We start from the raw sequence: 56,721 nt of genomic DNA on the forward strand, positions 1-56,721 counted from the left end.
CCGTCCGCTGCCTGCCCCTACCCCTCCGCGATCATGCCCCGCACACGAAGAAGCCCCTGCTCATCGAACAGGGACTCCCTTTGCCGCAACGCACTAAAGGGCTCTCCGAACCAACCGGCCCTGTGACCTGGGGCGATCAGGCGCGGAGCACAAAGGGCCGGGAGAGGACGGTGACGGTGATGGACAGGGTGGCCAGGGCGGTGATCGTGGGGCCGGGGCCGAGGTACAGGGCGAGGCCGCCGGCGAGTGCGGCGCCGAGGCCCTGCCAGGTCATCCGGCCGGCGGACTCCACGCCCTGGACCTGGCCGCGGACCGGGTCCGGGGTCAGCGCGAGAAGCTGTTCCTGGAGCGGCAGGGTGGCGGCGAACCCGGCACCGGCCACGAACACCGCGACCGCCGCCACCCAAGTGGGCGGGCTCGCGGCGAACAGCAGGTACGGCACGGCGAGCAGCAGCCGCAGGGCGAACGCGCAGCGGCGTCGCCGGCCGGCGGTGAGCAGTCGGCCGACGGTCAGGTCTCCGAGGAGCATGCCGGCCGAGCCTGCGGCCAGCAGGATGCCGGCGTGCTCCGGTTCGTAGGAGATGAACAGCGCCTCGCAGCCGACGATCAGGCCGTTGGGAACCCACAGGTTCAGCAGCAGCGCACGCCTGCCGGGGTGGGAGAAGAGCTCGGCGTTGGTCGCCCAGGTCCGGCGCAGTCCGGAGTGGGGACCGGGGCGGGCGTCGGAGCGGGCGCCCGGGCGGCCCGGGTCGGCCGGGCGGGTCGAGTACTCCCGGGCGGTCGTCGCCACGGCGACCAGCCCGAGTCCGGTCAGGACGGCGGCGACGGCGAAGACCTCGTGCGGGCTCAGGTACCGCAGCAGCAGGGCGCCTACGGCGAAGCCGAGGACGGCCGTGCCGCCCGAGGTGATGTTCATCAGCGACCGGGCGAGCGCGTACGCGGAGACCGGCACGACTTCGGCGAGCAGCCCCATCCGCGCTCCGGTGCCGAGGGACTGGAAGAACCCCAGGACCAGGAGGAGCCCGAACCGGGCGGGCAGGGGCAGCCCCGGAATCGCCTGCGCGGCCACGCCCGCCAGGGAGACGCACTGGAGCATGACCAGGATGCGGCGGGGACGTTTCCCGTCCGCGACCGACATCAGGGTCAGTGCGCCGAGCACGGTCGCGAACGTGGCGCCGTACATGCTCACGGCCGTCAGGAAAGGGGACCCGGTCCGGTCGTTGACCAGCGTACCGAGCGCGAAACCCGACAGGGTGCTCGCGGCGACCGTCAGCGTGAAGCCGATGTACAGGCCGGCGAACTCACGGTTGCGGAGCAGAGCGCGGTAGCCGGTGGCGGGAGGCGCGGTGGGTGGCGAAGCGGACGCGGAAAGGGGCACGCAAGGGGGCGCGGAGTAGTCGTCGGAAGGCATGAAAAAGCCTCCGAGCGTGCCCGCTGGGCGCCGGAGGCCATCTAGCACAGATTAACAGGGAGTTCGGTCGGCGGCCGCTCAATTCAGGTGGGTCGGTGCGAACATCCGCAGGACCGCGGGGAGGACGACCACGGACGGGCCCGGGGTGGCCAGGGCCGCCGCCAGGTCGTGTTCCAGCGTCTCGGGGGTGGCGCGCACCGCCGGGACTCCGAAGGACTCGGCCAAGGCCACGAAGTCCGGGCCGGTCAGGTCGGTTGCCGTGGGTTCGCCGTAGGCGTCGGTCATGTACTCGCGCAGGATGCCGTAGCCGCCGTCGTCGACGATCAGCCAGGTGACGTCGAGGTCGTACTGGCGGGCCGTGGCCAGTTCGGCGACGGAGTACAGGGCGCCGCCGTCTCCGGAGACCGCGAGGACCGGGCGGGTGGGGTCGGCGACCGCAGCGCCGAGGGCGGCCGGGAAACCGTAGCCGAGGCCTCCGGCGCCCTGGGCGGAGTGCAGCTGGTTGGGGCCCTTGGCGTCGAAGGCGGACCAGGCCCAGTAGGCCAGGATCGTCATGTCCCAGAAGGACGGCGCGTCGTCGGGCAGGGCGCGGCGGACGGACGCCAGCACCTCCTGTTCCAGGGTGAGTTCCTGGGCGGCGATGCGTTCGGCGACCTTCGACAGCAGTGTGCGGACGCGTTCCGGCGCCGCCCTGTCCTCGCGCGGCTCCACCGTCTCCAGCAGGGCCTGGAGTGCGAGGCGCGCGTCCGCGTGGATGCCGAGTGCCGGATGGTTGGACTCCAGCTTGCCGAGGTCTGCCTCGATCTGGACGATCCGGCCGCGCGGTGTGAACGTGTGGTAGTTCGAGGAGAGTTCGCCCAGGCCCGAGCCCACGACCAGGAGTACGTCGGCGTCCTCGAGGAAGTCCGTCGTGTGGCGGTCCTCCAGCCAGGACCGCAACGACAGCGGATGCGTCCAGGGGAAGGCCCCCTTACCGCCGGGGGTCGTCACGACCGGTGCCTGGATCAGCTCGGCGAGCTTGCGGAGCTTGCCCGAGGCGTCGGAACGGATCACTCCCCCGCCCGCGATGATCGCGGGGCGCTCCGCGTGCGTCAGCCAGTGGGCGGCGAGCGCGGTCAGTTCGGGGCGCGGGGGCAGTTCGTCGGGGGTGGCGTCCATGGCCGTCACGACCGGCAGGACCGTCGGGGCGTCCAGCACGTCCTGCGGGATCTCCACCCACACGGGACCGTGCGGCACCGTCAGCGCCGACTGCCAGGCCGCCGTGATCGCCGACGGGATCTGGGAGGCGGTGCGCACGGAGTGGACGGACTTGACCACGCCCCGGAACGAATCCGCCTGGTCGGGCAGTTCGTGCAGATAGCCGTGCCGGCCGCCGCCCAGCCCCGCCGTCGGCACCTGGCTGCCGATCGCCAGTACGGGGGCGGACGCGGCGGCGGCCTCCTGGAGCGCGGGCAGCGCGGTCAGCGCGCCCGGCCCGGTCGACAGCAGCAGCGGGGCCGCCTCGCCGGTGACGCGGCCGTACGCGTCCGCCGCGAAGGCGGCGTTGTTCTCCACCCGCAGGCCGACGTACCTGAGGTCCGAGCGGCGCAGGGCGTCGAACACGCCGAGCGCGTGCTGGCCGGGCAGCCCGAAGACGGTCGTCGCGCCGAGGCCGGCCAGGGTCTCCACGACCAGGTCCCCGCCGGTACGGCCATCGGGAGGGTTCAGCGCGGCCTCCGTCTGGGCCGGGGTCGGGCGGAGCACCAGGTCGTGGTCGTGGGTCACTTGCCCTCGTTCTCCTTGCGGGCCGCGGCGATCTGGCGGGACATGATCGTGGTCAGCTCGTACGCCGTGTGGGAGGCGGCGATCGAGGTGATCTCCGCGTGATCGTACGCGGGGGCCACCTCGACGAGGTCCGCCGAGACCAGGTTGCAGGAGGCCAGCCCGCGCAGGATCTCGAGGAGTTCGCGGGAGGTCAGACCGCCGGCCTCGGGGGTTCCGGTGCCGGGGGCGTGCGCCGGGTCCAGGCAGTCGATGTCGATGGAGATGTACAGCGGACGGTCGCCGATGCGCTGCCTCAGCTGGTCGGCGACCTCGTCGGCGCCCCTGCGGTAGACGTCCGCCGAGGTGACGATGCCGAAGCCCATCTTCTCGTCGTCGGTGAGGTCCTGCCGGCCGTAGAGCGGGCCCCGGATGCCGACGTGCGAGAGGGCGGAGGTGTCGAGGATGCCCTCCTCCACGGCCCGGCGGAACGGGGTGCCGTGCGTGTACTCGGCTCCGAAGTAGGTGTCCCAGGTGTCCAGGTGGGCGTCGAAGTGGAGCAGTGCGACCGGGCCGTGCTTCTTCGCGACCGAGCGGAGCAGCGGCAGGGCGATGGTGTGGTCGCCGCCGAGGGTCATCAGGCGGGCGCCGGTGCCGAGCAGGTCGTCGGCGGCGGCCTCGACGGTCTCGACGGCCTCGTTGATGTCGAACGGGTTGACGGCGATGTCGCCGCCGTCCGCGACCTGGGCGAGGGCGAAGGGGGAGGCGTCCTGCGCGGGGTTGTAGGGGCGCAGCAGCCGGGACGCCTCACGGATGGCGTTGCCGCCGAAGCGGGCGCCCGGCCGGTAGGAGACGCCCGAGTCGAACGGCACGCCCACCACGGCGATGTCCGTGCGGCCGACCTCGTCGAGGCGGGGCAGCCGGGCGAAGGTCGCGGGGCCCGCGTACCGGGGGACGCGGGAGGAGTCGACGGGCCCGCGGGGCGTCTCGTTGCTGCTCATGGGTAATGCCTTCTTTCCTACGCTTCGCCGCGTATGCACTGCCTGCCGCATGACTTTACCGGCGCCGGGGACCTGGTTCCCGGTCGCACTGTCGGCGACGTTAGGTGGCCGGAAAGCGGCTGCAAAGTGTACGTTTCATCCACTTGGAACGAGCAACATGGAGGAAACGTCCACCATGCCGGATCCCACGGTTCCCCCCACGCCTCCGGTGCCCCTGGACGCACTCCTGGCACGGGAGGATCTGGGCCTGCGCCGGGTCGCCGGGCCGTCGGGCCCGGGCATCGTCGTGCGCTGGGCGCACACCTCGGAGATGGCCGACCCGTACCCGTATCTGCTGGGCGGTGAGCTGCTGCTGTCGGCGGGGGTGCACATCCCGGACGGGGCGGGCCCGGGGTACTTCGACGCCTATGTGTCCCGGATCGTGGCGGCGGGCGGCGCGGCGCTCGGTTTCGGCCTGGCTCCGGTGCACGACACCATGCCCGAGGCGCTGGTCGCGGCCTGCGATCTCCAGGGGCTGCCGCTGCTGGAGGTGCCGCCGCGGACCACGTTCTCCGGGGTGGCCCGCGCGGTGTGGCAACTGATGGCGCAGGCCCGGCTGGCGGAGCTGCGCCGCGTGACGGAGGCCCACCGCAGTCTCGCCTCCGCCGCCGCCCGCCCGGACCCGGTCCCCTCGGTCCTGCACCGCCTCTCCCGGCACCTGGACGGCCGGGCGGTCCTCTTCGGCCCCGAGGGCACACAGATCGCCGCCGCGGGCCGCACCCGGGGCGAGGAGACCGACACGGCCCTGGCGAAACTGGCCGAGGTGGTACGCCCGACGGTCCCGGACGAGCACCGGCCGGCCCCGACGAGTGGAACGGGGCCCAGGGCGGTCCCCGCGAACAGCGTTCCGGCCTCCCCGGCCGGGCAGGCGCGGTCCCGCCCCTCTCCCGCCTCCGCCACGGACACGGTCGCCGGTGTCCGGCTGGCCGCCTACGCGCTCGGGGCCGGGCACGGGTTCGTGCTGGGTGTCGCGGCCCCGGCGCGGGACTCCGGGGATCACACCATCGCGTCCGTGGCCGCGGTGCTGCTCTCCCTGCTGACCGGTGAGCAGCAGAGCGGTACCGGCGCGGCCCGCTCCGCCGCGCTCGTACGGCTGCTGCTGGGAAGCGCGCCGGAGGAGGTGGCGCCGCTGCTCGGCGGCGAACCGTGGCGGGTCGTGCACGCGCGCCGGACCGTACGGCCCTCGGAAGTACAGCACTCGGAGGCCCGGTCCCCGGGGGCGCGGTCCCCGGAGATACGGCCCCCGGACGCCCTGAAGGCATCCGCGCTCGGCGCGGCGCTCGGGTCGGCGCTGGTGGATCCGGCGGACGGGGTCGTGCGGGTGCTCGTGCCGGCCGGACGGGAGCCGGAGGCGCAACCGGGCTGGACCCTGGGGGTCAGTGCCGCCGTCGCCCCGGACGACTGGCCGGCGGCCGACACCCAGGCGGCCCGCGCGCTGGCCCGCGCCCGTGCCACCCGGGCCCCGCTCGTCGTGCACGGCTCCCGCCCCGCGCTGGACGAGCTGGTCCCCGCGGCGGACGCCCGGGCCCACGCCCGCATGCTGCTCGCCCCGTTGGCGGGTACGCCCGCGCTCATCGGCACCCTGCGCACCTGGCTGTCCCTGCACGGCAGTTGGGACCGCACCGCGGTGGCCCTGTCCGTGCACCGCAACACCGTGCGGCAGCGGATCGCCCGGTGCGCGGCCCTGCTGGACGCCGACCTGGACGACCCGGACGTACGCATGGACCTGTGGTTCGCCCTGCGCCACACCTGACCTCCCCGCACCACCCGGAAGGTCCGGCCGCTCTGAGTACGCGTACGGAGACCGTCCGAGTACGTGACGCACGCCCCAGGGGGCGATACCCAGGGACGCCCGCTCCGACCTGCTCCACAATGGGGGCATGCCGATATCCGGGACGCCCAGCCGCGCCGAACTCCTCGCCCACCTCGCCACCACGCGCATCGCGGGTGCCGTCGCCACCCCGCGCGAGAACAATCTCTCCCACTACCGCAAGCTGGCGAACGGCGACCGCCACTACTGGCTCGGCCTGGAGCTCGGCGACCGCTGGAGCGACGAGCAGGACGTGCTCGCGGTGATGGCGGAGCGGGCCGGGGTCAGCGACGACGCCGAGCACCGGTACGGCCAGGACACCATCGATCCCGAGCTGACCGTGGCCGCCCTGGAGCGGATGGCGGGGCGGCTGCGGAAGGCGGCGGACGGGCAGCAGCGGGTGCTGCTGGCCACCGGTCATCCCGGCGGCCTGCTCGACGTGCACCGCGCCACGGCCGCCGGGCTGCGCGCCGCCGGCTGCGAGATCGTGGTGATCCCGGACGGGCTGGCCACCGACGAGGGCTACGTGATGCAGTTCGCGGACGTGGCGGTGCTGGAGCACGGGGCCACACTGTGGCACACCCACTCCGGTGAGCCGATGAAGGCCATTCTCACCGCCCTGGAGCGCGAGGGCCGCCCGCTGCCCGACCTGGTGGTCGCCGACCACGGCTGGGCGGGCGCCGCGGGGCAGTACGGCGTCGACTCCGTCGGCTACGCGGACTGCAACGACCCGGCGCTGTTCCTGGCCGAGGCGGAGGGCACCCTCCAGGTGACGGTCCCCCTCGACGACCATGTGGTCAGCCCCCGCCACTACGACGCGATGACGGCGTACCTGCTGGCGGAGGCGGGACTGGACCAGGGCGCTCGTTAGGGACGGCCGTCAGGACGGGCGTGGTGGCTCCTCGCGTGGGACGCGGACCAGGCCCTCCTGGATGACCGAGACCGCGAGGCGGCCGTCCTGGGTGTAGATGCGGGCCTGGCCGAGGCCCCGGCCGCCGTGCGTGGACGGGGACTGCTGGTCGTACAGCAGCCATGCGTCGGCACGGAACGGCCGGTGGAACCACATGGCGTGGTCGAGGGAGGCTCCGACCACGTCCCCCACCGCCCAGCCGCCGCGGCCGTGCGCGAGCAGCACCGAGTCCAGCAGCGTCATGTCGGAGACGTAGGTGGCGAGGACGACGTGCAGCAGCGGTTCGTCGATCTCACCGCCGAGTTTGCCGTCGGTGCGGAACCACACCTGGGAGTGGGGTGCGCGGGGCTCGCCGAAGCGGCCGTAGGGCGGCTCGTCGACGTAGCGCAGGTCCACGGCCCCGCGGGCCTCCAGGAAGCGCTCGACGACGTCGGGGTCGAGGTGCCGGTAGTCGCGCAGCCGTGCCTGGGAGGTGGGGAGCGTGTCCGGGTCGGGCGCGGACGGCATCGGCTCCTGGTGCTCCAGGCCCTCCTCGTGCTTCTGGAAGGACGCCGAGAGGTGGAAGATCGGCTTGCCGTGCTGGACCGCGACGACCCGGCGGGTGGTGAAGGAGCGGCCGTCACGGATCCGGTCGACGGTGTAGACGATGGGCGCGCCGGCGTCGCCGGGGCGCAGGAAGTACGCGTGCAGGGAGTGGGCGGGCCGGTCCGCGGGGACGGTCCGCCCGGCGGCGACCAGCGCCTGCGCGGCGACCTGCCCGCCGAAGACCCGGGGGACGACGGCGAAGCGGGACTGACCGCGGAAGATGTTCTCCTCGATCTGCTCGAGGTCGAGCAGATCGAGGAGATCCTGTAGTGCCTGGCTCATGGGTCAGTTGTACCGGTGCTCGTAGAGGCCAGGGATGTCGGACGCCTTACAGGCCCATGTCCTTGGCGATGATCGACTTCATGATCTCGCTGGTGCCGCCGTAGATGCGGTTGACACGGTTGTCCGCGTACAGGCGGGCGATCGGGTACTCGTTCATGTAGCCGTAGCCGCCGTGCAGTTGGAGGCAGCGGTCGATGACGCGGTGCGCGACCTCGGTGCAGAACAGCTTGGCGGAGGCGGCCTCGGCGGGGGTGAGCTCGCCCGCGTCCAGGGCCTCGGTGGCGCGGTCGGCGACGGCCTCGGCGGCGTCCACCTCGGCCTGGCAGGCGGCCAGCTCGAACTTGGTGTTCTGGAAGTGGGCGACCGGCTTGCCGAAGACGGTGCGCTCCTGCACGTACTGCTTGGCGAACCGGACGGCGGCCTTGGCCTGCGCGTAGGCGCCGAAGGCGATGCCCCAGCGCTCGGAGGCCAGGTTGTGGCCGAGGTAGGAGAAGCCCTTGTTCTCCTCGCCGAGGAGGTCCTCGACGGGAACCTTGACGTCGACGAACGCCAGCTCGGCGGTGTCGGAGGTCTTCAGGCCGAGCTTGTCGAGCTTGCGGCCGACGGAGTAGCCCTCGGACTTGGTGTCGACGGCGAACAGGGAGATGCCGTGGCGGCGGTCCTCCGCGGTCGGGGCGTCGGTGCGGGCGCAGACGATCACCTTGTCGGCGTGGACGCCGCCGGTGATGAAGGTCTTGGCTCCGTTGAGGACGTAGTGGCTGCCGTCCTCGCTGAGCTTGGCGGTGGTCTTCATGCCCGCGAGGTCGGAGCCGGTGCCCGGCTCGGTCATCGCGATGGCCCACATCTCCTCGCCGGTGGCGAACTTGGGCAGGTAGCGCTTCTTCTGCTCGTCGGTGGCGAGCATCTTGAGGTACGGCAGGGCGAGCAGCACGTGCACGCCGGAGCCGCCGAACTGCACGCCGGCGCGAGCGGTCTCCTCGTAGAGGATCGCCTCGAACTTGTAGGTGTCCATGCCCGCGCCGCCGAACTCCTCGGGCACGCTGATCCCGAAGATGCCCAGCTCACCGAGCTTGTAGTAGAAGTCGCGGGGCGCCTGGCCCGCCGCGAACCACTCGTCGTAGACCGGGACGACCTCGGCCTCGATGAAGTCGCGGATGGTCTCCCGGAAAGCCTCGTGGTCCTCGTTGAACACCGTACGGCGCACGCCGCCACCCTCCTTCGCGCCTGGTCCGGCGCCGCTCTCGCGTTCCTGGTTGCCCGACGTCGGGCGCTCTGCCACCTGGCCGCCCAACATGCCTAAGCGCTTGCTCAGAGACTCAACCGTACCGGCGAGTAGCCAGAGCCGTCCAGACCACGAACCCCGTAACGCTCGTCACGTACCCCAGGGCCGGGCACCCGGCGAGCCGGCCCCGGGGAGGGCCCAGAACGGGGAGTCCGAGGTCGGGCCGAACCCGGCCGGGCCGGACCCCGGGTCGGCCCGAGCCCTGAGTCAGCCCGAGCCCCAGGCCGGGCCGGGCCCCAGGTCAGGTCGGGCCCGCCGCGGCGAAGGCCCCGCGGGCCATTCGGTGCAGGAGCGCCGCAGTCGTGGCGCGGCCGGGCAGGGAGCCGGGCCGGGTGAGGTGCGGAGTGGAGTTGAGCAGCCCGAACACGGAGTGCACGGCCGAGCGTGCGGCGGGTTCGGCGAGGTCCGGGTACAGCGCGCGCACCACCCCGACCCACAGTTCGACGTACTGCCGCTGCAACTGCCGCACCAGTTTGCGGTCGGTGTCCCGGAGGCGGTCCAGCTCACGGTCGTGCAGGGTGATGAGGGGCCGGTCGTCGAGCGCGAAGTCGATGTGGCCCTCGATCAGCGAGTCCAGGACCACCTCGGGAGCCGCCTCGTCGACCTCCTTCAGGCGCTGCTTCGCACCGGTGAGCAGCTGGCCGCTGATCCCCACCAGCAGCTCCGCGAGCATCGCGTCCTTGCCCGGGAAGTGCCGGTACAGACCGGGGCCGCTGATGCCGACCGCGGCACCTATCTCGTCGACCCCGACTCCGTGGAAACCGCGCTCGGCGAACAGCCGCGCGGCCTCCTTGAGGATCTGCTCGCGGCGGGTCGGGGCATCGGTTCTGGTGGCCATGTAATCGATTCTAGACAGCGGGGTTAGCGGTCGTTAACCTGAGGGAAATCCGTTAACGGTCATTAACCAGGCGAGGGGACCGGCAGATGGACGAGGCACCGGAACTTCACAGCGCGGCCGATCCCGCGTCGGAGTCCTTTCGGGCCAACGAGCAGGCGCACCACGCGCTCGTCGAGGAGCTGCGCGCCAAACTGGCGGCGGCCGCGCTCGGCGGCGGCGAGCGGGCGCGGGCCCGGCACACCGCGCGGGGCAAACTGCTGCCGCGCGAGCGCGTGGACACCCTTCTCGACCCCGGTTCGCCCTTCCTGGAGCTGGCCCCGCTGGCGGCCGACGGAATGTACGAGGGGCAGGCCCCGGCGGCCGGGGTGATCGCCGGGATCGGGCGGGTCGCCGGGCGCGCGTGCGTGGTGGTCGCCAACGACGCGACCGTCAAGGGCGGCACGTACTACCCGATGACGGTGAAGAAGCACCTGCGCGCACAGGAGGTGGCCCTGGACAACCGGCTGCCCTGTGTCTACCTGGTGGACTCCGGCGGGGCGTTCCTGCCGATGCAGGACGAGGTGTTCCCCGACCGGGACCACTTCGGGCGGATCTTCTACAACCAGGCCCGGATGTCCGGCGCCGGCATCCCGCAGATCGCGGCGGTGCTGGGTTCGTGCACGGCGGGCGGGGCGTACGTCCCGGCGATGAGCGACGAGGCGGTGATCGTCCGCGGCCAGGGCACGATCTTCCTCGGCGGCCCGCCCCTGGTGAAGGCGGCCACCGGCGAGGTGGTCACGGCGGAGGAGCTGGGCGGCGGTGAGGTGCACTCCCGGGTCTCCGGCGTCACCGACCATCTCGCCGAGGACGACGCGCACGCGCTCAGGATCGTGCGGAACATCGTCGCGACCCTCCCGGCGCGCGGTCCGCTCCCCTGGGGGGTCGAGCAGGCCGTGGAGCCCAAGGTCGACCCGCTGTCGCTGTACGGCGCGGTCCCGGTCGACTCCCGTACGCCGTACGACGTGCGGGAGGTCATCGCGCGCGTGGTGGACGGGTCGCGTTTCGCCGAGTTCAAGGCGGAGTTCGGGCAGACCCTGGTCACCGGTTTCGCCCGGATCCACGGCCATCCGGTGGGGATCGTCGCCAACAACGGCATCCTGTTCTCCGAATCGGCCCAGAAGGGCGCCCACTTCATCGAGCTGTGCGACCAGCGCGGCATCCCGCTGGTGTTCCTGCAGAACATCTCCGGCTTCATGGTCGGCAAGGACTACGAGGCCGGCGGCATCGCCAAGCACGGCGCCAAGATGGTGACGGCGGTGGCGTGCACGCGGGTGCCGAAGCTGACGGTGGTGGTCGGCGGTTCGTACGGCGCGGGCAACTACTCGATGTGCGGCAGGGCCTACTCGCCCCGCTTCCTGTGGATGTGGCCGGGCGCCAAGATCTCGGTCATGGGCGGCGAACAGGCCGCCTCGGTGCTGGCGACGGTCAAACGCGACCAGTCGGAGGCCCGCGGGGAGAGCTGGCCGGCCGAGGACGAGGAGGCGTTCAAGGCGCCGATCCGCGCGCAGTACGAGCGGCAGGGGAACGCCTACTACGCGACGGCCCGCCTGTGGGACGACGGGGTGATCGACCCGATGGAGACCCGGCAGGTCCTGGGCCTGGCTCTGACCGCGTGCGCCAACGCGCCACTGAGTGACCCTCAGTTCGGCGTCTTCCGGATGTGAGGGGACCTCAGACGATGTCAGGTCAGATGTTCGAGACAGTGCTGGTGGCCAACCGGGGCGAGATCGCCGTCCGGGTCATCCGCACCCTGCGGTCGATGGGCGTGCGCTCGGTGGCCGTCTTCTCCGACGCGGACGCCGACGCCCGGCACGTCCGCGAGGCCGACACGGCGGTCCGGATCGGTCCGGCGCCGGCCGCGGAGAGCTATCTGTCGGTGGAGCGGCTGCTGGAGGCCGCCGCCCGCACCGGCGCCCGGGCGGTGCACCCCGGGTACGGTTTCCTCGCCGAGAACGCGGGGTTCGCGCGGGCGTGCGAGGAGGCGGGGCTGGCCTTCATCGGGCCGGGCGCCGACGCGATCTCCCTGATGGGCGACAAGATCCGCGCGAAGGAGACGGTGAAGGCGGCCGGGGTCCCGGTCGTCCCCGGTTCCAGCGGCAGCGGCCTGACGGACGAGCAGCTCGCCGACGCGGCCCGCGAGATCCGCATGCCGGTGCTGCTGAAGCCCTCCGCGGGCGGCGGCGGCAAGGGCATGCGGCTGGTACGGGACGCGGGCGGGCTCGCCGACGAGATCGCCGCAGCCCGCCGCGAGGCCCGCGCCTCCTTCGGCGACGACACGCTGCTCGTCGAGCGGTGGATCGACCGCCCCCGGCACATCGAGATCCAGGTGCTGGCCGACGGCCACGGCAATGTCGTCCACCTCGGTGAGCGCGAGTGCTCCCTCCAGCGACGTCACCAGAAGATCATCGAGGAGGCGCCCAGTGTGCTCCTCGACGAGGAGACCCGGGCCGCGATGGGCGAGGCTGCCGTGCAGGCGGCCCGCTCCTGCGGCTACCGGAGCGCGGGCACGGTGGAGTTCATCGTGCCGGGCAATGATCCCGCCTCGTACTACTTCATGGAGATGAACACCCGTCTCCAGGTGGAACACCCGGTCACCGAACTCATCACGGGGCTGGACCTGGTGGAGTGGCAGCTGCGGGTGGCGGCGGGCGAGCGGCTCGGCTTCGCGCAGGAGGACGTCCGGCTCACCGGTCACGCCGTCGAGGCCCGTGTCTGCGCCGAAGACCCCTCCCGCGGCTTCCTCCCCTCCGGCGGCACGGTGCTGAAGCTGCGCGAACCCCAGGGCGACGGGATCCGTACCGACTCCGGCCTCACCGAGGGCACGGAGGTCGGCAGCCTCTACGACCCGATGCTGTCCAAGGTGATCGCGTACGGCCCCGACCGCGCGACCGCGCTGCGCAAGCTCCGGGCGGCGCTCGCGGAGACGGTCACGCTGGGCGTGCCGACCAACGCCGGGTTCCTGCGGCGGCTGCTCGCGCACCCGGCGGTGGTCAGCGGCGACCTGGACACGGGGCTGGTGGAACGCGAGGCGGAGAGCCTGGTCTCCGCCGACGTCCCCGAGGAGGTCTACGAGGCGGCGGCGGCCGTACGGCTGGACGCGCTGCGTCCGCGCGGCGACGGCTGGACGGACCCGTTCTCGGTGCCGGACGGCTGGCGTCTGGGGGGTACGCCGAGGCCGGTCGCGTTCGACTTGCGAGTGACGGGACGTGAACCCGTGGCACACATGGCCCGCGGCTCCCACACCGTCACCGACGACCGCGTGTCGGTGACGCTGGACGGCGTCCGGCACACCTTCCACCGCGCCGCCGACTGGCTCGGCCGGGACGGCGACGCCTGGCACGTGCGCGACCACGACCCGGTGGCCGCGTCCCTGAACCGCGCGGCGCATTCCGGCGCCGACTCGCTGACCGCGCCGATGCCCGGCACGGTGACGGTGGTGAAGGTCGCCGTCGGCGACGAGGTGAGCGCGGGCCAGAGCCTGCTGGTGGTGGAGGCGATGAAGATGGAGCACGTCATCTCCGCCCCGCACGCCGGCACGGTCACCGAGCTGGACGTGGCCCCGGGCACGACGGTCGCGATGGACCAGGTACTGGCGGTCATCGCGCCCGCGGCCACGGAGGAGGAGAGGACGGCATGAACGCCTCGGAACCGGGCCTGCCCATGGCCGTACCGGCCGAGGGACTGCCCGCACGCGTGCGGATCCACGAGGTCGGCGCACGCGACGGACTGCAGAACGAGAAGGCGACCGTCCCGACGGAGGTGAAGGCGGAGTTCATCCGCCGCCTGGCCGGCACGGGCCTGACCACGATCGAGGCGACGAGCTTCGTCCACCCCACGTGGGTGCCCCAGCTGGCGGACGCCGAGGAGCTGTACCCGGCGGTCGCCGACCTGCCGGTGTCGCTGCCGGTCCTGGTGCCCAACGCACGGGGTCTGGACCGCGCGCTGACGCTCGGCGCCCGCCGGGTCGCCGTCTTCGCCAGCGCCACGGAGTCCTTCGCCAAGGCCAACCTCAACCGCACGGTGGACGAGGCACTGGCGATGTTCGAGCCGGTGGTGAGCCGGGCGAAGGCACAGGACGTCCATGTCCGGGGCTATCTGTCGATGTGCTTCGGCGACCCCTGGGAGGGCGCGGTCCCCCTTCCCCAGGTGGTGAAGGTCTGCAGGGCCCTGCTCGACATGGGCTGCGACGAGCTGAGCCTGGGAGACACCATCGGGGTGGCGACCCCGGGCCATGTGACCGCCCTGCTCACCGCGCTCGCCGAGGCGGGCGTGCCCGTGAGCGCCCTGGGCGTGCACTTCCACGACACCTACGGCCAGGCCCTGTCCAACACACTGGCCGCGCTCCAGCAGGGCGTCACCACCGTCGACGCCTCCGCCGGCGGACTGGGCGGCTGCCCGTACGCGAAGTCCGCCACCGGCAACCTCGCCACCGAAGACCTCGTGTGGATGCTGCGCGGACTCGGCATCGACACCGGAGTCGACCTCGGCCGTCTCGTCGCCACAAGCGTCTGGATGGCCGCCCACCTGGGCCGGCCCAGCCCGTCCCGCACCGTCCGAGCCCTCTCCCACCAGGAGCAGTGAACGACATGGACCACAAGCTCTCCCCCGAACTGGAAGAACTCCGCCGTACGGTCGAGGAGTTCGCGCACGACGTCGTGGCGCCGAAGATCGGCGACTTCTACGAGCGGCACGAGTTCCCGTACGAGATCGTCCGGGAGATGGGCCGCATGGGCCTGTTCGGCCTGCCGTTCCCGGAGGAGTACGGCGGGATGGGCGGCGACTACTTCGCGCTGGGTGTGGCCCTGGAGGAACTGGCCCGGGTGGACTCGTCGGTGGCGATCACCCTGGAGGCCGGGGTCTCGCTGGGCGCGATGCCGGTCCACCTGTTCGGCACGGAGGAGCAGAAGCGCGAGTGGCTGCCCCGGCTGTGTACAGGTGAAATCCTGGGCGCGTTCGGCCTGACGGAGCCGGACGGCGGCAGTGACGCGGGCGCGACCCGCACCACGGCCCGGCTGGACGAGGCGACGAACGAATGGGTCATCAACGGCACCAAGTGCTTCATCACCAACTCGGGCACGGACATCACGGGCCTGGTCACGGTGACGGCGGTGACCGGGCGGAAGCCCGACGGCAGGCCGCTGATCTCGGCGATCATCGTCCCGTCGGGCACCCCGGGGTTCACGGTGGCGGCCCCGTACTCGAAGGTCGGCTGGAACGCGTCGGACACGCGGGAGCTGTCCTTCGCGGACGTGCGGGTCCCGGCGGCGAACCTGCTGGGCGAACAGGGCCGGGGCTACGCCCAGTTCCTGCGCATCCTCGACGAGGGACGCATCGCCATCGCGGCCCTGGGCACGGGTCTCGCGCAGGGCTGTGTGGACGAGTCGGTGAAGTACGCCAAGGAGCGGCATGCCTTCGGGCGGCCGATCGGCGCCAACCAGGCCATCCAGTTCAAGATCGCGGACATGGAGATGAAGGCCCACACGGCCCGCCTCGCCTGGCGTGACGCGGCGAGCCGTCTGGTGGCCGGCGAGCCCTTCAAGAAGGAGGCGGCGCTGGCCAAGCTGTACTCGTCCACGGTCGCCGTGGACAACGCCCGTGACGCCACCCAGATCCACGGCGGCTACGGCTTCATGAACGAGTACCCGGTCGCCCGCATGTGGCGCGACTCCAAGATCCTGGAGATCGGCGAGGGCACCAGCGAGGTCCAGCGGATGCTGATCGCGCGGGAGTTGGGCCTGCCGACGAGTTGACGGCCCAGGAGACGGCGGGCGGGCCGGCGGCCCCGGTCCGCACCGCCCGCCTCATCCGTCGAACAGGACGGACAGGACCGCTATCAGCACCATCGGCACCGGGACGAGTCCCGCGCTCGCCGTCCAGTAGCACCGCCGGGCGCAGGACTCCGGGCGGGCCCATTGGTTCAGCGGGATCCACAGGGCGAGGAAGACGGCCCATACCAGGATCAGGATCACCGCCCAGGGGAGCATGCCGTCGTTGTCCGTGGGCTCCCTGGAGGTGAGGCCCAGCTCGGCCAGGGGGTAGTTCGCGGCGAACATCATCGACAGCCACAGCGGCACCACGGCCACGACCCCGAGGACCAGGTTGACGGCCAGGGGGGCGCCCCATCGTCTGAGCGGTCGCATGTCCCGTCCCCTTGTCCCGTTCCCTTGCCCGCGAGGGGAATCACTGTAGGGAACGGTCGTCGTCGCTGTTCCGGCGGGGAGGAACTCCGGGCCCACTCTGGACATTCCGTGAGGTTAGGCTACCCTAAGCCTGCCTCTGATCCGAGGCGCCGTGAGCCCGCACCCCACGCCTCCGTACGCACGAAAGCAGACCCAGCCATGTCGAACGCCAGAACCGCCCGCTTCTCCCGTCGCGGCATCCTCGCCGCCGGTGGCGCCCTCGGACTCGGTGCCGTGCTCGCGGCCTGCGGGGACGGCGACACGAAAAGCGGCGGCTCGGGCTCGTCGGCGGCTGCCGAGGAGTCCGGTCCCTGGTCCTTCAAGGACGACCGCGGCACGACGGTGAAGCTGGACAAGGTCCCCGTGAACATCGTCGCCTTCACCGGTGCCGCCGCCGCGCTCCACGACTACGGTGTCCAGGTCAAGGGCGTCTTCGGTCCGACGAAGACCAAGGACGGCAAGGCCGACGTCCAGGCCGGCGACATGGACATCAGCAAGGTGACCATTCTCGGCAACGCCTGGGACCAGTTCAACGTCGAGAAGTACGCGACGCTCTCCCCCGAGGTCCTCGTCTCCACCACGTTCGACGACGCGGGCACCCTCTGGTACGTCCCCGAGACGTCCAAGGACAAGATCGCCAAGCTTGCGCCGAGCGTCGCCGTCTCCGTCTACGACCGTCAGCTGACCGCGTCGCTGGAGCGTATGTGGGAGCTGGCCGAGTCGCTGGGCGGCGACATGAAGGCCGCCAAGGTCACCGACGCGAAGAAGCGCTTCGAGGAGGCCTCCGAGCGGCTGCGCAAGGCCGCCAAGGCCAATCCCGACATCAAGGTGATGGCCGGTTCCGCGAGCCCGGAGCTGTTCTACGTCTCCGGCACCAACCTTTCGGTCGACCTGGAGTACTACAAGGCCCTCGGGGTGAACTTCGTCGAGCCGACCGAGAAGGCCAAGGAGCCCACCGGCGGCTGGTTCGAGAGCCTGAGCTGGGAGAACGTCGACAAGCACAAGGCCGACGTCATCATCATGGACGACCGCAGCTCGGCCATGCAGCCCGCCGACATCACCGAGGCGACCTGGAAGAAGCTGCCCGCGGTGAAGGCCGGTCAGGTCATCGGGCGTTCCGCCGAGCCGATCCTGTCGTACGACAAGTGCGTCCCGCAGATCGAGGCCCTCGCCGAGGCCATCGAGAAGGCCAAGAAGGTCAGCTGACCCGTCGGCCGGCTCGTCGGCCGCCCCTCCCCCGTCACCGGAGCCGTACGCGACCACTGCCGTAGCCGCCCCGTTCCGCTTCTCCTCCCTCCAGGTCGCCGGAACGAGGCGGCTCGGTCCGTTCCTGGCCCGGGTCACCTCCACCGGGACCAACCTGCGCGGCGTCGGTCCGAGGGCCGGCGAGGCGGCGGCCGGCGCCGCCGCATCACCTCCGTGGGGTACTGGTGTCGTGACTTGACGGATAATCAGTTACGCGAACAGCGTTGACGGCGACTCCACTTGAGCCCGCCTTCACACCTCGCGACGGAGTGAGGACGGTCACGGCGACAACGGGAATAAAACGCATTCGCTTAGGTTAGGCTCCCCTAAGTAAAAACGGGCCGCACCGCGGCGCGCCCACTCCCTCCCCGCACCGGACCGTCCCCACCGGAGGCCCCCACATGCGCTCGCACCTGCTCAACGACACCACCGCGGAGCACTATCGCCGCTCCGTGACCGAAGGAGTCGAGCGGGTGGCAGCCAAACTCGCCACCACACACCGTCCGTTCACCGGCGTCACGGTCGACGCCCTCGCCCCCGTCATCGAGCGGATCGACCTCGACCGGCCGTTGCACGACACCACCGCGGCACTGGACGAACTGGAGGACGTCTACCTCCGGGACGCGATCTACTTCCACCACCCCCGCTACCTCGCCCACCTCAACTGCCCGGTCGTCATCCCGGCCGTGCTCGGCGAGGCCGTGCTCTCCGCCGTCAACTCCTCCCTGGACACCTGGGACCAGTCGGCCGGCGGCACTCTCATCGAGCGCAAACTGATCGACTGGACCGCCGCCCGGATCGGTCTCGGCGCCGCCGCCGACGGGGTGTTCACCTCCGGCGGCACCCAGTCCAACCTCCAGGCACTGCTGCTGGCCCGCGAGGAGGCCAAGTCCCGCGACCTCGCGACCCTGCGCATCCTCACCTCCGAGGTCAGCCACTTCAGCGTGCAGAAGTCCGCGAAACTGCTCGGCCTGGGCCCGGACGCCGTGGTGTCGATCCCCGTCGACCACGACAAGCGGATGCAGACCGTGGCCCTCGCCCGCGAACTGGCACGCTGCGCCGAGGACGGCCAGGTCCCCATGGCCGTCGTCGCCACCGCCGGCAGCACCGACTTCGGCTCCATCGACCCGCTGCCCGAGATCGCCGAACTGTGCGCGCAGTACGGCGTCTGGATGCACGTGGACGCCGCCTACGGCTGCGGGCTCCTCGCCTCGCTGAAGCACCGGGACCGCATCAGCGGCATCGAGCACGCGGACTCGGTCACCGTCGACTACCACAAGTCCTTCTTCCAGCCGGTGAGTTCGTCCGCCGTACTGGTCCGGGACGCGGCCACGCTGCGGCACGCCACCTACCACGCGGAGTACCTCAACCCACGCCGCATGGTGACCGAGCGCATCCCCAACCAGGTGGACAAGTCCCTGCAGACCACCCGCCGTTTCGACGCGCTGAAGCTGTGGATGACGCTGCGCGTGATGGGCGCCGACGGCATCGGCCGGCTCTTCGACGAGGTCTGCGACCTGGCCCAAGGCGGCTGGCGGCTGCTCACCGCCGACCCGCGCTTCGACGTGGTCGTCGAGCCGTCGCTGTCCACGCTCGTCTTCCGGTACGTCCCGGCCGCGGTCACCGACCCCGCGAGCATCGACCGCGCCAACCTCTACGCCCGCAAGGCCCTGTTCGCCTCCGGTGACGCGGTCGTCGCGGGCACCAAGGTCGCGGGGCGCCACTACCTGAAGTTCACCCTGCTGAACCCCGAAACCACGACGGCCGACATCACCGCCGTCCTCGACCTGATCGCCGGCCACGCCGAGCAGTACCTGGGAGAGTCCCTTGACCGCGCATCCTGAAGCCCCGGACACCACCTACGACTTCGTCGGTATCGGGCTGGGCCCCTTCAACCTCGGCCTCGCCTGCCTCACCGAGCCCATCGGCGAACTCAGCGGCGTCTTCCTGGAGTCCAAGCCGGACTTCGAGTGGCACGCCGGGATGTTCCTCGACGGCGCCCACCTCCAGACGCCGTTCATGTCGGACCTGGTCACCCTCGCCGACCCGACGTCCCCGTACTCCTTCCTCAACTACCTGAAGGAGAAGGGCCGGCTGTACCCGTTCTACATCCGCGAGAACTTCTACCCGCTGCGCGTCGAGTACGACGACTACTGCCGCTGGGCCGCCGCGCAGCTGAGCAGCATCCGCTTCTCCACCACCGTCACCGAGGTGACGTACGACGAGGCGGCGGACCTGTACGCCGTACGGACGCGGGAGGGCGTCACCTACCGCGCCCGGCGGCTGGTGCTCGGCACCGGGACCGTGCCGTTCGTGCCCGAGGTGTGCCGGGGCCTGGACGGCGGCCTGTTCCACACCTCGCAGTACATGCACCGCAAGGCGGAGCTGCAGGAGAAGAAGTCGGTCACGATCGTCGGCAGCGGACAGAGCGCCGCCGAGATCTACTACGAACTGCTCGGTGAGATCGACGCCCACGGCTACCGGCTCGACTGGGTCACGCGCTCCCCGCGGTTCTTCCCGCTGGAGTACACCAAGCTGACCCTGGAGATGACGTCCCCGGACTACATCGACTACTTCCGGGCGCTGCCCGAGGAGACCCGCTACCGGCTGGAGAAGGAGCAGAAGGGTCTGTTCAAGGGCATCAACTCGGAGCTGATCGACGCGATCTTCGACCTGCTGTACCAGAAGAACGTCAGCAGCGGCGGCCGTCCCGTCCCCACCCGGCTGATCGGCAACTCCACGCTGACCGGGGCGCGTCACGAGGACGGCGCGTACACGCTCGGCTTCCACCAGGACGAGCAGGGCAAGGACTACGAGATCCGCACCGAGGGCCTGGTCCTGGCCACCGGCTACCACTACGAGCCGCCCGCCTTCCTCGACCCGGTCAAGGACCGCATCCGCTTCGACGGGCACGGCCGGTTCGACGTGGCCCGCAACTACTCCATCGACGTGACCGGCCGGGGCGTGTTCCTGCAGAACGCGGGCGTCCACACGCACAGCGTCACCAGCCCCGACCTGGGCATGGGCCCGTACCGCAACAGCTGCATCATCCGCGAGCTGCTCGGCACCGAGTACTACCCCGTCGAGAAGTCCATCGCCTTCCAGGAGTTCACCGTATGAGCACCACCGGCACCGGCCTGCGGACCGCGCTGGGCACCTTCGGGGTCCGCCCGCTCGACCCGCCGAAGGACGCCGAACTGCTGCACTCCTGGGTCACCCACCCCAAGGCGGCCTTCTGGATGATGCAGGACGCGAAAGCGGAGGACGTCGAGCGCGAGTACCTGCGGATCGCGGCCGACGAGCACCACCACGCCCTGCTGGGCCTGCACGACGGCGTCCCCGCCTTCCTGATGGAGACGTACGACCCCGTCCACCGCGAACTGACCGGACTGTACGAGCCGGCGCCCGGCGACGTCGGCATGCACTTCCTGGTCGCGCCGGCCGGCGCCCCGCTGCACGGCTTCACCCGGGCCGTGATCACCGCCGTCCTCGCCCACATCTTCGACGACCCGGCCGCCCTGCGGGTCGTCGTCGAACCGGACGTGTCCAACACGGCGGTCCAGGCCCTGAACGAGGCCGTGGGCTTCGTCCCCGTGCGCGAGATCGACAAGCCGGAGAAGAAGGCGTTGCTGAGTTTCTGCACCCGTGATCAGTTCGCCGCGGCCACGGGGGTGAGCGTGTGAGCCCCGCAGACGTGAGCCCCGCCGGCGCCGTGGACCATCTGACCCCCGAGCGCTGGGAGAGGGCCAACCGCCTGCTGATCCGCAAGGCGCTCGCCGAGTTCGCCCACGAGAGGCTGATCACGCCGGAGCCCGCCCCGCATCGGACGGACGGCTACGTCGTCCGCGGTGACGACGGGCTGACCGAGTACCGCTTCACCGCCGTCCGCCGCGCCCTGGACCACTGGCAGGTCGCCGCCGAATCCATCACCCGGCACCGCGGCGGCAGCGAACTCCCGCTCACCGCCCTGGACTTCTTCATCGAGCTGCAGAAGTCGCTGGGGCTGAGCGACAAGGTCCTGCCGGTGTACCTGGAGGAGATCTCCTCCACCCTCTCCGGCACCTGCTACAAGCTGGCCAAGCCCGCCGTCACCTCGGCCGAGCTGGTGGACGCCGGCTTCCAGGCCGTCGAGACCGGCATGACCGAGGGCCACCCCTGCTTCGTCGCCAACAACGGGCGCCTCGGCTTCGGCATCCACGAGTACCGGGCCTACGCGCCGGAGACGGCGAGCCCGGTACGGCTGGTGTGGCTGGCCGCGCACCGCTCACGGGCGGCGTTCACCGCCGGCATCGGCATCGAGTACGAGTCGTTCCTGCGCCAGGAGCTGGGCGAGGACACCGTCGAACGCTTCCACCGGACGCTCACGGAACAGGGACTCGACCCGGCCGATTACCTGTTCATCCCCGTCCACCCCTGGCAGTGGTGGAACAAGCTCGCCGTCACCTTCGCCGCCGAGGTCGCCCGCCGCCACCTGGTGTGCCTGGGCGAGGGCGACGACGAGTACCTGGCCCAGCAGTCCATCCGTACCTTCTTCAACCGGTCCGACCCGCACAAGCACTATGTGAAGACGGCCCTGTCCGTCCTCAACATGGGCTTCATGCGTGGTCTTTCGGCCGCGTACATGGAGGCCACCCCGGCGATCAACGACTGGCTGGCCCAGCTGATCGAGAACGATCCGGTGCTGCGGTCGACCGGGCTGACGATCATCCGGGAGCGGGCCGCGGTCGGCTACCGGCACCTGGAGTACGAGAAGGCCACCGACCGCTACTCGCCCTACCGCAAGATGCTGGCCGCGCTGTGGCGGGAGAGCCCGGTGGCGTCGCTGCGGGAGGGCGAGTCCCTCGTCACGATGGCCTCACTGCTCCATGTGGACCACGAGGGGACGTCCTTCGCGGGCGCGCTGATCGAGCGGTCCGGCCTGACGCCGGTCCAGTGGCTGCGGCACTACCTGCGCGCCTACTACACGCCGCTGCTGCACAGTTTCTACGCCTACGACCTGGTGTACATGCCGCACGGCGAGAACGTGATCCTCGTCCTCGAGGACGGGGTGGTGCGCCGCGCGGTCTACAAGGACATCGCCGAGGAGATCGCGGTGATGAACCCGGACGCGGTGCTCCCACCGGAGGTCTCCCGCATCCGCGTGGAGGTACCGGACGACAAGAAGCTGCTGTCGATCCTCACGGACGTCTTCGACTGCTTCTTCCGCTTCCTGGCCGCCGACCTCGCCACCGGGGGCGTCCTCACCGAGGACGACTTCTGGCGGACGGTCGCGGAGACCACCCGCGAGTACCAGGCGTCGGTGCCCGAACTCGGCGACAAGTTCGCCCAGTACGACATGTTCGCCCCCGAGTTCGCGCTGTCCTGCCTCAACCGGCTCCAGCTGCGCGACAACCGGCAGATGGTCGACCTCACGGACCCGTCCGGCGCGCTCCAGCTGGTCGGCACCCTGAAGAACCCCCTCGCGGGGTTCTGACCCACGAACAGGCGGGCACCCCACAGTACGGTCCTGCGGGGTGCCCGTCGTCCTTGAGCGGTGGCCTTCCGCACTGCCGGCACCGTCGTGCGGGCTCTTCGTCGTGCGGGTTCCTCTTCGTGCGGGGAGTCGTTCCTTGGTGAGGAGACCGGGCAAGGTACGGACCACGCTCCCGCAGACCGATGGAACAATCACCCCATGGCGGAAATAATCCAGAAGGACGGAACCTGGGTCTTCGACGGGGACACTCTGCGGCTGACACCCGGCCGGGACAAGAGCGTCGGACTGCTCCGCCGGACCCTGGGCGAGCTGACGGTTCCTCTGTCGGCGTTGGCGGGCATCTCGCTCGAGCAGGGCCGCAAGGCGGGGCGGCTCAGGCTCCGGCTGCGCGAGGGCGCCGACCCGCTGCTCCAGGCGACGGGCGGCCGGCTCACCGAGCCGCACGACCCGTACCAGCTGATCGTGGAGTCCGACCGGTACGGCGTCGCCGAGTACTTCACGGAGGAGGTCCGCAACGCCCTGCTGCTGGACCAGGTGCCCTCCGATCCGGTCTCCGGCTATCTGCTGCCCGGCCCGTCCGTGCCGCTGTCGGTCGCCGCCGGGGACGGCTCGGCGAGCTTCGACGGGGAACGGATACATCTGGAGTGGAACTGGAAGACGGAGGACTCCAAGTCCGCCGCCGGCGCCCGCGCCCTGGCGCTGAGCGACATCACCGCGGTGGAGTGGCTGCCGGCGGGCGGGCTGGAGAACGGCCACCTGCGTTTCCTCGTGCGTCACGCGCCCACCAAGGCCCCGGCGAAGTACGACCCCAACGCGGTGGAGCTGTGGGGCTTCAAGAAGGACCCCCTGATGGCGCTGGTCGCCGCCGCCGTCCAGGCCCGCCTCCCTCACCCGGCCACCCGTGACACCGCGCTCGACACGGTGAAGGACACCGCACCGGCCGTCGTCGGCAGCGCGCGCCCGGCGGAACCGGAGGCTGTGGGCGCGGGTGGTTCCCCCGCCCTCGAGGACGACCACGACGCGCTGCTGCGCCGGCTGCGCGAGCTGGGCGAACTGCATCGCGCCGGGGTGCTGACGGACGAGGAGTTCACCCAGGCCAAGCAGGCCGTCCTGAAGCGCATGTAGGACGGCCGCACGCACGCGCATCCGCCTCCACCCCACCCGACATCGCCTTCCTGCCCGAAATCGGGCAGAATTCTTGCGTGAACCCCTCCCTTACCTCAGGATCGTCGAGTGCACGACGAACTTGTTGATCATTTGACGCGCTCCTCGCCCCTCAGCCGGGGCGAGGCGCTGCGTGTGGTCCAGGACGTGCTCGCCTACTTCGACGAGACGACCGAGGATTTCGTCCGTCGCCGCCACCGCGAACTCCAGGCCCAGGGCCTGGTGAACGCGACGATCTTCGAACGGATCGAGGCGGACCTCAGATACCGCACCGTGGCCCCGCCCGAGCTCTCGCTCCGGCAGCTGCGGCGCATCGTCTACGGCTAGGAAAACACCACATATGTGCGGAATCGTCGGATACATCGGCAGGCGTGAGGTCGCCCCTCTGCTGCTCGAAGGTCTGCAGCGGCTGGAGTACCGGGGTTACGACTCGGCGGGCATCGCCGTCATGTCCCCGAAGGCGGCCGGTCTGAAAACGGTCAAGGCCAAGGGCCGGGTGCGCGACCTGGAGGCGAAGGTCCCGGCCCGCTTCAAGGGCACCACGGGCATCGCCCACACCCGCTGGGCCACCCACGGCGCCCCGTCCGACGTGAACGCGCACCCGCACCTGGACGCCGAGGGCAAGGTCGCGGTCGTCCACAACGGCATCATCGACAACGCCGGCGAGCTGCGCCGCAAGCTGGAGGCGGAGGGTGTCGAGTTCCTCTCCGAGACGGACACCGAGGTCCTCACCCACCTGATCGCCCGCTCGCAGGCCGTCAAGCTGGAGGACAAGGTCCGCGAGACGGTGCGGATCATCGAGGGCACCTACGGCATCGCCGTGCTGCACGCCGACTTCCCGGACCGCATCGTGGTGGCCCGCAACGGCTCGCCCGTGGTGCTCGGCATCGGCGAGAAGGAGATGTTCGTCGCCTCGGACGTAGCCGCCCTGGTCGCCCACACCCGGCAGATCGTCACCCTCGACGACGGCGAGATGGCCACCCTCAAGGCCGACGACTTCCGTACGTACACCACCGAGGGCACCCGTACGACGGCCGAGCCGACCACCGTGGAGTGGGAGGCGGCCTCCTACGACATGGGCGGCCACGACACCTACATGCACAAGGAGATCCACGAACAGGCCGAGGCCGTGGACCGGGTGCTGCGGGGCCGGATCGACGACCGTTTCTCCACGGTGCGCCTCGACGGCCTGAACCTGGACGCGCGGGAGGCCCGCCGGATCCGCCGGGTGAAGATCCTCGGCTGCGGCACCTCGTACCACGCGGGCATGATCGGCGCCCAGATGATCGAGGAGCTGGCCCGCATCCCCGCCGACGCCGAGCCGGCCTCCGAGTTCCGCTACCGCAACGCGGTCGTCGACCCCGACACGCTGTACGTCGCGGTGTCCCAGTCCGGTGAGACGTACGACGTGCTGGCGGCGGTGCAGGAGCTGAAGCGCAAGGGCGCCCGGGTGCTGGGCGTGGTGAACGTCGTCGGTTCGGCGATCGCCCGCGAGACGGACGGCGGCATGTACGTGCACGCCGGGCCGGAGGTGTGCGTGGTGTCCACCAAGTGCTTCACCAACACCACCGTCGCCTTCGCCCTCCTCGCCCTGCACCTGGGCCGCACCCGCGACCTGTCCGTGAGCGACGGCAAGCGGATCATCGAGGGCCTGCGCAGGCTCCCGGGGCAGATCGCCGAGATCCTGGAGCGGGAGGAGGAGATCAGGAAGCTGGCCCTGCAGTACGCCGAGGCCCGCTCGATGCTCTTCATCGGCCGCGTCCGGGGCTACCCGGTGGCCCGTGAGGCGTCGCTGAAGCTGAAGGAGGTCTCCTACATCCACGCGGAGGCCTACCCGGCGTCCGAGCTCAAGCACGGCCCGCTGGCCCTGATCGAGCCCGCGCTGCCCACGGTCGCGATCGTCCCCGACGACGACCTGCTGGAGAAGAACCGCGCGGCGCTGGAGGAGATCAAGGCCCGCAGCGGCCCGATCATGGCCGTCGCCCACCGGGAGCAGGAGAAGGCCGACCACACGATCGTCGTCCCGAAGAACGAGAACGAGCTGGACCCCATCCTCATGGGCATCCCGCTCCAGCTCCTCGCCTACCACACGGCGTTGGCCCTGGGCCGGGACATCGACAAGCCCCGCAACCTCGCCAAGTCGGTCACCGTCGAGTAGTCGGGCGACCGCCCCCTGGAGGCATCCGGACACCCGTGTGGGCGGGGCAGGGACCCTGCCCCGCCCACACGCGGTTCTTCACACCGATCCCCGTCGGCCCCGTCGGCCGCGGTCCGGTTGCCGGCCGGCCGACGCGTCAGGGAATGACCACGACCGGGCGCTGGGCCCGCTTGGCGAGCCGGCCCGCGACGGAGCCGAAGAGCCGGCCGACGAGACCGTGGGTGGAGCCGACGACGATCGCGTCGGCCTCGTACTCCCGGCCGACCTCCTCGAGTTCGTGGCAGATGTCGCCGCCGCGCTCGACCAGGATCCAGGGCACCTCGGTGAGGTAGTCGGCGCAGGCCAGTTCGAGACCGAGGACCTCGGTGCGATGGTCCGGGACGTCGACGAAGACCGGGGGCTCGCAGCCCGCCCACACCGTGGTCGGGAGCCGGTTGGCGACATGGACGATGATCAGCGCGGAACCGAAGCGCCTGGCCATGCCGATCGCGTACGCGAGGGCGCGCTCACTGGAGGTGGACCCGTCGAAGCCGACGACGACGCCGTGCCGGAATGCCGGATCACACGGGTGGCGCGACTGAGCCGCGCCCAGGGGCTCGGCGCCCAGCGGCTCTGCCGCCGCGGGGTCGACGAGGGGTCGCTTGCGGTCCGCGGGTTCGAAGAATTCGTGACCGGCCATGGCTGTCTCGGCGTTGTGATCCTTGTTGTGAGGGACGACAGACTGCGTCGGAGCTGTGTCCGGGAATCATCTTCCCAACCCCATACCCCCAAGGGTACGGCGGCACTCCTCCTTCGCGCAGATCCCGCCCACGCTGGCCGACGGGTATCCCGGAGCATGCCCGAGGGGACACCCGTCACGCAATGGTTGCTGCGTTGTACAGGCGGTTTGCACAGGGCGGGCCCAGCCGCAAGAGTGGGGCGCGCCGGGGGCGCCGGCCCCGGAGGCACGGCGACCGACGCCCCGCCCGCGCGTTGAAACCCCCGTATCACCGCGCCGCACGAAGCACCCACCGCGGCCGACCCCGACCGGAGCCGGAACGGACCCGGAACGGACCCGGAGCGGACCCGGAGCGGACCCGGAGCGGACCCGGAGCGGACCCGGAGCGGGCCTGCCGCGCCGACCGCCCCGCTCCTCCCGCCCGGTCCGGAACGGGCCTCGGGACGGACTTGTCGGACCGGTCCGCGACCTGGCGGAGAGACACCGGTCACCTGACCGGTTTCCGCGCACGCGGCCGCATGTTTTCAGCCAACTTCCGCAACCTGTGCATCGACTGGTGCGACCACCCCCCAACCTCCGTTCGACCTGCACGGAAAGGGTCCGGGGGACCCCGCGCACCCTATGGGGATTGGCCACCGCGACAAGGCGCACTTCCCTGCACGCCCCACGAGTGCAACCCTTCGTGATCGAATGCTTCACGCCAAGTTGCCAAGTCGACAATCCGCCGGGGGCCGAACTGGCCACCCGGGCACGGCGGGACGCAGTAGATTCGATCTTGACTGTCTTACGGCGGGGGACTCGTGCAGGACCGAGGGGAAACGTGCAGGTGCGACACAACCGAGGAGCCGCGACCACCGAGGGGGGCTTAGCAGTATGAGCCACGACTCCGCTGCCGCGCCGGAAGCCGCGGCCCGGAAACTCACCGGGCGACGCCGCAAGGAGATCGTCGCGGTGCTGCTGTTCAGCGGCGGCCCCATCTTCGAGAGTTCCATACCGTTGTCGGTGTTCGGCATCGACCGCCAGGACGCCGGCGTACCGCGCTACCGCCTGCTGGTGAGTGCCGGCGAGGAGGGCCCGCTGCGCACCACGGGGGGTCTCGAACTCACCGCGCCGCACGGCCTGGAGGCAATCGCCCGGGCGGGCACCGTCGTCGTGCCCGCCTGGCGTTCGATCACCTCGCCACCACCGGAGGAATCGCTCGAGGCGCTGCGCCGGGCCCATGAGGAGGGCGCCCGCATCGTCGGGCTGTGCACCGGCGCCTTCGTGCTCGCGGCGGCCGGCCTGCTGGACGGCCGTCCGGCGACGACCCACTGGATGTACGCGCCGACGCTGGCGAAACGCTATCCGTCGGTGCACGTCGATCCGCGGGAACTCTTCGTGGACGACGGCGATGTGCTGACCTCCGCCGGTACGGCGGCCGGAATCGATCTGTGCCTGCACATCGTGCGCACGGATCACGGCAACGAGGCGGCGGGGGCACTCGCCCGGCGTCTCGTCGTCCCGCCGCGCCGGACGGGCGGTCAGGAACGCTACCTGGACAGGTCTTTACCCGAGGAGATCGGCGCCGACCCGCTCGCCGAGGTCGTCGCCTGGGCGCTGGAACACCTCCACGAACAGTTCGACGTGGAGACACTGGCGGCACGTGCGTACATGAGCCGTCGTACGTTCGACCGCCGCTTCCGCTCACTGACCGGCAGCGCGCCGCTGCAGTGGCTGATCACGCAGCGGGTGCTGCAGGCACAGCGCCTGCTGGAGACGTCGGACTACTCCGTGGACGAGGTCGCGGGCCGCTGCGGCTTCCGCTCACCGGTCGCGCTGCGGGGCCACTTCCGGCGCCAACTGGGTTCGTCCCCGGCCGCCTACCGGGCCGCGTACCGCGCACGACGCCCCCAGGCGGAGCGGCACCAGGGCTCCGGCGGCCTCCTGAACCCCACGGGAGCCGTCCCGGCCGGACCGGCGCACCAGCACGGGCATGCGGGCCACCCCGGCCAGGCACCCGCCGCGCTGCATCCGGACAGTCCGGTGCCGCACCAGTCCCGGCGTACGGCGGCCGCGAGCACCCTGGGCGGTCCGCCAGCGGCATCGGCGTCCTCGGCCGACCCGGACCGTGAGGCCCGCGAGGCCTACATCCAGGCCCGGGCCGGCGTGCCGGGCCAGCGCAGCGCGCCGTGAGGCGGACCTGAGACGAGCGTGAGGGGCGGGCGGGCCCGAACAGGGCCCGGCGGCAGGCGGCAGGCGGCGCTACGGGCCGGAGGCGGAGATCTCCGGCCCGTACTGCTGCCACCACCCCGCCCCGCACCACCCCCTGCCGCCCCTTCCCGCCCTCTCCCCCGTCCGCGCCATACACCCTGGTCCCCGCCCGGTCCCCTACGCTCCTGCGCCCCGTAAGGTGAGACATATGAACGATCGCATGGTGTGGATCGACTGCGAGATGACCGGCCTCTCGCTGTCCGACGACGCGCTCATCGAGGTTGCCGCCCTCGTCACCGACTCCGAGCTGAACGTGCTCGGTGACGGTGTCGACATCGTCATCCGCCCGCCGGACGGGGCACTGGAGACGATGCCGGAGGTAGTGCGTCAGATGCACACCGCGTCCGGACTGCTCGACGAGCTGGCGGACGGCACCACACTCGAGGACGCCGAGCAGCGCGTCCTCGCGTATGTGAAGGAGCACGTCAAGGAGCCCGGCAAGGCCCCCCTGTGCGGCAACTCCGTCGGCACGGACCGCGGATTCCTGCTGCGGGACATGCCGACGCTCGAGGACTACCTGCACTACCGCATCGTCGACGTGTCCAGCGTCAAGGAGCTGTCGCGCCGCTGGTACCCGAGGGCGTACTTCAACAGCCCCGAGAAGAGCGGCAACCACCGGGCGCTGGCCGACATCCGCGAATCCATCGCGGAACTGCGCTACTACCGCGAGGCCGTCTTCGTACCGCAGCCGGGCCCCGACTCGGACACTGCGAAGAAGATCGCCGCGAAGCACGTTCTGCCTGCGCAGTAGGCACGCGCCGGGCGCACGGCGCCCCCCGTTCGGGGGCCGTCCGGGGGGCGCCGCGAAACCGTGGCGCGAGCACCCCTTCGGACCAGGTACACTTTTTCTCGGCCGGTCGGGAAAGATTCAGTCTCCACCGATGACGGCCATGGTGGGTGTAGCTCAGCTGGTAGAGCACCTGGTTGTGGTCCAGGATGCCGCGGGTTCAAGTCCCGTCACTCACCCTGTAAGGAAAGAGGCCCCCTCGGGGGCCTCTTTCGCGTTGCGGGCCGGCCGCTCACCGCCGGCCGCTCGCCCCGCCACCGGTGCCGCGTACGTCACGGCACCGGTCCGAAGCCGTCGGCCGCTACGACGAGGCCCGCTCCACCAGCTCCGTGGCCAGCACCACCTGGCGCCGGTCCAGTTCCCGGGAGGCGGGCGGGCGGCGGTCGGCGACCTCGGCGAGGAGCAGGTCGATCATCCTGCGGCCCATCTCCTCGATGGGCTGGCGCACGCTGGTCAGCGGCGGGTCCATGTGGCGGGCGATGGCGGAGTCGTCGTAGCCGACCAGGGCCACGTCGTCGGGGATGCGGCGGCCCGCCTCCCGCAGCGCGTGCCGGGCACCGGCGGCGGTCACGTCGGAGGCGGCGAAGACCGCGTCCAGGTCCGGGCAGCGCTCCAGCAGTGCCGTCATCGCGCTCCGGCCGCCCTCCTCGGAGAAGTCACCCGCCTCGATCATCAGGTCGTCCGCGGGGTGGCCCGCGTCGCGCAGGGCGTCGCGGTAGCCGTCGACGCGCCGCTGCGCGCCGTACACGTCGAGGCGGCCGGTGATGTGGGCGATGCGGCGCCGGCCCCGGCCGAGGAGGTGCTCGACGGCCTGCCGGGCACCGCCGTAGTTGTCGGAGTCGACCGAGGTCAGCGTCTCCGCGGCCGACCGGGGGCCGCTGATCACCGCCGGGATCTCCAGCTGGGCGAGCATGTCGGGCAGCGGGTCGTCGGCGTGCACGGAGACCAGCAGCACACCGTCCACCCGGTGCGCGGCCAGGTAGTCGGCGAGGCGCTGTCGCTCCCGGTCGCTGCCCGCGAAGATCAGCAGCAGCTGCATCTCGGTGTCGGAGAGCGCCGCCCCCACCCCGCGCAGCATGTCCGAGAAGTACGGCTCGGCGAAGAAGCGGGTCTCCGGCTCGGGCACGACCAGCGCGATCGCGTCGGTGCGGTTGGCGGCGAGGGCGCGGGCGGCCGTGTTCGGGACGTAACCGAGCTCGGCGACGGCGGCCTCCACGAGGGCGCGGGTGGCGTCGCTCACCCGGGGTGAACCATTGATCACCCGGGAGACCGTGCCCCGGCCGACACCGGCGCGCGCCGCCACCTCTTCGAGGGTGGGGCGGCCACCCCCGCGGCCCCGCGCTCCGTGGCTTGCCATGTACGCCCCACCTTCCGTCGCATGTCCCGCTGGCCTGGAATCTAACAGCCCCGCACACGGCGGCGGCCTCCGCCAGGAGTACCGTCCGGGCCGGGGACGTCCATCGGCAATGTCCGGGCCTCCAGGGCCTCCAGTTAACAGCCCGATAACTGAACGCACTTCTCCGCGTCCACTCCCTTGACACCCTTGCCGGGACCCGCGACCCTTCAAGACATCACTCGTGGGAGCGCTCCCACGATACCTGACACATACACAACCCGCACGTTCCCCGCCCGAGCCGCAGCACGCAACAAACAGGCCCAACAACGCCGTTGGCCGGGGGGTCGGCACGTCAGGGCAATCAGGAGGACTCAATGCGAGCACGTACCCTCCCCCTCTCCCGGCAGCGCACGGACAGGGGGAAGCTCTTCACCCGCAAGGCACTGGCCGTCGCGGCCGTGGTGTCACTGGGCACCGGGCTGCTGGCCGGCTGTGCCGACGACGGTGGAGACGGTGGCTCCGATTCCTCGTCCGACGGCAAGGGCAAGACGACGGTCACACTGGGCCTGTTCGGCACCTTCGGCTTCAAGGAGGCCGGGCTCTACGCCGAGTACGAGAAGCTGAACCCGGACATCAAGATCGCCGAGAACGTCGTCGAGCGCAACGAGAACTACTACCCGGCGCTGCTCAACCACCTCACCACCAACAGCGGCCTGCAGGACGTCCAGGCCGTCGAAGTCGGCAACATCGCCGAGATCGTGGAGACCCAGGCCGGCAAGCTCGAAGACCTCTCCAAGGCCGAGGGCGTCAACAAGAGCGACTGGCTCGAATGGAAGTGGGAGCAGGCCACCACCAAGGACGGCCAGACCGTCGGCCTGGGCACCGACATCGGCCCGATGGCGATCTGCTACCGCAAGGACCTGTTCGAGAAGGCGGGCCTGCCCACCGACCGCGAAGAGGTCGGCAAGCTGTGGGCCGGCGACTGGGCCAAGCTGATCGAGGTCGGTGAGGACTACCAGAAGAAGGCGCCCAAGGGCACCACCTTCATGGACTCCCCCGGCGGTCTGATGAGCGCCATCCTCAGCAGTGAGAAGGAGCGGTTCTACGACTCCTCCGGCGAGGTCGTCTACAAGACCAACCCCGCCGTCAAGAAGGCCTTCGACATGACCGCGAAGGCCGCCGAGAACGGACTGGTCGGCGCCCAGACGCAGTTCCAGCCGTCATGGGACCAGACGATCGCCAACAACAAGTTCGCCGCGATGTCCTGCCCGCCCTGGATGCTCGGCTACATCAAGGGCAAGTCCCAGCCGGACGCCGCGGGCAAGTGGGACGTGGCCCTGCCCCCCAAGGCCGGCAACTGGGGCGGCTCCTTCCTGAGCGTGCCCAAGAGCGCCAAGAACGTCGACGAGGCCAAGAAGCTCGTCGCCTGGCTGACCGCACCCGAACAGCAGACGAAGCTGTTCAAGGTGCAGGGCAGCTTCCCCAGCGCCCAGACCACCTTCGACAGCCCCGAAGTGACCGGCGCGGTCAACGACATGACCGGCGACGCCCCGATCGGTGAGGTCTTCGCCGAGGCCGCCAAGCAGATCCCGGTCCAGGTCATCGGCCCGAAGGACCAGATCATCTCGCAGGGTCTGGCGGACAACGGCGTCATTCTGGTGACCAAGGGCAAGTCGCCCGAGGAAGCCTGGGAGACGGCCGTCAAGACCATCGACAACAACCTGGACAAGTGACCTGGATGTCCACCCGCAACGAAACCGCCGCGTCCCCCGTCAAGGGGGGCGCGGCCCCGGGCCGCCCACCCCGGGGCACCGCGTCCGAGAACTCCGAGGACAAGGAGGAGCGGCGCCGGCGCAAGCTGTCCCGCCGCTGGCAGCGCGACATGCGCTGGAGCCCGTACGCCTTCGTCTCCCCGTTCTTCCTGCTGTTCCTCGCCTTCGGCCTGTTCCCGCTGGTGTACACCGGCTGGGCCTCACTGCACCAGGTCGAACTGACCGCCCCGACCGACATGGAATGGGTGGGGCTGCGCAACTTCACCCGGATCTTCGACGACGAGTTCTTCTGGAACGCGGCGCAGAACACCCTGACCATCGGCATCATCTCGACCGTCCCGCAGTTGCTGATGGCGATGGGCATCGCCCACATCCTCAACTACAAGCTGCGTGCCTCGACCTTCTACCGGGTCGCGATGCTCGCCCCGTACGCCACCTCGATCGCCGCCGCCTCCCTGGTGTTCGTGCTGCTCTTCGGGCGTGACTACGGGATGATCAACTGGGCGCTGGACTTCGTCGGGATCGACCCGGTCGCCTGGCAGGACGACAAGTGGCCCGGGCAGTTCGCCGTCTCGACGATCATCATCTGGCGCTGGACCGGTTACAACGCGCTGATCTACCTGGCCGCGATGCAGGCGATCCCGCAGGACCTGTACGAGTCGGCGGCGCTGGACGGCGCCAACCGCTGGCAGCAGTTCCTGCACGTGACGCTGCCCTCGCTGCGCCCGACGATCCTGTTCACGGTGGTCGTCTCCACCATCGGCGCCAGCCAGGTCTTCGGCGAGCCGCTGCTGTTCGACCCCAACAAGGGCGCCTCCGGCGGTGCGGAGCACCAGTTCCAGACGCTCGGCCTGTACCTGTACGAACAGGGCTGGATCAACCAGCACCTGGGCCGTGCCTCGGCGATCGCCTGGATGATGTTCCTGATCCTGATCGTCATCGGCCTCATCAACTACGTCATCTCGCGCCGGCTGCGCGCCAGCAGTTAAGGAGTTGTGGCCGTGACGACGACTGTGACGCCCCCCGAGACCACCCCCGCCAAGGAACAGAAGCGCTCCCGTCTGCCGAAGTCGGCGCGGGCCGGCGGGACCCTGCACGGCGGCCCCGTCGCCTACGCGATCCTGATCGTGTTCACGATCGTCTCGCTGTTCCCGCTGATCTGGACCGCGATCGCCGCCTCCCGGGACACCCAGCGCCTGGCGCAGACGCCGCCGCCGTTCTGGTTCGGCTCGAACCTGTTCAAGAACCTGGAGACGGCCTGGACCGACGCCAACCTCGGCGAGGCCTTCCTCAACACCACGATCGTGGCGGGCATCTCGGCGGTCACCGTCGTCATCCTGTCGACGATCGCCGGGTTCGCCTTCGCCAAGCTGCGCTTCAGGGGCCGCGGCGCGCTGATGCTGCTCGTGATCGGCACGATGATGGTGCCGCCGCAGCTCAGCATCATCCCGCTGTACATGATGGTCGCCAAGCTGGACTGGACCGACCAGTTGCAGGCGGTCATCTTCCCGTCGCTGGTGAGCGCGTTCGGTGTGTTCTTCATGCGGCAGTACCTCCTCCAGGCACTGCCGGACGAGGTCATCGAGGCCGCCAGGGTCGACGGCGCGAGCAGCTGGCGCGTGGTCTGGCACGTGGTGTTCCCCGCGGCGCGGCCGGCGATGGCCGTCCTGGGCATGCTGATCTTCGTGCAGACCTGGAACGACTTCCTGTGGCCGTTCCTCGTCCTGACCCAGTCCGGCAACCCGACCGTGCAGGTCGCGGTCGCGGGCCTCGGCCGCGGCTTCACCCCGGACCAGTCCCTGATCATGGCGGGCGCGCTGCTGGGCACCCTGCCGCTGCTGCTGGTCTTCGCGATCTTCGGCAAGCAGATCGTGGGCGGCATCATGCAGGGCGCAGTCAAGGGCTGACGCGCGAGCCCTCCTTCACGTACGTCCCTTTCCGGGGAGGGGGGCCGGGTCACCGACGCCTCGGCCCCTGTTCGTCCCCCTCCTCCCTTCCACTCCCTTCCCCGCTACTCCTTCCCCCTGCTCACTCCGACTCGCAGGTCCTCCACGACCGCCTATGGGAGCGCTTCCATGTCTGACTCCGCAACGCCGGTGACCCCGGCGGCCTTCCCCCCCGCCTTCCTCTGGGGCTCCGCGACCTCCGCCTACCAGATCGAGGGCGCGGTGCGGGAGGACGGACGGACCCCGTCCATCTGGGACACCTTCAGCCATACGCCGGGAAAGACCGCCGGCGGCGACACCGGTGACATCGCCAACGACCACTACCACCGCTACCGCGACGACGTGGCGATGATGGCGGACCTGGGCCTGGGCGCCTACCGCTTCTCCGTCTCCTGGTCCCGGGTGCAGCCGACCGGCCGCGGCCCGGCCGTGCAGCGCGGCCTGGACTTCTACCGCAAGCTGGTCGACGAGCTGCTGGAGCACGGCATCAAGCCGGCCGTCACCCTCTACCACTGGGACCTGCCGCAGGAGCTGGAGGACGCGGGCGGCTGGCCGGAGCGTGACACCGCCTACCGTTTCGCCGAGTACGCGCAGATCGTCGGCGAGGCGCTCGGCGACCGGGTGGAGCAGTGGATCACGCTCAACGAGCCGTGGTGCAGCGCCTTCCTGGGCTACGCGTCCGGCGTGCACGCGCCCGGTCGTACCGACCCGGCGGCCTCGCTGCGGGCCGCCCACCACCTGAACCTGGCACACGGGCTGGGCACCAAGGCGCTGCGGTCGGTGATGCCGGCCCGCAACTCCGTCGCGCTCAGCCTCAACACCTCGGTGGTGCGGCCCCTCTCCCCGGACGACCCGGCGGACCTGGCGGCGGCGCGCAAGATCGACGACCTGTCCGGCGGCATCTTCCACGGCCCGATCCTGCACGGCGCCTACCCGAAGACGCTGCTGGAGGCGACCTCGTCGCTCACCGACTGGTCGTTCGTCCAGGACGGCGACCTGGAACTGATCCACCAGCCGCTGGACGCACTGGGCCTCAACTACTACACACCCACCCTGGTGTCGGCGGCGGACCCGGACGCGAAGGGTCCGCGGGCCGACGGTCACGGGGAGAGCGAGCACTCGCCGTGGCCCGCCACGGACGACGTCGCCTTCCACCAGTCTCCGGGCGAGCAGACCGAGATGGGCTGGGCCGTCGATCCGACGGGCCTGTACGACCTGATCATGCGCTGCACCCGCGAGGCGCCCGGCCTGCCGCTCTACGTCACCGAGAACGGCGCGGCCTACGACGACAAGCCCGGCGCCGACGGCGCGGTGAACGACCCGGAGCGTGTCGCCTACCTGCACGGCCACCTCTCCGCGGTCCGCCGGGCCATCACCGACGGCGCGGACGTGCGCGGCTACTACCTGTGGTCCCTGATGGACAACTTCGAGTGGGCCTACGGCTACGAGAAGCGCTTCGGCGCGGTCTACGTCGACTACACGACCCAGCAGCGGACCCCGAAGTCCAGCGCCCTCTGGTACGGCCGGGCAGCCCGGTCGGGAGCCCTGCCGGAGCCGGACGGCATCTGAACCTCCCGGGAACGGGGGACACGGGGGAACCGGGAACGGGGGCGGGGAAACGGGGCGCGGTGTCTCAGGGGGAGCGCCGCGCCCCGCGCGGGTGTCCACACCCCTCCGGTGCGTGTCCGGGGCCGTCTTTCCTGCCGGGCGGTGCCCGGACGGGTATCGGGGCGGATGCCCGGACAGACGCACGCCCCGGCCGGACGAGAACCGGCCGGGACGCGCGCCGGTGTGTTGTCCCGGTCAACGCCGGAACGTCGCTTCCGGAAGGCGGGTCCGCAACGTCGCCTCCGGGAAGCGCGTCCGGAAGGCCGGTCCCGGAACCTCAGGCCCCGTACGCCGGTCGGTCCCGGAACCTCAAGTCCCACACGCCGGGCCCGGAACCTCAGGTCCGGAACGTCGGCACCAGGCGCCCCGGACGACGGCGGCGCATGCTCCCGCGGTGGCCGCGGCCCCGGCCGCGGGGCGCGCCCTCGCGGCCGTCCAGCTGGATCCAGATCCGTACCTCGGTTCCGCCGAGCATCGACGAGCCGATGCGGACGTCCCCTCCGGTGGCCTCCGCGAGGCGGCGCACTATGTCCAGGCCGAGCCCGGTGGAACCGTCGTTGCCGGAGCCCCGGCCGCGGGCCATCGCCGCCGGGGGGTCGGGTATGCCGGGGCCCGCGTCGGAGACGAGCACGATCACCGCGTCCTCGCCGTTGTGCACGTCGACCGCGAAGGCGGTGCCCTCGGGGGTGTGCCGGAACACGTTGCCGAGCAGGGCGTCGAGGGCTGCGGCCAGATCGGCGCGGGCCACGGGGATGCGTACGGGGGTGTCCGCGCCGGCCACCCGCCAGGTGCGGCCCTCGTCCTCGGCGAGCGCCGACCAGAACACCATCCGCTCCCGGACCACTTCGGCCGCGTCGCAGCCGGCGCCGGCCCCGGTGGCGGCCGTCTGCGGTTTGGCGTCCCGCGCGGTGCGGATGATGGTGTCGACCTCGCGCTCCAGTTGTTCCACCGCCGCGCGGGTCTGTTCGGCGGCCGGTCCCTCGCCGAGCGAGGCGGCGTTCAGCCGCAGCACGGTCAGCGGGGTGCGCAGCCGGTGGGAGAGATCGGCGGCCAGTTCCCGCTCGTTGGCGAGGAGTTGTACGACCTGGTCGGCCATGGAGTTGAACGCCACGGCCGCCAGCCGCAGTTCGGTCGGCCCCTTCTCCGGCACCCGCACACCCAGTTTGCCCTCCCCCAGTTCGTGCGCGCCCTCGACCAGCCGCTGCGCGGGCCGCACCATCCGTACGCCCAGCCGGTCGGCGACCGCGACCGAGCCGAGGACGAGGGCGGCGCCGACCGCCGCGAGCACCGCCCAGGCCGTGCCCACCCCGTTGGTGACCTCGGACTCGGGGACGTACACCTCGATCACGGCGATCTCACCGCTGCTGAGCGCGACCGGCTGGAGCAGCGCGGAGCCGCCGGACACCGGGGAGGTGGAGGCGCGCCCCAGGTTCCGTACCGCCTCGATGTCCTCGGCGGTGGCGTACCGGCGGCCGATGTCGAGGGACTTCTCGCCGTCCGCCGCGGGGATGTGCACGGCCATCCCGGCGTCGGACCCGCCGGAACCGGCGGAGGCGACGACGCGTTCGAGCTGGCCGCGGTCGGTGGTGATGGACAGCGCGGGGGCGACCGCGGCGGCTTCCCGTTCGGCGTTGGAGAAGGCGCGGTCGCGGGCCATCTCGCGGATGACCAGACCGAGCGGCACCGCGAAGGCGACCACGACCATCGCGGTCACCGCCACGGACACCTTCACCAGGGCCCACCTCATCGCGGCTGCTCCGCTCCGGGTACCTGAGCGGCGGGCGGCTCCAGTTTCACGCCGACGCCCCGCAGGGTGTGCAGATAGCGCGGCCGGGCGGCCGTCTCCCCCAGTTTCCGGCGCAGCCAGGAGAGATGGACGTCGATGGTCTGGTCGTCGCCGTACGACTGCTGCCACACCTCGGCGAGGAGTTCCCGGCGGGCGACGACGACACCGGGCCGCCCGGCGAGGAAGGCGAGGAGATCGAACTCACGCCGGGTCAGGTCGAGCCGTAAGCCGTCGAGTTCGGCCTGACGGCGCAGCGGGTCGACGGTCAGTCCGCCGACCCGGATCACCGGGGACGGCGCGGCCTGGCCCGCGAGGGAACGGGCCCGGCGCAGTACGGCCGCCATGCGGGCCGAGAGGTGTTCCACCGAGAAGGGCTTGGTCAGGTAGTCGTCCGCGCCGGCGTTCAGCAGCCGCACGATCTCCGCCTCGTCGTCCCGTGCGGTGGCGATGATCACCGGCACGTCCGTGATGCCGCGCAGCATCTTCAGTGCCTCGGAACCGTCCAGGTCGGGCAGCCCGAGGTCCAGGATGACGACGTCGAAACGGAAATGGGCGACCTCGCGCAGCGCCTCCAGCGCCGTCCCCACACTGCGCACGGTGTGCGCGGCATCGGTCAACTGCCGGATGAGCGCCGAGCGTACGAACGGGTCGTCCTCGACCACGAGAACACTTGCCATGGGCGGCACCGTACGCCATGCCGGGCGGGCCGACGGCGGCCTGTGGACAACTCCGGATCCCGGAGGGGACGCGACACTCGTGGGACGGGTGAGGCAGTATGACCGGCGATGCGCAGAGGACTCGTACACCTGTTGGCCTGGCTGCTCGCCACGGGCGCGGCGGTCACGCTGTCGTGGTGGGGGGTGCACACCGTGATGGCGGGCACCGCCTATGACCCTCCGCGTGCGCTGCCCGTCCCGGCCCGGGACGCGACGACGCAGGAGTCGAAGCCGGTGTCGTCCTCGACCCGGCGCCCCTCCGACGCGGAGCCCTCGAAGGACGCCGAGGCCGACAAGAACGGCGAGGGCTCGAAGGACAAGGGCGCCGGCAAGGACGCGAAGGACACCGAGGACGCCGAGGATTCGGACGCGAAGGCCTCCGAGTCGTCGCGGCAGTCGGCTCGGGAGCCCGGCGGGACGTCCGCCGCACCCGTGCCGAAGCCGGCCGACCCCGGGCCGGCCGACGGCGACCCGGCCCCGGCGACCTCCGGCGAGGTCAAGGCCTACGACACCGCCGGCGGCCGGGCGGTCTTCGACCTCGGCGAGACGTCCGCGTCCTTGGTGTCGGCGACGCCCGGGGCGGGCTGGTCGATGCAGGTGTGGAAGACGGAGTCGTGGATCCGGGTGGAGTTCACGTCGGGCGCGGATCGGGTGTCGGTCTTCTGCACCTGGCACGACGGCCCGCCGCGCGTGGAGATCGTCACGTACTGACCGGCACGGACCGAGAGGCACGGACCGAGGCGTTCAGCGGAACACCGATGCCGGTGGCGCGGGTGAGGCGACCGCCGCCAGGTCGGTGACCGGGGCGGCTCCGCCGGCGAAGTTCCTGAGTTCCGGGCCGTGCTGGACGCGGCCGGGGTGCGGGTCGGAGGCGGCGCGGCGGGTCAGTTCGGCGATCGGGAGGGGCAGGTCGGAGGCGACCAGCACGGCGTTGCCGAAGCGCTTGCCGCGCAGGACCACCGGGTCGGCGATCAGGGCGAGTTCGGCGAACCGGGCGGCGGCGGTGGCGATCTGGCCGCGCAGATGGGCCAGCGGCGGTCCGTCAGCGAGGTTGGCGGCGTAGACCCCACCGGGTGCGAGGGCCCTGCGGACGTCGTCCAGGAATTCGGTCGAGGTCAGGTGGGCGGGGGTGCGGGCGCCGCTGAACACGTCGGCGACGACGAGGCCGGCCCATCCGTCCGGTACCTTCGCGAGTCCTTCCCTGGCGTCCACCGAGCGCACCCTGATCCGTGACCTGGGGTCGACCGGCAGCTCCCGGCGGACCAGTTGCACCAGCTTCGCGTCCCGCTCGACGACCTGCTGGGTGGACCGGGGCCGGGTGGCGGCGACGTACCGGGCGAGGGTGAACGCGCCGCCGCCGAGATGCACGGCCTGCAGGGGCCGGCCGGCCGGTGCGACGGTGTCGACGACGTGTCCGAGCCGCCGCTGGTACTCGAAGGAGAGGTACGCCGGGTCGTCCAGGTCGACGTGCGACTGCGGGGCGTCGTCGATCAGCAGGGTCCACGCCCTCGGCCGCTCCCGGTCGGGGACGAGCCGGGCGAGCCCCCCGTCGACGCTCTCGACGACGGTGTCGGCGGCGGCCTGCCCGCGCCCGGAGTTCCTGGTCCTGCCCATGGGGCCATTGTCACCCGGCGCCCGCCCCCCTCACCGGCCCCCCTCGCCGCCCGCCCGCTCACCGCCCGCCCGCGGCGGCCCCCACCGGCAACCGTCCGCCGCGTCGATCAGGCGTTGCGCCTCGCCCAGCGCCTCCCGCAGGGCCGCGGGGTCGGTGGCGAGGTCGGTGCCCTCGGGCGGCAGCAGCCAGTCCGAGCCCTCCACCGGCGGCTCGGGGGCGGAGGCCTCGGGGGCGGGCGCCAGGCGCGGTCCACAGCCGCCGGTCTCCCGGCAGGTGCTGCCCGGCACGTCCCACCCCGCGGCCGTCCCCGGCGGCACCAGGAACCCGAGCGTGCGCCCGCCGTCGTCGTGCAGGACGAGGCCCACCGCGTCGCCCGCCTCACCACGCCGGAGGATGTCGACCGCCTCCAGGCCCTGGCGGGCCGGAACCGTCACCACGTCGCAGCCGCCCGACGGCCCGCCGCGCGGCGTCCGGGGTTCACTGCTCCGGCTGTTCGTCATCCCGGCCTCCACATCCCGGCCTTCGCATCTCCGGCCTCCACCACCCGCGCTCCTGCGGCCCCGTCCGGACGGGCGGGGCCGGGGACCGGGAGCCGGGTGCGCCCCCGGTCCGTCTCCCGGTCCACCGGGTTCTTCGTCTCCCGGTCCACCGGGTTCAACGCGGCGGGTCGTCAACGGCTACGGCAGAACCCAATAGCACAGAATGGCAGTTCATGGCGGATCACGGATGAGATATCCGGTTTGTTGCCAAACTTTGCGTGGCGACTCCGTCACAGCGGGTACGTTCTTGCCCGCCGGTACCAGAGCGGCGCCGCGCGGCACATGGACGCACCATGACGAACCGTGAGAAACCGCCCTGATGTCCGGCATGGTTCGACGGTTCGCAGAGAGGACCCGGCCATGGCGTCGTCAACGGTGCCCTCGTCACAGCCCGACCGGCCCCCGCGGCCGAATCTCGTCTTCCGGCAGCTGCGCGGACCGCGCTCGCCGGCCGAGTTCGCCGCGTCGGTCCGCCGGGCCGCTCGCGAGATCGGCGAGCGGGTCAGTTGTGACGCGCGGTATGTGCACCGGGTGGAGGCGGGTGAGATCCGCTGTCCCAACTACGCCTATGAACGGGTGTTCCTGCACATGTTCCCCGGCCGCACGCTGACCGACCTGGGCTTCGCGTCCCGCGCGTCGGTCCGCGGGCGCCGGACGCGGGACGACGGGGGCACTCCCCCGACGCCCGTCGGGGCCCCGGCGCTCGTCACGAGTGAGAGCAGCGGGACCGCTGAACCGTACGGCCCGCAGAACCCGTACGACACGCACCACGACTACGAGGAGAGCGACGTGCTGCGTCGCGCATTCATGACCCGCGGGGGCGCCACGGTGGCCGCCGCCTCACTGAGCCCGCTCGCGCTCGCCCCGGACGCCTCGGCGGCACAGCACTCCGTGCGCCGCCCCGGTGCGAGCGACGCCGGAGCCCTGGAAGAAGCCGTCCGCCACATCCGGCTGCTCGACGACCGGCACGGAGCCGACGGCCTCTACCGACGGGCCTCCGCACCACTGCGCGCCGCCTACGCCCTGCTCGACGCCGGCGCGACCCGGCAGCGGACGGCGGACCGGCTGTACGCGGGCGCCGGCGAACTGGCCATCTCGGTGGGCTGGCTGGCGCACGACTCGGGCCGCTTCGACGACGCCCGCTCGCACTACGCGGAGGCACTGGCGACCGCGCGGGTGACGGGGGACCCCGGGCTCGAGGCGCACGCCTTCTGCAACACCGCGTTCCTCGCCCGCGACGCGGGCCGGCCGCGGGAGGCGGTGCGGGCGGCGCAGGCCGCACAGCGGGCCGCACGCCCGCTCGGCTCGCCCCGGCTGATGTCGTTGCTGGCGCTGCGCGAGGCGGGCGGCTGGGCGGGGCTAGCCGACCGGGCGGGCTGCGAGCAGGCGCTGGCCCGCGCGCAGGCCTACTTCGACCGCGGCACCACGCCGGCCGACCCCGAGTGGATGACCTTCTACGGGAAAGCCGAGCTGGAGGGCCTGGAGGCCCAGTGCTGGTCCACCCTGGGCGACTGGCCGCGGGCGGCCCGGCACGCGCGGCGGGCGGCGGAGCTCCAGGACCCGCACTTCACCCGCAACATCGCGCTGTACACGGCGGAGCTGGCGGACGACCTGGCGCGCGGCGGACACCCCGACGAGGCGGCCGCGGCGGGGATGCGGGTACTGGACCTGCTGCCGGAGGTCCAGTCGTCCCGGGTCCGGACGATATTGGCGGGCACCGCCCGCGTCCTGCTCCCGCACCGCCACGCCTCGGGCGTCTCGGCCTTCCTGGACCGCCACGCCTCACTCCCCCGCGCGGTGTGAGCGGCCCCCGCGCGGTACGACCGGCCCCCGCGCGGTACGACCGGCCACCCGCGCGGTACGACCGGCCACCCGCGCGCTGTGACCGGCCCCCGCGCGGGTGGCCGGTTCCCGCGGGTGACCGGCAGGAACGACGGCTCCGAGGCGTTCAGCCCGCCAGGTGCCCCAGGTCGTTCCAGCTCTCGACGGCCGGTTCCCCGTACGCCCAGCCCAGGACCGACAGGGAGGTCGGGTTGAGGCGGATGCGGGCCGCGAAGTCGAGCGGCAGTCCCAGCCAGCGGGCGCCGATGGAGCGCAGGATGTGCCCGTGGGCGAAGACCAGGACGTCACGGTCGGCGGAGCGCGCCCAGGCCACGACCTCGTCCGCGCGGGCCGTCACCTCGGCGAGGGTCTCCCCCTCGGGGACACCGTCCCGCCAGATCAGCCAGCCGGGGCGGTCCGCCCGTATCTCCGCGGGGGTCAGTCCCTCGTAGGCGCCGTAGTGCCACTCCATGAGGGTGTCCCAGGGCTGCGCGCGCTCGCCGAACCCGGCGAGTTCGCAGGTCTCCCGTGCGCGGGAGAGCGGGCTGGTGCGCACCTCGACGCCCGGCATCCCGTCGTACGGCGGCCGGTGCAGGCGCTCACCGAGCAGCTTGGCGCCCTGGCGGCCCTCGTCCAGGAGCGGTACGTCGGTCCTGCCGGTGTGCTTGCCGGACAGCGACCACGCGGTCTGTCCGTGCCGGGCCAGCAGCATGCGCGGTGCCATGGGAGACCTTCCGGAGAAATCACAGGTGGAACCCCTCCATCATCGCGCACCCTGGATGCGGGCAACCCGGTGGCCGGTCCCGACGTCTATCAGGGCCGAGGCGCCTCCGCGGAGGTGCGTCCACGCCGTAGAGTGGCCGACCGCCACAGGGGCGTCGTATCGGAACGAGGGAGAGGGCGAGCGGATGCCGCACACCGAGACACCGGGTACCGAAGGGGCCCCGGCGACCCGGCTGCGCTGGTGGACCGAGCTGCCGCTGATCCTTCTCGTGTACGCCTGCTACTCGGCGGGGCGGCTGTTCGTCCGGGGCGACGTCGCCGACGCCGTGGACCACGGTCTGGCGATCCTGCGCATCGAGCAGGCGCTGTACCTCAACGCCGAGCACCCGCTGAACCGTCTCTTCACGCGTGAGCCGTGGCTGGGGATACCGGCCGACTTCTGGTACGCGTCGCTGCACTACCTGGTGACGCCCCTGCTCCTGGTCTGGCTGTTCCGCTCCCGCGCGGTGCGCTACCGCGCCGCCCGCACCTGGCTGATGACGTCGACGTTCATCGGACTGATCGGCTTCACCCTGCTGCCCACCTGCCCGCCCCGGCTGCTCGACGCGGGGCACGGCTTCGTCGACACCATGGCCCAGTACAGCTCGTACGGCTGGTGGGCGGGCGAGGCCAGCGCCCCCAGGGGCCTGGGCGGACTGACCAACCAGTACGCGGCGATGCCGAGTCTGCACGTGGGCTGGGCCCTGTGGTGCGGCGTGATCCTGTGGCGGTACGGCGGTACGCGCCTGGCGAAGACCGCCGCTGTGGTCTATCCACTGGTGACGGTCGTCGTGGTGATGGGCACCGCCAACCACTACTTCCTCGACGCGGTCGCGGGTGCCGCCGTGATGGGCGCCGGACTGCTGCTCACTCCGGTCGTGTTGCGCGCCACGGACCGGGTGAGGGCCCGTGTGCTGCCGCGCTTCGCACCGGCCCCGGTGGTCTCTTCCGTCCCGGGTTCCCCGATTGTCAGTGACGGATGCCAGACTTCCGCGGGTGAGCAATTTCCAGGGCAGCGGCAGCGACAGCTCGAGCCACGGTTCGACTCCGGAACCGAGCCGGGCGACTCCCCTCCGGCCCACGGGGAAGACGCCGAGACAGCTGCGGCACCGGCTCACTGAGCTGCGCGGTCCGGACGTACGGGCCAAGGCGCTGGACGCGCGCGCCCTGGCCGCCCTGGCCGCCAATCCGGGCTGCGAGCGGCGCGCGATCCTCGACGGCGCGGGGGTGGACAAGGCCACGCTCGCGGGCGCGTTGGGCTCCCCGTCGGTCTTCGGCCAGTCCCAGTTCGCGTTCGTCCGGGGCAACGCGTTCGAGGCCAAGGTCAAGGCCGACGGCGGTACGGAGCTGTTGCGGCTGGTCCACGAGAAGCTGGACCGCTCGGCCGAACCGCCCGCCGCCGCGCGCGTGCCCGACCTGTCCGCGGCGGGCCACGCGGGGCGTGCGGCGCGTACGGAACTGGCGCTGGGCGAGGCCGTTCTGGCGCCGGGCGAGTGGACGCTGCTCGACCATCCGCTGCTCGCGCTGGACGTCGCCGGCTCCCCGGCCTTCCTGGAGCCGGACGCGGTGGTGGTGCACCCGGACGGCAGTTGGACGGTCGTGGAGATCAAGTCCTTCCCCCTGCTGGACGGGTCCGCCGATCCGGCGAAGGTCGGCGCGGCGGCCCGGCAGGCGGCGGTGTACGTACTCGCGCTGGAGGAGGTCGCCGCCCGCCTCGCCACCGCACCGGGCGCCCCGAACGTCTCCGGCGGGGCTCCCCGGGTGCGGCACCGGATCCTGCTGGTGTGCCCCAAGGACTTCTCCAACCTGCCGACCGCGTCCGCCGTGGACGTGCGCAAGCAGCGTGCGGTGACCGCCCGTCAGCTGGCCCGGCTCACCCGCATCGAGAACATCGCCGACACGCTCCCCGACGGCACCTGCTTCGCCCCCGAACTGCCCCGCGAACAGCTGACGGCGTCCGTGGAGTCCGTCCCGGCGAGCTATGCGCCGGAGTGCCTGTCCGCGTGCGAACTGGCCTTCCACTGCCGGGACCGTTCCCGGGCACAGGACGCGGTGACCACCCTGGGCCGCCCGGTCCGTGCCGAACTGGGCGGCCTGACCACGGTCGAGGACGTACTGGCGGCGGCCCGCGGTGAGCTCGGTGATCCCGACGATCCGACGGTCGCCGCCCTGCGCAAGGCGGCGGCACTGCGCGCGGAGGCGCTCGCCGGAGCGGAAGCGCTCGCCGGCACGCGGGCCCTCGCCGGCGTGGTGGGAACCGCCCCCGCGGAGGTGGCCCCTTGTCTCTGATCACCACCCTCGCCCGCCTCGAGGCCGTCAGCACCGGCCGTGCCCAGCCCGCCGCCACCGTCCGGCACCGGCATCTGTCCCGGCGGCCCCTGGTGTTCGTGCCGCTGACCACCGCCGGTGAGGCGGGCGCCCCGCTCGGCGCGCTGGTGGGCACCGACCGGGACGCGCCCCGGCTGCTGGCCGTACCGCAGCCGCGCGACCGTGATCTCAGGTTCGCGTTCCTGGCCGAACTGGCCGACGTGGTCCTGCCCTACATCGACGGCTGCGCCGAGGCCGTGGAGGCCGCGGAACGCAGCGAGACCGACCCGGAGACCGGCAAGCGGATCAAGGTCGAGGTCGAGCTGTGCGCGGACGCGCCGCAGTTGATCGTGCCGAGCCGGGCCGGTGTCGAGCTCGTACGGCTCCTCGGCCGTTCCACGCGGTTCAGGCGCACGGCGGAGCAGGACCCGGAGGCGCCCTTCCCTGCGCCGCCCCGGGTTCCGCTGCTCGGGCGATGGCTGACGCACTTCGGGGAGCGGGCCCGGGTGCCCGGGTCGTCGCTGCTGCCCGCCATGACCGATCTGCTGGGCCGGCACTGGGCGACCGGGCAGTCCACCCTGGAGGACCAGCACCTGGGGGCGCTGCTCGCGTGGATCGACCCGCCCGCGGGCCGCTCGGGCTCCGAGGCCGCGCGGGAGGCGGAGCTGGCTCGGGACGCCGACGGGCAGTTGCGGTGCCCGCCCGCGGGCCCGGCGACCGACCCGGCGTTCGACAACAAGCTGCTCGCCCCGGCGATCGAACGGTACGACCGCGCCCGTACGGCGCTCGCCGCCGCGCAGGACGGCCTGGAGGCCGACGAGCGGCTCGGCGCGCTGGCAGCGGCGGAGCGGGAGATCCGCGCCCTGGTGGAGAGCCGTACGCGGCCCACCTGGGACGCGGTGTGGCGGGGCCTGGACCTGCTGCGCTCGCTGCCCGAGGGCGCGCGGGTCGAGGAGCGGTGGACGCGCGACCGCTGGTCGTTCACCGGCCACCGGGACCGGGTGCTGGCCGGAGAGCCGCCGCAGCCGCGCCGCGACGACGCGGTGACCGCGGCCAACAAGCTCGCCACGCGCGAGCGGGAACAGGCCCGGCTGGAAGCACAGGAGGCCTTGGACGACCCGCTGGTGATGGCGGGCCGGCGACTGTCCGGGGAGGCGTTCGCGGGCGAGGTCATCGACGTCGTCATGGCGTACAGCGAGAGCAAGCGGCCGAGCCCCCGCCCGCTGGTCACCGTCCGCACGGACGACCGCCCGCACCTGGGCGGGCGGGCCCGGGTGTACCGCTCGCTCGGCGGGAAACCGCAGGCGGCCGAGTTCGTCGGGTACGAGGACGAGACCGACGAGCACGGGAGGGACGGCGCCGAAGAGGGACCGGCCGGGGCGGGGCTGTCCGGGGAGGTGCTGTCCGGGGAAGGGCCGGCCGCCGGCGGGCTGCTCGTCCTGCGGATCATGGACAAGATGGGCCGCGGCAAGGAGCCGGAGGCGGGCTCGGTACCGGAGAAGGGCGACCGCCTCTGCTTCACGCTGTTCGAGCACGAACCGCGCGGCGGGGCGAAACTGCCCGACCCGGAGGAGACGCCGTGGACGCACGGCGGCCCGCCCGGCGCGGAGGCCGCCGCGCAGGAGCCCGCGGACCCGGTGACCGAGGAGGACGTGCTGTGACCACCGAGGCCGCAAGGGCCCCCGAAACCGCCGAGGCCGTCTTCGACCCCGGCGCGGCCGCCACCCGTGCCACCGACGCGATCCTGCGCGACACCCTGCACGGCACCGCCCGCGGTGTGGTCGTCGACTCCCCGCCCGGCGCCGGCAAGTCCACCCTCGTGGTCCGCGCGGCGCTGGAGCTGGCCGACGCGGGCCGCCCGTTGATGGTGGTGGCGCAGACCAACGCCCAGGTCGACGACCTGGTGCTGCGGCTCGCCGAGAAGAATCCCGGGCTGCCGGTCGGCCGGCTGCACAGCAGCGACACCGACCCGTACGACAAGGCGCTCGACGGACTGGACAACGTCCGCAAGTCGGCGAAGGCGGCCGACCTCGCCGGGCTCGACGTGGTCATCTCGACGGCCGCCAAGTGGGCGCACGTCGAGGGCGTCGAGCCGTGGGCGCACGCGATCGTCGACGAGGCGTACCAGATGCGTTCGGACGCGCTGCTGGCCGTGGCCGGGCTGTTCGAGCGGGCGCTGTTCGTGGGGGATCCGGGGCAGTTGGACCCGTTCTCGATCGTGGGCAGCGAGCAGTGGGCGGGGCTGTCGTACGACCCGTCCGCGTCCGCCGTGACCACGCTGCTCGCGCACAATCCCGAGCTGCCGCAGCACCGCCTGCCGGTGTCGTGGCGACTGCCCGCCTCGGCGGCGCCCCTGGTGTCGGACGCGTTCTACCCGTACACGCCGTTCCGCAGCGGCACCGGGCACGGCGACCGGCGGCTCGCGCTCGGGGTCCCGTCGGACGGTTCGGGGCCCGACCGGGTGATCGACGAGGCCGCCGAGTCCGGCTGGGGTCTGCTGGAGCTGCCCGCCCGGCACACCCCGCGCACCGACCCGGAGGCGGTACGGGCGGTGGCGCTGGTGGTCCGCCGCCTGCTGGACCGCGAGGGCGCGGCGGTCTCGGAGCGGTCCAAGGACGCGGTGCCGCTCACCGCCGACCGGATCGCCGTCGGCACCGCGCACCGCGACCAGGCGGCGGCGGTACGGGCGGCACTGGCCGAGCTGGGGGCGACGGGCGTCACCGTCGACACGGCGAACCGGCTCCAGGGGCGGGAGTTCGACGTCACGGTGGTGCTGCACCCGCTGTCCGGCCGCCCCGACGCCACCGCCTTCCACCTGGAGACGGGCCGGCTGTGCGTGCTGGCCTCCCGGCACCGGCACGCCTGCATCGTGGTGTGCCGGGCGGGCGTCGGTGAGCTGCTGGACGCCTACCCGTCGACGGAGCCGGTCCAGCTGGGCACCCTCATGAAGTTCCCGGACGGTTGGGAGGCCAATCACACGGTCCTGGCCCACCTCGCCCGGCACCGGGTCCCCTGGCAGCCATGACCACTCCACCGGCACCCACCCGGCAGACGGACCCGCACGACACCGCCCCACCCGCCGGACGGAGTCCGGCAAGCCGCCGAAGGCGGCCCACGGTCACAGCCCCGGACGGTTGGGAGGCCAATCACACGGTCCTGGCCCACCTCGCCCGGCACCGGGTCCCCCGGCAGCCATGACCACCCCACCGGCACCGAGGCCCTCTTGCGGGACGCGAGAGAATGGAAGGTGGCCCGCTCCTTCCAGTGGGTCGAAGCGCACGCACGAGCAAGCACGAAGGAGAAGACATGGCGGAGCCCACGCCGCGTCGGGACGCACCGCGGCTACGCCCCGCGCCCCTGCTGTTCGAGCCCGCGGCAGCGGCCGCCGATCCGGAGCACTTCTTCGACCTGGAGTCGATCGACGACCCGCGCGCACTGCTGGAGCGGGCGACGGAACTGACGCTCGCGTTCCGTGCGGCGGCGGACCGGGCGATGGAGTTCCAGGCGATGGCGGCGGCCCAACTGGCCGACCCCCGGCGCTTCGACCGGCTGACGGCCGCCGACATCGCCGAGCGGGCCGAGTGGACCGAGGACTATGCGAAGAGGATGGCCGAGTTCGGCCGGGACCTGCTGCGCGGGGGCGAGGGCCGGGGCCAGGGCCCCATAGAGCCTGCGTGAGGCACGACGCCCCGTACGACCGTCCCGGGCCCCCGGGCCCCGAAGTCATCCGGTCGAACAGGCGTGGCATATGCCAGGTGGGCACGATACCCCTCCCCCCTCCTTCGCGTCCCCGGTTCCCGCAACTCTGGGAAACCATTCCCTCACCCCCGGTAGACAGACGGCATGAGCAGTACACGCAACGCCCCCGATACCGGCCGTGTCACCGGCGCCACCGATGCCACCGGGGCCACCCCGGACGGTGTCGCCTGGCTCGCTTCCGCAGGAACGTATCCGCGCAGCGCGCTCTCCCTCTGGGAGGAGCGGCCGGAGGCGCCGATCGTGCTGCCCTGCGGCTCCGTCTTCGATGTGGTGAGCGCACCCTCCACCTTCGGGCGCCGGATGCTGGACCGGATGTGGGACGAGGGGCCGGGCTCGGGCCCGGTGGCCGGGTTCCGCGGCCGGATGCTGCTGTTCGCGGCGCCCGGCACCGCCCAGCGGCTGCCCGTGCTGCTGGGGTGGGAGGAGTGGGACGCCCGCGGCAGGGGCCCCGGGGAAGCGGGCCGTACGGGCGCGGTTCCGCCGCTGCTGTGCCACGGCACCGGAGACGCGGTGACCGTTCCGGCCCCGGTGCCCGGCGCCCGCGCGGACCGTTCCGGCTCCCGCTGGCTGGTGGCCCCGGACACGCGTCATCCCTGGCTGCCGGGCCCGGAGGTGCTGCTCTGGGCGGCCGTACGGGCGGCCCGCGCGGCCGTGCGGATATCGATTTTTCCTCCCGCCGATCAGGGTGCTAATGTCTACGACGTCAGTAGGCGCCGCTAGCTCAGTTGGTTAGAGCAGCTGACTCTTAATCAGCGGGTCCGGGGTTCGAGTCCCTGGCGGCGCACGACACGGAAAGGCCTCTTGCCCACAGCAAGGGGCCTTTTACGCGTCCTCTCCGCCCACGCCCGCTCCCCCGCCCGCGCTCCCGTCCCGGCCCCCGTCCCGGCCGGTGCTGATCTGCACCGTCCAGTCGCCCGAGGCCGTGCGTCCCTCCACCTCCACCCGTACGCCCTCCCCCGGCACCGTGAAGCTCTCGCCGAGGGCGACCGGGGCGTCCGCGAGGGGCGGGTAGACCGAGTCCCCCCAGCAGGCCTCCGTGTGCGGGTGGGCGTCGATCACCTGGACCGGGCCGCCCCCGGACCGGGTGGTGCCACGCACCTGGTAGACCAGCACCCCCGACCGGCAGGCGCCCACGTCGTCGCCGACCGGGCTCCGCGCCTCGAAGGCGAGCACGGTGTCCGGGCCGGTGCGCACCACCGCGAGCTTGATGCCCCGGCCCAGCCCGAAGGACGGCACCCCGGCGGCACCCGTCACCGGCACTCCGGGCCCCGCTCCCAGCGGTTCCAGCGTCAGCCGTACCGGCTCCGCGCCCCGCACGCACCGCACCTGCCGGGAATCCAGCCAGCCCAGCTTCCACTTGTGCCAGCCGAACAGTTCGGGCGCGAGCCCGAACTGGCTGCCCATCAGGTCCCAGTCGCCGACATGGGTGTCCCAGTCGCCCTTGCCGTCCACGGGCCGGTCGTAGAGGTCGGGGAGGTCGAAGACGTGGCCGGTCTCGTGGGCGAGGACCAGCCGGTCCGGGGGATGGCCCTCGAACACGGTGACGACCCGGCGGATGTCGGTGCCGTCCGCCCTCAGCGGGGTGTCCAGGTTGACGACCTTCGTGGCGTCGGAGTCCACACCGGGCGCGTCCGGGTCGGCGACGAAGTACACGACGTCGTACCGCGAGAAGTCGATCTGGGGGTCGGCCGCGGCGAGCGCGTCGCGCAGATAGGCGGACCGGTGTCGCGTGGTCCAGTCACGCTGTATGGCGTACGCGGTGGACGGGCGCGGCATCCGGATCCAGTCGTGCAGGGCGTGCGGGTGCAGGGAGAACCTGCCGTAGGAGGCCCGGTGGAAGAAGCCGCTGGTGGCGGGGAAGTGGTCGGCGGCCAGTTCCTCGGGGGTGGTCAACGGGTGCGAGTCCGGGAAGGACAGGAACACCATGACCGCGTCCATCCGGCCGGTCGGGCGGGGGTAGACGGCGTTCCAGGTGTCCAGGCCCTCCGAGTGGTGCGCGTCGGTGCGGGTCAGGGTGCACGGCGCCGCGGAGAACGGCTCGGTGGCGGAGGGTGCGGCCACCATGGAGGTCGCCGCGAGCGCCGACATGGTGGTGCACACGGCCGTGGTGCCGCGCAGCCGGGAGCGTGACAGCGGACCGCCGAGTCCCAGCCGGTCCGGCCTCGGGAGCCCCGCCCTCAGCCACCCCGTCACCCCCGGACGGCCCAACTCCCTCAGATGGCCCAACCCCCTCAGAGCCTCACGGCCGAGTCCTCTCAGGGGGAGCTGACGCGGCACGGGGACCTCCGGGAGACGGTTCACGGGACACCGCACCCAGACTGTGATGTTTTGCGGTAATACGCCCCGTTTATCTGCACCGGACGGGTGAGGGACGGCACAGTCCGTTCACGGGTGATACCTCGAACCACTCACGGAACGTCACAACTGGTCGGAGGCCTGAAGAAGCCGCCCACCTCCGAGCAGAAACGATCTGGCAGAGATGCGGGACCGTCCTGGACACTGGACAGTGACTGGAAGGGCTTCAGGGAGACCTCTATGATCGGCACACTTTCCTGAGACATTCCTGAGGCTTTCCGGCACGGACGGCGATCGAGTGCACGGCGGGAGCGAGCGGTGAGCGGAACGTCCCAAGGGCCGACGCCCGCAGCAGATTCCAACCGACAGACCGTCACAGAGAGTGAGATCGCTGCCCCACCCCGTACCGGGCGCGCCGAGCTCCCCCCGCCTCCGTCGTACCGCTCGGTCTTCGCGGCCGCCCCGCTCGCCATGGCCGTGGTCGGCCGTGACGGCAGGGTGATCAGCGCCAACGGCACGCTCGCCGCCCTGCTGGGCCGCGCCCCGGACACCCTGGTCGGTGCGGTCGCCGCCGACCTGGTGGACCTCCCCTCCGACGCCCGCGCCTGGCACGCCTACCGCGACCTGCTGAACGGCCGGCCGGGCCGGCTGCGCTGCACGCGCCGGCTCAAGCACCCCGAGGGGCACTCCCTGTGGGTGCAGGTATCGGTCGCCCCGCTCCCCCCGGACGACGGTGCCGCCCACGGCGAGTACGACGCACACGACACGCACGACGCACAGGGCGCACACGACTCGCACGGCGTGCTGCTCTCGGTCACCGACGTCAGCTCCCGCCATGAACTCCAGGCCCGGCTGAGGCACTTGCAGATGCACGACCCGGTGACCCGGCTCCCCAACCGCACCCTGTTCTTCGAACGGCTGACGGCCGCCCTGGAGGCGGAGTCGTACGAGCAGAGCGGCACCGGCCGGATCGGGCTCTGCTCCCTGGACCTCGACGGCTTCAAAGCCATCAACGACGCCCTGGGCCACCGCGTCGGCGACCGGCTGCTGGCCGCCGTCGCCGAACGGCTGCTGCTGTGCGCCGAGGAGGCGGGCCGGGCCAGGACCGGCACCCCGCTGGTGGCCCGGCTCGGCGGGGACGAGTTCGCGCTGCTGGTGGAGGACTCCACGGGCACCGAACAGCTAGCCGACCTCGCCGAGTCGGTACTCGCCGCGATTCAGGACCCCTTCGACGTGGCCGGCCAGCGGCTGTCGGTGTCGGCGTCCATCGGCGTGGTCGAACGGCACGCGGCCGGGACCACGCCCACCGCGCTGATGCAGGCCGCCGATACGACCCTCTACTGGGCGAAGGCCGACGGCAAATCCCGCTGGACGCTGTTCGACCCGGAGCGCAACGCGCACCGCATGACCCGTCAGGCCCTCGCCTCCGCGCTCCGCCCCGCCGTCGAGCGGGGCGAGTTCGCGCTGGAGTACCAGCCGCTGGTCGGCATGGAGGACGACCGGGTGCACGGGGTGGAGGCCCTGGTCCGCTGGAACCATCCACAGTTCGGCACCCTGACGCCGAATCGGTTCATCTCCATCGCCGAGGAGGACGGCTCGATCGTCAAGCTCGGCCGCTGGGTGCTGCGCACCGCCTGCCGGCAGGCCCGCAGCTGGCAGGCCGAGCATCCCGAGGAGCCGCCGATCTTCGTCAGCGTGAATGTGGCGGTCCGCCAGGTCTGGGACTCCGACCTGGTGGCGGACGTCGCCGAGACCCTGAAGGAGACGGGCCTGGCGCCGCAGCTGCTCCAGCTGGAGCTGACCGAGTCCGCGGTGATGGGTTCCTCGGGCCGGCCGCTCCAGGCGCTGACCGCGCTCAGCGACATGGGTGTCCGCATCGCCATCGACGACTTCGGCACCGGCTACTCGAACCTGGCCTACCTCAGCCGGCTTCCGGTGTCGGTGCTGAAACTGGACGGCGCGTTCGTCCGCGGCTTCCAGTACGAGGACCGGGCCGCGGCGCCCAGCCCGGCGGACGAGGCCATCGTCGAGGCGATGGTACAACTCGCCCACCGGCTGGGGCTGACGGTCACCGCGGAGTGCGTGGAGACCTCGGCGCAGGCCACCCGGCTGCGCCGGATCGGGTGCGACACCGGTCAGGGCTGGCTGTACTCCCGCCCGGTACCGCCGGACCGCATCTCCGAACTGCTGGGCACCCCGGGGGTGGTTCAGGCGGACGTCGTCGGTGACCCGGTCGTCGGCAACCCGGTCGTCGGCAACCCGTAGGCGTCCGCGATGAGTTCGTAGGACCGCAGGCGTACGTCACCGCTGTGCGTGTTGGCCGTGATCATCAGCTCGTCGGCGCCGGTGCGCTTCTGCAGGTCGTCCAGGCCGGCGCGGACCTCGTCCGGGGGGCCGTACACGACGTTGGCGTTCCACGAGTCGACGAACTCCTGCTCCATCGGCGAGAACGGGTGCGCCTCGGCCTCCTCCGGAGTGGGAACCAGCCCGGGGCGGCCGGTGCGCAGCCGGACCATGTTGAGCGCGGCGGCCAGGACCTGGCGCCGGGCTTCCTTCTCGTCCTCGGTCGCGAGCGCGGAGACGCCGATCATGGCGTAGGGCTCGTCGAGGACGTCGCTCGGGCTGAACGACTCGCGGTAGAGGTCCAGCGCGGGGATCGTGTTCTGCGCCGAGAAGTGGTGGGCGAAGGAGAAGGGCAGGCCGAGCAAACCGGCCAGCCGGGCGCTGAAACCGGAGGAACCGAGCAGCCACACCGGCGGGCGGTGCGGTGACTGCACCCCGCCCGGCGAGGTCGCCTGGACCGGGCCGGGGACGGCGTGGATCCGTCGGTAGCGGTGGCCGTCGGGGAAGTCGTCGTCCAGAAAGCGGGTCAGCTCGGCGAGCTGCTGGGGGAAGTCGTCGGCGCCCTCGTTCAGCCGTTCGGTGCGGCGCAGCGCGGCGGCGGTGGCGCCGTCGGTGCCGGGGGCGCGGCCGAGGCCGAGGTCGATCCGGCCGGGAGCCATGGCCTCCAGCGTGCCGAACTGCTCGGCGATGACGAGCGGGGCGTGGTTGGGCAGCATCACCCCGCCCGAACCGAGCCGGATGCGCTCGGTGTACGCGGCGAGGTGGGCCAGGATCACGGCCGGGGACGAGGACGCCACACCCGGCATGGAGTGGTGCTCGGCGACCCAGTGGCGGTGGAAGCCGCGCGCCTCGGCGAGCCGGGCGAGATCGACACTGGTGCGCAGCGCGTCGGAGGCGGTCTGACCGGCGCCGACCGTGACCAGGTCCAGCACGGACAGCGGAACGGGCGCCGAGCCGTGCGTCACGCCTCGGACCTCGTCGGCTCCTCGGTTCTCGGCGCCTGCGGTGTCGTCTGCGGCCACGGTGGGGTGCCTCCTGTTTCGAGTTGACGTTCGCCGTCCTCGCAACAGGAGACCGCCCCCCGCTTATTCCCTGGCGGGACGCCCGAGGGTTGCCCCGTGACTCCACATGGCTCCACATGACTCCGTACGGCTCCGTACGGCTCCGTACGGCTCCGTACGGCTCCGTACGGCTCTGTGGAACTCCGCGCGGCTCCGCGGGCCGCTATGCCTGCACGATCGGTTCCCGCGTGAACAGGGCGCCCAGGCTCGGCGCGTTCACCCTGCGGTCGGCCAGGCGCAGCCCCTCCCAGACGGTGACCTGGTTGGCGGTGAGGACCGGTTTGCCGAGCTCCTTCTCGAGGGCCGGGAGGTGGGCGGCCGTGTGCAGGGCCGTGTCGGGGAGGAGGAGGGCCTGGGCGTCCGGGCGGTCGGCCGCACGGGCGAGGGCGAACAGCTCGGCCTCGCCCCAGGTGCCGACCTCCGCCGCCGTGATGACCCCGGAGCTGGTCACTCCGGTCACCTCCACCCCGTCGGCCGCCAGGAACTCCACGAAGAGCGCGGCCACGTCGTCCGGGTAGGTCGCCCCGACGGCGACCCGCCGGGCCCCGATCTCCCGCGCCGCGTGCACGAAGGCGAAGGACGTGGAGGAGGCGGGCATGCCCGCCGTACGGGCGAGGGCGCGCACCTGCTCGTGGGCGCCGTCCCAGCCGCGGACGAAGCTGCCGCTGGTGCAGGCCCACACCACGGCGTCGGCGCCGGTGAGCCGCAGTTGCTGGAGGCCGGCCGCGAGCCGGTCGGCCGCGCCCATCTCGAGCAGGGCGTCGGCCCGGTGCGCGTCCTCACCGATGTCGGTGTGCACCAGGTCCATCCGTACGTCGCTGCCCAGCAGTTGCTCGATGCGCGGATAATCGTCCTCGGCGGAGTGTCCGGGGTAGAGGAATCCCAGTGCGGTCATGTCCAGCCTTCCTGCTGCTTCTCGTCCGGTGCCCCGGACACACCCTGCGCGCCCGGCACACCCTGCGCGTCCGAAACGCCGTGCACACCCCGCACGTCCGGTGGCTCCTGCCCTTCCGGCAGTACGGAGCCGGTCGGCACCACCGGTCCGGCGGTCGGCACCACCGGTCCGGCGGCCTGCACCACGGTGCCGGCCGCCGGGCCCGGCAGTGCGCTCCCGGTACCGCTCCCGGTGCCGGTGCGCGCCGAC

At 71.9% G+C, this 56,721-nt stretch carries 47 protein-coding genes, 2 tRNA genes and 1 pseudogene (1 of these 50 only partly in view); 32 read left to right on the forward strand and 18 right to left on the reverse strand.

All coding sequences use genetic code 11. The annotated features are described in order from the left end of the window. Positions 1-136: 136 nt before the first annotated feature. From ACFYQA_RS21065 to speB, 3 genes are all read right to left on the reverse strand, one after another. Positions 137-1,411 (reverse strand): MFS transporter, encoded by a 1,275-nt coding sequence (locus tag ACFYQA_RS21065; protein ID WP_388919841.1) that lies wholly within the window; start codon positions 1,409-1,411, stop codon positions 137-139. A 78-nt stretch (positions 1,412-1,489) separates the two neighbouring features. Further along, entirely contained in the window at positions 1,490-3,175 is a 1,686-nt protein-coding gene (locus tag ACFYQA_RS21070) for a thiamine pyrophosphate-binding protein (protein WP_388919844.1), read from the reverse strand. Further along, positions 3,172-4,152: an agmatinase gene (gene speB / locus ACFYQA_RS21075; protein WP_332427870.1), complete on the reverse strand. Its 981-nt coding sequence runs from the start codon at positions 4,150-4,152 to the stop codon at positions 3,172-3,174. The genes ACFYQA_RS21070 and speB overlap by 4 nt, the downstream gene beginning before the upstream one ends. A gap of 175 nt (positions 4,153-4,327) precedes the next feature. On the opposite strand from speB, the gene ACFYQA_RS21080 reads away from it, so the two are divergent. Next, complete coding sequence (locus ACFYQA_RS21080) at positions 4,328-5,944, forward strand: PucR family transcriptional regulator (protein ID WP_388919847.1); 1,617 nt, start codon at positions 4,328-4,330, stop codon at positions 5,942-5,944. Between the two features lie 127 nt (positions 5,945-6,071). Beyond that, positions 6,072-6,872, forward strand: a complete 801-nt coding sequence (locus tag ACFYQA_RS21085; protein WP_388919850.1) for a phosphatase — start codon at positions 6,072-6,074, stop codon at positions 6,870-6,872. 9 nt (positions 6,873-6,881) lie between these two features. Here the strand turns inward: ACFYQA_RS21085 and ACFYQA_RS21090 are convergent, their stop codons facing one another. From ACFYQA_RS21090 to ACFYQA_RS21100, 3 genes are all read right to left on the reverse strand, one after another. Continuing rightward, complete coding sequence (locus tag ACFYQA_RS21090) at positions 6,882-7,778, reverse strand: acyl-CoA thioesterase (RefSeq protein ID WP_388919853.1); 897 nt, start codon at positions 7,776-7,778, stop codon at positions 6,882-6,884. A 46-nt stretch (positions 7,779-7,824) separates the two neighbouring features. Then, positions 7,825-8,982: an acyl-CoA dehydrogenase family protein gene (locus ACFYQA_RS21095; RefSeq protein WP_388919856.1), complete on the reverse strand. Its 1,158-nt coding sequence runs from the start codon at positions 8,980-8,982 to the stop codon at positions 7,825-7,827. A gap of 319 nt (positions 8,983-9,301) precedes the next feature. Continuing rightward, positions 9,302-9,898, reverse strand: coding sequence for a TetR/AcrR family transcriptional regulator (locus ACFYQA_RS21100; protein ID WP_388919859.1), 597 nt, complete (start codon positions 9,896-9,898; stop codon positions 9,302-9,304). An 86-nt stretch (positions 9,899-9,984) separates the two neighbouring features. Here ACFYQA_RS21100 and ACFYQA_RS21105 point away from each other — a divergent pair, with 86 nt between their 5' ends. Genes ACFYQA_RS21105 through ACFYQA_RS21120 form a run of 4 tightly spaced genes read left to right on the forward strand, consistent with a single transcriptional unit; the run spans position 9,985 to position 15,687 of the window. Continuing rightward, a complete protein-coding gene (locus tag ACFYQA_RS21105) occupies positions 9,985-11,601 on the forward strand; it encodes a carboxyl transferase domain-containing protein (protein WP_388919862.1) in 1,617 nt (538 codons plus the stop codon). Positions 11,602-11,627: 26 nt separating this feature from the next. Then, entirely contained in the window at positions 11,628-13,574 is a 1,947-nt protein-coding gene (locus ACFYQA_RS21110; RefSeq protein WP_388919864.1) for an acetyl/propionyl/methylcrotonyl-CoA carboxylase subunit alpha, read from the forward strand. Beyond that, positions 13,571-14,518: a hydroxymethylglutaryl-CoA lyase gene (locus ACFYQA_RS21115; RefSeq protein WP_388919866.1), complete on the forward strand. Its 948-nt coding sequence runs from the start codon at positions 13,571-13,573 to the stop codon at positions 14,516-14,518. Before ACFYQA_RS21110 ends, ACFYQA_RS21115 begins: the two co-directional genes overlap by 4 nt. Before the next feature lie 5 nt (positions 14,519-14,523). Beyond that, a complete protein-coding gene (locus ACFYQA_RS21120; RefSeq protein ID WP_388919868.1) occupies positions 14,524-15,687 on the forward strand; it encodes an acyl-CoA dehydrogenase family protein in 1,164 nt (387 codons plus the stop codon). Between the two features lie 51 nt (positions 15,688-15,738). On the opposite strand, the gene ACFYQA_RS21125 is transcribed toward ACFYQA_RS21120, so the two are convergent. After that, the gene (locus tag ACFYQA_RS21125) at positions 15,739-16,077 is read right to left on the reverse strand and encodes a hypothetical protein (protein WP_388919870.1); all 339 of its coding nucleotides are present in this window, start codon (positions 16,075-16,077) and stop codon (positions 15,739-15,741) included. A gap of 198 nt (positions 16,078-16,275) precedes the next feature. Here ACFYQA_RS21125 and ACFYQA_RS21130 point away from each other — a divergent pair, with 198 nt between their 5' ends. The 9 genes and pseudogenes from ACFYQA_RS21130 (at position 16,276) to glmS (ending at position 26,156) form a co-directional block, all read left to right on the forward strand. Next, positions 16,276-17,322, forward strand: coding sequence for an ABC transporter substrate-binding protein (locus tag ACFYQA_RS21130; protein ID WP_388919872.1), 1,047 nt, complete (start codon positions 16,276-16,278; stop codon positions 17,320-17,322). Positions 17,323-17,374: 52 nt separating this feature from the next. Beyond that, a pseudogene (locus ACFYQA_RS21135) lies at positions 17,375-17,482 on the forward strand (siderophore-interacting protein); the annotation flags it as partial. A 280-nt stretch (positions 17,483-17,762) separates the two neighbouring features. After that, the gene (gene desA / locus ACFYQA_RS21140; RefSeq protein WP_388919874.1) at positions 17,763-19,205 is read left to right on the forward strand and encodes a lysine decarboxylase DesA; all 1,443 of its coding nucleotides are present in this window, start codon (positions 17,763-17,765) and stop codon (positions 19,203-19,205) included. Then, positions 19,189-20,481 (forward strand): lysine N(6)-hydroxylase/L-ornithine N(5)-oxygenase family protein, encoded by a 1,293-nt coding sequence (locus ACFYQA_RS21145; RefSeq protein ID WP_388919877.1) that lies wholly within the window; start codon positions 19,189-19,191, stop codon positions 20,479-20,481. Before desA ends, ACFYQA_RS21145 begins: the two co-directional genes overlap by 17 nt. Continuing rightward, the gene (locus ACFYQA_RS21150) at positions 20,478-21,044 is read left to right on the forward strand and encodes a GNAT family N-acetyltransferase (protein WP_388919879.1); all 567 of its coding nucleotides are present in this window, start codon (positions 20,478-20,480) and stop codon (positions 21,042-21,044) included. The genes ACFYQA_RS21145 and ACFYQA_RS21150 overlap by 4 nt, the downstream gene beginning before the upstream one ends. Positions 21,045-21,055: 11 nt before the next feature. After that, positions 21,056-22,834, forward strand: a complete 1,779-nt coding sequence (locus tag ACFYQA_RS21155; protein WP_388920082.1) for an IucA/IucC family protein — start codon at positions 21,056-21,058, stop codon at positions 22,832-22,834. 198 nt (positions 22,835-23,032) lie between these two features. After that, the gene (locus ACFYQA_RS21160; protein ID WP_388919882.1) at positions 23,033-23,959 is read left to right on the forward strand and encodes a DUF4429 domain-containing protein; all 927 of its coding nucleotides are present in this window, start codon (positions 23,033-23,035) and stop codon (positions 23,957-23,959) included. Positions 23,960-24,067: 108 nt separating this feature from the next. Continuing rightward, positions 24,068-24,325 carry a hypothetical protein gene (locus ACFYQA_RS21165; protein WP_332427890.1) on the forward strand — a complete coding sequence of 86 codons (258 nt, stop codon included), beginning with the start codon at positions 24,068-24,070 and terminating at the stop codon, positions 24,323-24,325. Positions 24,326-24,338: 13 nt separating this feature from the next. After that, positions 24,339-26,156, forward strand: coding sequence for a glutamine--fructose-6-phosphate transaminase (isomerizing) (glmS, locus tag ACFYQA_RS21170; RefSeq protein ID WP_388919886.1), 1,818 nt, complete (start codon positions 24,339-24,341; stop codon positions 26,154-26,156). A gap of 136 nt (positions 26,157-26,292) precedes the next feature. Here glmS and ACFYQA_RS21175 read toward each other — a convergent pair whose 3' ends face one another. Further along, positions 26,293-26,835 (reverse strand): universal stress protein, encoded by a 543-nt coding sequence (locus ACFYQA_RS21175; protein WP_332427894.1) that lies wholly within the window; start codon positions 26,833-26,835, stop codon positions 26,293-26,295. 912 nt (positions 26,836-27,747) lie between these two features. Here ACFYQA_RS21175 and ACFYQA_RS21180 point away from each other — a divergent pair. The 3 genes from ACFYQA_RS21180 to ACFYQA_RS21190 all read left to right on the forward strand — a co-directional run bounded on the left by ACFYQA_RS21180 (position 27,748) and on the right by ACFYQA_RS21190 (position 30,090). Further along, positions 27,748-29,046, forward strand: a complete 1,299-nt coding sequence (locus ACFYQA_RS21180) for a helix-turn-helix domain-containing protein (protein WP_388919889.1) — start codon at positions 27,748-27,750, stop codon at positions 29,044-29,046. A 226-nt stretch (positions 29,047-29,272) separates the two neighbouring features. Continuing rightward, the gene (orn, locus tag ACFYQA_RS21185; RefSeq protein WP_386394739.1) at positions 29,273-29,875 is read left to right on the forward strand and encodes an oligoribonuclease; all 603 of its coding nucleotides are present in this window, start codon (positions 29,273-29,275) and stop codon (positions 29,873-29,875) included. Between the two features lie 142 nt (positions 29,876-30,017). Further along, positions 30,018-30,090 (forward strand) — tRNA-His (locus ACFYQA_RS21190). 122 nt (positions 30,091-30,212) lie between these two features. On the opposite strand, the gene ACFYQA_RS21195 is transcribed toward ACFYQA_RS21190, so the two are convergent. Beyond that, entirely contained in the window at positions 30,213-31,268 is a 1,056-nt protein-coding gene (locus tag ACFYQA_RS21195) for a LacI family DNA-binding transcriptional regulator (protein WP_388919892.1), read from the reverse strand. A 353-nt stretch (positions 31,269-31,621) separates the two neighbouring features. Between ACFYQA_RS21195 and ACFYQA_RS21200 the strand changes: the two genes are divergently transcribed. The 4 genes from ACFYQA_RS21200 (at position 31,622) to ACFYQA_RS21215 (ending at position 36,534) form a co-directional block, all read left to right on the forward strand. Next, positions 31,622-32,980, forward strand: a complete 1,359-nt coding sequence (locus tag ACFYQA_RS21200; RefSeq protein WP_388919895.1) for an extracellular solute-binding protein — start codon at positions 31,622-31,624, stop codon at positions 32,978-32,980. 5 nt (positions 32,981-32,985) lie between these two features. Beyond that, complete coding sequence (locus tag ACFYQA_RS21205) at positions 32,986-34,008, forward strand: carbohydrate ABC transporter permease (RefSeq protein WP_388920085.1); 1,023 nt, start codon at positions 32,986-32,988, stop codon at positions 34,006-34,008. A gap of 12 nt (positions 34,009-34,020) precedes the next feature. Beyond that, positions 34,021-34,926, forward strand: a complete 906-nt coding sequence (locus ACFYQA_RS21210) for a carbohydrate ABC transporter permease (protein ID WP_388919899.1) — start codon at positions 34,021-34,023, stop codon at positions 34,924-34,926. Positions 34,927-35,094: 168 nt separating this feature from the next. After that, positions 35,095-36,534, forward strand: coding sequence for a GH1 family beta-glucosidase (locus ACFYQA_RS21215; protein ID WP_388919902.1), 1,440 nt, complete (start codon positions 35,095-35,097; stop codon positions 36,532-36,534). Between the two features lie 376 nt (positions 36,535-36,910). On the opposite strand, the gene ACFYQA_RS21220 is transcribed toward ACFYQA_RS21215, so the two are convergent. Together ACFYQA_RS21220 and ACFYQA_RS21225 are read right to left on the reverse strand one after the other, a co-directional pair. Continuing rightward, positions 36,911-38,320, reverse strand: a complete 1,410-nt coding sequence (locus ACFYQA_RS21220; protein WP_388919905.1) for a sensor histidine kinase — start codon at positions 38,318-38,320, stop codon at positions 36,911-36,913. Further along, entirely contained in the window at positions 38,317-39,036 is a 720-nt protein-coding gene (locus ACFYQA_RS21225; protein WP_388919908.1) for a response regulator transcription factor, read from the reverse strand. The genes ACFYQA_RS21220 and ACFYQA_RS21225 overlap by 4 nt, the downstream gene beginning before the upstream one ends. Before the next feature lie 108 nt (positions 39,037-39,144). Between ACFYQA_RS21225 and ACFYQA_RS21230 the strand changes: the two genes are divergently transcribed. Next, entirely contained in the window at positions 39,145-39,786 is a 642-nt protein-coding gene (locus ACFYQA_RS21230) for a hypothetical protein (RefSeq protein ID WP_388919911.1), read from the forward strand. A 33-nt stretch (positions 39,787-39,819) separates the two neighbouring features. Here the strand turns inward: ACFYQA_RS21230 and ACFYQA_RS21235 are convergent, their stop codons facing one another. Next, positions 39,820-40,689: a fused MFS/spermidine synthase gene (locus ACFYQA_RS21235; RefSeq protein ID WP_332427911.1), complete on the reverse strand. Its 870-nt coding sequence runs from the start codon at positions 40,687-40,689 to the stop codon at positions 39,820-39,822. Between the two features lie 30 nt (positions 40,690-40,719). Then, positions 40,720-41,190 carry a hypothetical protein gene (locus ACFYQA_RS21240; RefSeq protein ID WP_388919914.1) on the reverse strand — a complete coding sequence of 157 codons (471 nt, stop codon included), beginning with the start codon at positions 41,188-41,190 and terminating at the stop codon, positions 40,720-40,722. Positions 41,191-41,589: 399 nt separating this feature from the next. On the opposite strand from ACFYQA_RS21240, the gene ACFYQA_RS21245 reads away from it, so the two are divergent. Then, positions 41,590-43,032: a hypothetical protein gene (locus ACFYQA_RS21245; RefSeq protein ID WP_388919916.1), complete on the forward strand. Its 1,443-nt coding sequence runs from the start codon at positions 41,590-41,592 to the stop codon at positions 43,030-43,032. A 145-nt stretch (positions 43,033-43,177) separates the two neighbouring features. Here the strand turns inward: ACFYQA_RS21245 and ACFYQA_RS21250 are convergent, their stop codons facing one another. After that, positions 43,178-43,774, reverse strand: coding sequence for a histidine phosphatase family protein (locus ACFYQA_RS21250; RefSeq protein ID WP_388919919.1), 597 nt, complete (start codon positions 43,772-43,774; stop codon positions 43,178-43,180). A gap of 184 nt (positions 43,775-43,958) precedes the next feature. On the opposite strand from ACFYQA_RS21250, the gene ACFYQA_RS21255 reads away from it, so the two are divergent. The 7 genes from ACFYQA_RS21255 (at position 43,959) to ACFYQA_RS21285 (ending at position 50,662) form a co-directional block, all read left to right on the forward strand. Beyond that, entirely contained in the window at positions 43,959-44,933 is a 975-nt protein-coding gene (locus ACFYQA_RS21255) for a phosphatase PAP2 family protein (RefSeq protein ID WP_388919922.1), read from the forward strand. Further along, positions 44,914-46,101 carry a hypothetical protein gene (locus ACFYQA_RS21260; RefSeq protein ID WP_388920088.1) on the forward strand — a complete coding sequence of 396 codons (1,188 nt, stop codon included), beginning with the start codon at positions 44,914-44,916 and terminating at the stop codon, positions 46,099-46,101. The genes ACFYQA_RS21255 and ACFYQA_RS21260 overlap by 20 nt, the downstream gene beginning before the upstream one ends. Continuing rightward, positions 46,092-47,780 carry a hypothetical protein gene (locus ACFYQA_RS21265; protein ID WP_388919925.1) on the forward strand — a complete coding sequence of 563 codons (1,689 nt, stop codon included), beginning with the start codon at positions 46,092-46,094 and terminating at the stop codon, positions 47,778-47,780. The genes ACFYQA_RS21260 and ACFYQA_RS21265 overlap by 10 nt, the downstream gene beginning before the upstream one ends. Next, positions 47,777-49,144, forward strand: a complete 1,368-nt coding sequence (locus tag ACFYQA_RS21270; RefSeq protein ID WP_388919928.1) for an AAA domain-containing protein — start codon at positions 47,777-47,779, stop codon at positions 49,142-49,144. Before ACFYQA_RS21265 ends, ACFYQA_RS21270 begins: the two co-directional genes overlap by 4 nt. A gap of 281 nt (positions 49,145-49,425) precedes the next feature. Further along, a complete protein-coding gene (locus ACFYQA_RS21275; RefSeq protein ID WP_388919930.1) occupies positions 49,426-49,797 on the forward strand; it encodes a hypothetical protein in 372 nt (123 codons plus the stop codon). Between the two features lie 165 nt (positions 49,798-49,962). Then, the gene (locus ACFYQA_RS21280; RefSeq protein ID WP_388919932.1) at positions 49,963-50,598 is read left to right on the forward strand and encodes a bifunctional DNA primase/polymerase; all 636 of its coding nucleotides are present in this window, start codon (positions 49,963-49,965) and stop codon (positions 50,596-50,598) included. Beyond that, positions 50,589-50,662, forward strand: a tRNA-Lys gene (locus ACFYQA_RS21285). The genes ACFYQA_RS21280 and ACFYQA_RS21285 overlap by 10 nt, the downstream gene beginning before the upstream one ends. Positions 50,663-50,700: 38 nt before the next feature. Here the strand turns inward: ACFYQA_RS21285 and ACFYQA_RS21290 are convergent. After that, positions 50,701-52,155, reverse strand: coding sequence for a M6 family metalloprotease domain-containing protein (locus ACFYQA_RS21290; RefSeq protein ID WP_388919934.1), 1,455 nt, complete (start codon positions 52,153-52,155; stop codon positions 50,701-50,703). A 336-nt stretch (positions 52,156-52,491) separates the two neighbouring features. On the opposite strand from ACFYQA_RS21290, the gene ACFYQA_RS21295 reads away from it, so the two are divergent. Beyond that, complete coding sequence (locus ACFYQA_RS21295) at positions 52,492-54,438, forward strand: putative bifunctional diguanylate cyclase/phosphodiesterase (protein ID WP_388919936.1); 1,947 nt, start codon at positions 52,492-52,494, stop codon at positions 54,436-54,438. Here ACFYQA_RS21295 and ACFYQA_RS21300 read toward each other — a convergent pair. From ACFYQA_RS21300 to ACFYQA_RS21310, 3 genes are all read right to left on the reverse strand, one after another. After that, positions 54,381-55,538, reverse strand: coding sequence for an LLM class flavin-dependent oxidoreductase (locus ACFYQA_RS21300; RefSeq protein WP_388919938.1), 1,158 nt, complete (start codon positions 55,536-55,538; stop codon positions 54,381-54,383). The two genes, ACFYQA_RS21295 and ACFYQA_RS21300, sit on opposite strands and share 58 nt — an antisense overlap. Positions 55,539-55,740: 202 nt before the next feature. After that, positions 55,741-56,472, reverse strand: a complete 732-nt coding sequence (locus ACFYQA_RS21305) for an aspartate/glutamate racemase family protein (RefSeq protein WP_388919941.1) — start codon at positions 56,470-56,472, stop codon at positions 55,741-55,743. Then, on the reverse strand, positions 56,469-56,721 hold the end of the coding sequence (locus ACFYQA_RS21310; protein WP_388919944.1) for an aspartate/glutamate racemase family protein. It continues 740 nt past the right edge of the window; the window shows 253 of its 993 coding nt (coding positions 741-993); the start codon falls outside the window, past its right edge; its stop codon occupies positions 56,469-56,471. The genes ACFYQA_RS21305 and ACFYQA_RS21310 overlap by 4 nt, the downstream gene beginning before the upstream one ends.

This window comes from Streptomyces sp. NPDC005774 (assembly GCF_042871645.1).
Lineage (GTDB): Bacteria > Actinomycetota > Actinomycetes > Streptomycetales > Streptomycetaceae > Streptomyces > Streptomyces pratens.

What these genes read in the sequence shown, in the direction of transcription:
- ACFYQA_RS21180 (WP_388919889.1), top strand. Translation starts at nt 27,748, where the DNA reads ATGAGCCACGACTCCGCTGCCGCGCCGGAAGCCGCGGCCCGGAAACTC.
- ACFYQA_RS21205 (WP_388920085.1), top strand. Translation starts at nt 32,986, where the DNA reads ATGTCCACCCGCAACGAAACCGCCGCGTCCCCCGTCAAGGGGGGCGCG.
- ACFYQA_RS21110 (WP_388919864.1), top strand. Translation starts at nt 11,628, where the DNA reads ATGTTCGAGACAGTGCTGGTGGCCAACCGGGGCGAGATCGCCGTCCGG.
- ACFYQA_RS21220 (WP_388919905.1), bottom strand. Translation starts at nt 38,320, where the DNA reads ATGAGGTGGGCCCTGGTGAAGGTGTCCGTGGCGGTGACCGCGATGGTC.
- glmS (WP_388919886.1), top strand. Translation starts at nt 24,339, where the DNA reads ATGTGCGGAATCGTCGGATACATCGGCAGGCGTGAGGTCGCCCCTCTG.
- ACFYQA_RS21200 (WP_388919895.1), top strand. Translation starts at nt 31,622, where the DNA reads ATGCGAGCACGTACCCTCCCCCTCTCCCGGCAGCGCACGGACAGGGGG.
- ACFYQA_RS21130 (WP_388919872.1), top strand. Translation starts at nt 16,276, where the DNA reads ATGTCGAACGCCAGAACCGCCCGCTTCTCCCGTCGCGGCATCCTCGCC.
- ACFYQA_RS21125 (WP_388919870.1), bottom strand. Translation starts at nt 16,077, where the DNA reads ATGCGACCGCTCAGACGATGGGGCGCCCCCCTGGCCGTCAACCTGGTC.
- ACFYQA_RS21195 (WP_388919892.1), bottom strand. Translation starts at nt 31,268, where the DNA reads ATGGCAAGCCACGGAGCGCGGGGCCGCGGGGGTGGCCGCCCCACCCTC.
- ACFYQA_RS21225 (WP_388919908.1), bottom strand. Translation starts at nt 39,036, where the DNA reads ATGGCAAGTGTTCTCGTGGTCGAGGACGACCCGTTCGTACGCTCGGCG.
- orn (WP_386394739.1), top strand. Translation starts at nt 29,273, where the DNA reads ATGAACGATCGCATGGTGTGGATCGACTGCGAGATGACCGGCCTCTCG.
- ACFYQA_RS21100 (WP_388919859.1), bottom strand. Translation starts at nt 9,898, where the DNA reads ATGGCCACCAGAACCGATGCCCCGACCCGCCGCGAGCAGATCCTCAAG.
- ACFYQA_RS21120 (WP_388919868.1), top strand. Translation starts at nt 14,524, where the DNA reads ATGGACCACAAGCTCTCCCCCGAACTGGAAGAACTCCGCCGTACGGTC.
- ACFYQA_RS21280 (WP_388919932.1), top strand. Translation starts at nt 49,963, where the DNA reads ATGAGCAGTACACGCAACGCCCCCGATACCGGCCGTGTCACCGGCGCC.
- ACFYQA_RS21305 (WP_388919941.1), bottom strand. Translation starts at nt 56,472, where the DNA reads ATGACCGCACTGGGATTCCTCTACCCCGGACACTCCGCCGAGGACGAT.
- ACFYQA_RS21230 (WP_388919911.1), top strand. Translation starts at nt 39,145, where the DNA reads ATGCGCAGAGGACTCGTACACCTGTTGGCCTGGCTGCTCGCCACGGGC.
- ACFYQA_RS21235 (WP_332427911.1), bottom strand. Translation starts at nt 40,689, where the DNA reads ATGGGCAGGACCAGGAACTCCGGGCGCGGGCAGGCCGCCGCCGACACC.
- ACFYQA_RS21160 (WP_388919882.1), top strand. Translation starts at nt 23,033, where the DNA reads ATGGCGGAAATAATCCAGAAGGACGGAACCTGGGTCTTCGACGGGGAC.
- ACFYQA_RS21080 (WP_388919847.1), top strand. Translation starts at nt 4,328, where the DNA reads ATGCCGGATCCCACGGTTCCCCCCACGCCTCCGGTGCCCCTGGACGCA.
- ACFYQA_RS21065 (WP_388919841.1), bottom strand. Translation starts at nt 1,411, where the DNA reads ATGCCTTCCGACGACTACTCCGCGCCCCCTTGCGTGCCCCTTTCCGCG.
- ACFYQA_RS21150 (WP_388919879.1), top strand. Translation starts at nt 20,478, where the DNA reads ATGAGCACCACCGGCACCGGCCTGCGGACCGCGCTGGGCACCTTCGGG.
- ACFYQA_RS21175 (WP_332427894.1), bottom strand. Translation starts at nt 26,835, where the DNA reads ATGGCCGGTCACGAATTCTTCGAACCCGCGGACCGCAAGCGACCCCTC.
- ACFYQA_RS21090 (WP_388919853.1), bottom strand. Translation starts at nt 7,778, where the DNA reads ATGAGCCAGGCACTACAGGATCTCCTCGATCTGCTCGACCTCGAGCAG.
- ACFYQA_RS21105 (WP_388919862.1), top strand. Translation starts at nt 9,985, where the DNA reads ATGGACGAGGCACCGGAACTTCACAGCGCGGCCGATCCCGCGTCGGAG.
- ACFYQA_RS21255 (WP_388919922.1), top strand. Translation starts at nt 43,959, where the DNA reads ATGCCGCACACCGAGACACCGGGTACCGAAGGGGCCCCGGCGACCCGG.
- ACFYQA_RS21245 (WP_388919916.1), top strand. Translation starts at nt 41,590, where the DNA reads ATGGCGTCGTCAACGGTGCCCTCGTCACAGCCCGACCGGCCCCCGCGG.
- ACFYQA_RS21085 (WP_388919850.1), top strand. Translation starts at nt 6,072, where the DNA reads ATGCCGATATCCGGGACGCCCAGCCGCGCCGAACTCCTCGCCCACCTC.
- speB (WP_332427870.1), bottom strand. Translation starts at nt 4,152, where the DNA reads ATGAGCAGCAACGAGACGCCCCGCGGGCCCGTCGACTCCTCCCGCGTC.
- ACFYQA_RS21215 (WP_388919902.1), top strand. Translation starts at nt 35,095, where the DNA reads ATGTCTGACTCCGCAACGCCGGTGACCCCGGCGGCCTTCCCCCCCGCC.
- desA (WP_388919874.1), top strand. Translation starts at nt 17,763, where the DNA reads ATGCGCTCGCACCTGCTCAACGACACCACCGCGGAGCACTATCGCCGC.
- ACFYQA_RS21275 (WP_388919930.1), top strand. Translation starts at nt 49,426, where the DNA reads ATGGCGGAGCCCACGCCGCGTCGGGACGCACCGCGGCTACGCCCCGCG.
- ACFYQA_RS21240 (WP_388919914.1), bottom strand. Translation starts at nt 41,190, where the DNA reads ATGACGAACAGCCGGAGCAGTGAACCCCGGACGCCGCGCGGCGGGCCG.
- ACFYQA_RS21250 (WP_388919919.1), bottom strand. Translation starts at nt 43,774, where the DNA reads ATGGCACCGCGCATGCTGCTGGCCCGGCACGGACAGACCGCGTGGTCG.
- ACFYQA_RS21115 (WP_388919866.1), top strand. Translation starts at nt 13,571, where the DNA reads ATGAACGCCTCGGAACCGGGCCTGCCCATGGCCGTACCGGCCGAGGGA.